Origin of the sequence: Pseudoalteromonas sp. GW168-MNA-CIBAN-0100, assembly GCF_040309225.1 — a bacterium.
GTDB lineage: Bacteria > Pseudomonadota > Gammaproteobacteria > Enterobacterales > Alteromonadaceae > Pseudoalteromonas > Pseudoalteromonas arctica.
Map to the genome: position 1 here is coordinate 1 of NZ_JBEOOL010000035.1, position 46,460 is coordinate 46,460.

Genomic DNA, 46,460 nt, shown 5'->3' on the forward strand with positions numbered 1-46,460 from the left:
ACGCCTGCAAAATTGATGCAGGATCACTTGGCGGCTAAAGCCGCCTAAACGTTATGCACTTCAGATTTGAATCCGCGGAATTAAAATGAACACTAAAACAATAAAAAAACTAGCACTTATAACTGCAATTACAATGTGCTCAACAGGTGTTTCGGCTAAAGAGCTTTGGTCTGATTTTAGTATTACCGCAATGAAAGGGGCCGACTACCTAGAGCCATTTTCAGGGGAGGAAGACGATAGAAGTGTTGTTACTATAGAACATGCATCGGGGCATACTTGGGGTAGTACGTTCTTTTTTATGGATAGACTAAGTAATCCTGATGAAGTGTACGGTGAGTTAAACATAAACCCAACCCTTTACAAGCCACAAAACAGCTTTGTTAAAGAGGTGTTTTTAGGCCTACAAACAGAGTATGGCTCGGGAGATACGAATCAAAATAACTATTTATTAGGGGGCGGTGTATCACTTGATGTACCTGGCTTTCAATATTTTAATGTGGCTTATTATCGTCGTTTTCAAGATGATATAGGTATTCAACGTGAAGATAATAACCAAATAACAGTCACGTGGGGCTATAACAAAGGTAACTTTAGATACGATGGCTTTTTAGATATTGTAGATAGCACCGACACAATGTTTGGTAAAAGTGAAGGTGGCTTTAACTTTACCTCACAGATTAAATACAATATTGCACCTATGCTCGGCTTCGATACCACTCGTCTTGATGTTGGTATTGAGTATGTTTATTGGAAAAATAAATTTGGTGTAGATGGTCAAACAGAGCACAACCCAAACCTGTTGGTTAAATGGCATTTTTAACAGCTAATTGAATGGTATTTGATTAATAATTAAAGGCTACTTTTTAGTAGCTTTTTTATTTGATAATCTTAAATAATTGAATGGCTTAAATTAGTTGTGTTAGATTACTTTTTAATAACGCTATATGGATTTTTTTCATGGACTCTGAAATAGATTTTTCTACCTACACTTTAGATGAGCTTTACTCATCAGCGAGAGCTATAGATCGCGAAGCCTACCCAGAACGAGCAAAAGAAATAGACGACTTAATTAAAACGCGAGAAGCACAGAGCCCATCTGAAAATATTGTATCAAAAGTAGCAGGAGAAAAAGCAACGCGCTCAGATAGGCTAGTAGCTGCTATTGTTGATGGCGTTTTAGGTGTTGTTTGTTTTGTACCTGTATTCATGCTCGTAGGGTTTGGTAGTTTAAGCCAACCAACACTTACTTTATCTGCAGGTTTGCTAGGTTATGGCATATTAAGCACGTTAGTGCTTCATGGTTACCTTATGTACCAACGCGGACAAACAATTGGTAAATCTTTAATGTCTATCCGTATTGAAAATTTAGACGGTACACAAGCAAGCTTTACTACAATTTACTTTAAACGCATGCTTTCTATGCAACTATTATCACTAGTCCCTTCGGTAGGTCAGTTTATAGCTGGTTTTGTTAATCCATTATTTATATTTGGAAAAGATAAACGATGTTTACATGATCATTTAGCGAGAACAAAAGTGAGTTATGTAGATTAATCAGGATATTAATTATGGCAACTTTGCCCGGATTTAAGTTTGATTAGCAAAAGTTACAAAATGGCGTATTTCACTAAATTGGTAATATAATTAATAAACCTTACCGATTGTTTTTTGATTAGTAACCAAGGACGATTATGAAAAACAACACACAGCTAATTTTAGCACTAGCGGCTTCTTTAATTTGTTACTCAATATATATATTATTCATTGGTTTTCTTACCGCAGCGAAAATCAATGAGGTGATACATGAGAATGTTTATAAAAACAAACGAGTTTGATAAACTGTCAAGGCGTTACGCATGTATTAAATGTGGTACTTGGGTGAGCATAAAAGCCCAAAGCTGTAAGCAGTGCCAGCATAGTTTTACTAACAATGATAAAAGCTCAATGCAAACACTCTATAATCAAAATAAAGAACAAAACTGGCAACATGCAATATTGCCTATTATTTTTGTGATATTGATAATAGCTTTATTGCTCATTTAATTTTTGCTTAAGATTTAAAAGTGCTCGACTGCAACTCTGTAACAAAACCCCTCTGTACTTTAACGTGTAAAAAATACCCATAATTAAAATAATTACTCTTGTTAAGCCTTCTCTAAATATCACATAGCTAATGTTTTTTAATACATATAATAAGTTTATAAATTTCAATTGCTTAAATTATAAATTTATTTGTGTTTACTCATTTTTTTGGCACGTAAGTTGAAACAACTCCTTATAAATTTTAAAAAGGAATTACCATGACTGCTGAATACTTTATGGTACTAGGGTTACTCGGTGTCGCATTTTTTGCTGTTGCAGGGGCATTGCTTGGGTATGAAAAAAACATTAGTGGTTTTGGCGTAGTAGTGGTTGCAACCGTTACAGCACTAGGGGGCGGAACCCTCAGAGATATACTTTTAAACAAACCGGTATTTTGGATTGCTACCCCCGAGTATTTATATTCGACCTATGGGGCCGTTATAGCAACAATTGCATTTATTCGATACTTACCGCGCGTTAATAACTACTACTTTTTATTGGTAGACGCTGTTGGTATGGCGTTATTTAATATTATGGGGATAGAAAAAGCACTCATTAATGGCTCTGGCATGGTGGTCGCAATTACCATGGGCATTACTACAGGTATATTTGGTGGTTTAATACGTGACGTAATTTGCCGTGAGGTACCAACTGTTATGCGCAGCGAACCTTACGCCTCTGCGTGTTTAGCGGGTGGTGCAGTTTATGCTGCTTTATTTAGCCTTAATGTAGATTACATTTGGTGTATTTTAGGGTCATTTTTCACGACTATTTTTTTAAGATTAGGCTCTTTGCATTGGGGTTGGCATTTAACTATTTTCAGAAAAAAAGACTTCAGAGATCAAAGCGACTAATTTTAGCTACGAGTAGCCCGCGCTTGCATGTGGTACTCGTAATTATCCTCATCCGTTATAGTAAAACCCAGCCGCTTATAAAGTCCTAATGCTGGGTTGTTTTTAAGCACGGTGAGCTTAATGGGTTTTGACTGCGCATTTGTAATAACTTGTTTAATAACCGCTTTCCCATACCCTTTATTTTGGTGCAATGGATGTATTTGTAATTGCATTATTTCAACGTGTTGATCGTGTGTTTGGTATTTTAAAGTACCAATTTGTACCTCATTTATAACTATAAGGTGAGAGCAGTCATATTGATCATCAAGCCTTAAAACATGCTGTTGCTCAGTTATACCAATCCGCAATAATACTTAATCATTTTGCGGGGCTAAACGTGTCGCTACCTGCGTTAAAAAATGCTCATCTAGAACAACTAAATAGCGAATTTTTTGCCTAGCTATTAACACGTTTTTCCAGCCTCAAAATAGATCACTTAATTAAGCGAATTGGTATTAAAAATAACCCGGCACTTTCTAAGTGTTCAACCATAGTTAGTTTTCTGAGGCTTAATAAGTAGTCTCGGTCTGAATATGCTGCCTTTATAAATTTAAAAACCATAGTGCTTCCTTGCAACAGCCTCAATGTTTATATTTGTAGAACGAACCAAAATAAGTGCGCAGTATTAAATGTGCAAGCCAAACTAACAAAGGCAATACTACCAATACCCAAGTGCTTTCCACCAAAGCCCGCCAATAATTCCCCATACACTTAAATTAATAACGCTCATTATAAGGCCCATTACCCACCAGTCTTTTAACGATACATAGCCTGAGCCAAACACTATGGGAGATGTGCCTGTTGCGTAATGCGTTAACGACATCATGAGTGATGAAGCGCCAGCTAACAGTAAACCTAAAAATAAAGGCGGAGCGCCAAGCGCCAAACCTGCAGCGTAAAATGCGGCAAACATAGCAGTAATATGTGCTGTGGTACTGGCAAAAAAGTAATGAGCATAAAAATACACAGCTACCAATATAATAGCCGATACAATCCAGTCAAAGCCCAGTTGCGCAATATTGCTCTCAACAAGTGTTGAAAACCACGTTACCAAACCTAATTTATTTAAAAAAGTGGCCATCATTACTAATGCTGAAAACCAAACAACGGTATCCCACGCAGACTTTTCTTTAAGTACATCGTCCCAGCTTAATACACCAGTCACTAATAAAACCGACAAACCTAAAAAAGCCACTGCGGTTGTGTTAACCGCGTAATCAGCCCCTAAAATCATTGCGGGTACGCCGGCCCATAAAACAAGCAGCATAGCAAAAACACCCACCATTATTTTTTCGCCGTAACTCATTGGGCCCATTTCAGTTAATTTAGATTCTGCATATTTTTTAGCGTCGGGCGTACTTTTAACTTCAGGTGGGTAAATGGCATAAACAACCAAAGGCACAAGGGCAATACATAGCAAACCAGGAACAAGCGCTGCCAGCGCCCACGTACTCCAAGTAATACTGATATTTGCACCGGTAGCATCAGCAATCAGCTTTACAATTAGAGGGTTTGGCGCAGTCGCCGTAATAAACATAGCTGATGTAATAGGGTTTATATGGTAGCTCACTAAAGCAAGGTAGTGCCCAATTTTACGAGATGTACCTTCCTCAGGAGACGAGCCAAAACTTGTTGCTATCGACTTCATAATTGGGTGAATAATAGCGCCGCCTCGCGCGGTATTACTTGGCGTTACAGGCGCTATAACAAGTTCAGAAAGTGCGAGTGCGTAACCAATACCAACTGTTTTTTTACCAAAAAGAGAAATAAAATTATAGCCAATACGATTTCCCAAACCAGTTTTAGCTAAACCCCGAGAAATAATAATAGCAATACCAATCAACCAAATTAATGAATTAGAAAAGCCACTTAATGCATCTTTAATAGCGCCAGATGGGCTGTCATTAGTTACGCCAGTTAACGCAACAGAGGTAATAGCTAAAATAGCAATGGCGCCGATTGGCATTGCTTTACCAATAATGGCAACTACAGTACCAATAAATAAAGCGAGCAAATGCCATGCGTTTTCAGTTACACCTTGCGGAGGCGGTACAGCAAACCAAAGTAGTAAAACAATGGCTATAGAAATCAGTCCAGAGGTAACTCGAATATCAGTACCCTTCATTAAAAATGTCCCTAAGTTTTAGAAATGCATGCATTCAGTGTATTGAAAAGGCAACGTTATTCTACTTCATCTAATAATAAAAAAAATGACGCACATCATATGAATATTAGACTTATTTAATTTTATTAATAAAGAGGTAATAAACCATAAACTAAAGTGATTGATTACATTACCCTATGAGAGCTTACGTTGTGCTTAATCAACTCTTATATTTTTAAGAGTTAGCTTGAATTGTTTTATCGACTAGCAAGGTCTTTGTAAGTCTTAACGAATACTTGGAAATACAATGAACTTAAAATTAACCAACAACGTGATTACTTTTTTATTAGCGAGTAGCTTTTTGTTACTTGGCTTATCGTTTGCGTTAGGAGCAAACCCTAATACGTTAACGGCTACGTTTAGTTTTTATGGCGTTGATTCGCTAATGTCTGTATCTGCATTAGGTTTGATTAGTGGCTCATTTATGATTGCTTTAGCATTTGCCACCGTGCTCGCTCGTTTTAAACTAATGAAACCTACGCCAGCACTTTTACTTGCAGCAATTATAAGTTTAGTTGCATTACTTACCTTATTTGCCAGCAACCGTTGGATGGCGCAACTAGGCGGCTTTCCAATCATTGGTAGCGGGCAGGGCATAATTAAATACTTTGCTGTAGTGCCTTTATATTTGTTTTTATTTTATAAAGACAAACTTACCGACAAACAACACGTACTTTTAAACTTTATACCGGTTGCTATGGTTTTACTGTGGATCGGCGGCATGAAGTTTTACGAGTTTGAAGCAAAAGGCATTGTAAGTTTAGTAGAAACCTCACCGTTTATGTCGTGGTTATACACGGTATTTAGCGTACAAGGTACATCTAACGTGATTGGCGGGTTTGATGTATTATTTGCTGTGTTATTGGGCTTAGGGCTATTTTTAAAGAATAAAAAGCTAATTATTGTAAGTGGCTTAGCGTGTTTAAGCGTATTTATGATGACCCAAACATTCTTAATTACCGCAACCGGTGCATTTAGTTCTTCCACTTTACTGGAACGCTTAGGGCAGTTTGTAATTAAAGATCTTTGGTATATAGCCAACCTTGTTGTTATTGCTTTTTTAATGATTTTTAAACCGGCTAAATAAAGAGGACGTCATGATCAGTTGCAACCAATACGACTATATCGAAATTGCCTGTATGCACCGTTTAAGTATTGAGCTTATATTAAAAAATGGTGATGGTGTATGTGGCGTAGCAACTGACACAAAACACAATGCTAATAGAGACGAATGCATAGTTGTTAGCGTAAATAGCGAGTTGCAAATCATTGTGCTCACTACAATTAGTATACTTAAAGCGCGTGAGAAAAACCCATACTTTGACCACGTGAACTTTGATGTAAAGTAAGCACCTCACTCATTCGTTTTATTATAAACACCCCAGCGAGCCTGTATCATTAATATGTTAAGGCTCGCTTATCTCACCAATGCTTTAGCTAATTACGCGCTAAATACATAAAGCCAAAATTCCCTACTACTTTCCTCTGTTTTTTATCGAGTTTTTTCACCGAATATGGCTAAACGCCAGCTATTAAAGCGTATAAAAATGCTAAACCAGTATAAGTAAGCCGCAATAAGCTTTTGTGTAGCGTTTGGTATTCGTACGTATGTTATTTATGGTTGTAAAGGTAGCTACATAAATAAAGCTCTATTTTTGTTTTGTCCAATAGCATTATTAAACACCGTTTTGGTGAAAAATAACAAAGACCTTTTTATTACATGCCTAATTACTTGTTTACATTAAAGTTAGTTAGTGGAATTATTAAACAATGTAATAAACGCCGTTTTGGGGGTTATAACTCTCAAAGTGGTGTTCGATAAGTTGTTAGTTTTCAGGAGAAGTATGGAACCTTGGGTTAGATTTGAAAATGTTCATGAAAAGCGTAAAGGTTATTACGTTTCTTACACTCCAAAATTTGTCAGTGACAAAATTGATGATAACACAGCTGTATTATCTGTCAGGTTACTTGACGACTTTAGCCTAGAGGAATGCAAGGCAATATCGGAGAAAGAGTTCAAACATTGGATTCAACGCTTCAACGTGCCTTTGCAAGTAATTCCTGCATATGAAAATAATTCTTCTAATAGAATATCAAGTATCACGGGTGTTGGGTATATTTGTGGTGTTTCGCCTGAAATATTTCGTTGGGGTGGTTTTCTTGAGGGTGAGCTAGCAGAATCAATGCCAGGTAATGATGCGATCAAATTAACCTATAAAGAACTTCCTAGCAAAAGCTCAGTGGAGGCAGAGCGAGATCTGAAGCAACGTATTCTGGGTATATCTGCAATTAAATGGTTTACTTTATTTACGGCTGTATTAATTCCAGCTCTGATTGCATTTCTTGGTTGGTCTCACCCTCTTTTTTCTGCTATTGCCCTAGTTGTCGCGTGGTATAAATGTGCAGATAAATGGCTATCTTTAACTGGTCGAAAGATCAAAACAGAGTCAGAGTTGGCTAAAGAGGAAGACGATAGGCTTAAGGAACACCATCATTATCATTGCAAGATCAATCCAGACGGTTTTGCCAAATTAAAGCTAGAGAATTTCAAGGTTAATAGAGAACAACGATTAAAGGATAAACTCAAGGAAATGGAGCGTGTGGAAGTTGAAAACTAACAAACAATTTAAGAGTGATTCAGCACGCTTGGCATTTTTTGGTTTGGGTCTGGTTCAGTGTTTACGGTGCCCAAGTTAAGTGCCGTGGTGGCGTGCTTCACACCTTAATTGAGCGTTGAGGCTGTAGAATTACTCTTTTTAAGAAAAACAGTCTGTTTTATAAATGCATTACCTAATGCTTTAAAAATGCTTAGAGTTAATTACAGGGCTCGTTTTTTAATTGAATTTGGCTGTTGTAGTTATTCTACAGTCTCGTTAGCTATATGTATTAGACTCTGGGGTAAACTTAACAAATGGATTTACAAGAAAGTTATAGTGAAGACCCAAAACTGTTAGAGTCATGGCTAGCAACAATTGGAATGCTAACTATATTTTGGTCTCCAATTGAGCGTAGAGTAGATCAATGTGTGCATTTACTACATTCAAACCTGCCGAAATCTAGCAACAAAAATAAACCGGGAAGTCTACAAAGAAAGCTTGAGTTTATTACATGTCATCTTCCAGATAATGTAGCTAATAAAGACCAGATACTCTCACTAGTTAAGAACACAAAAAACACGGTACAAATTCGCGATGTTTGTGTGCATGGTGTTCTTGAGTCATATGACCAAAATGAGATGAAAATCAGTAAAATAGATGGCAAAAAATCAGAGTATGCGACAGAAATATTTACAATAGATAGTAAGCGCTTAAATATATCGGCACAAAGCCTAACTAATTTGAGTAAAGATTGGGAACTAATAGTAAACTTGCTAATTCAGGGACACGAAAAATAGCTAACAAGAAATTAAACAAAGACAAAAAACAGCTGGTTTTTGCTTTTTCACCTTAACCTTAGATAACAACCTTACGGCCTATTTATTCGGCATAAGTAAAAAAGGAATTTAAATTTGCTATTCGATTGGTTTAGCTCTGAAAAGCCAAATGTTTATTTGGGATCGTTAGCTGTAGCTAATAGCAGCCATTTTTCTAAGGTAGAGTCGTTTTTTTATATAACGGGCGATTCACTACAAGATCATATGCACAAGAAGCTTGAAGATATTTTTTGTCTTCACAGCATTTCGTCTATTAAAGAGCCTAAAAAGTCAGATATTGGTTTAGATGTTGTTATAGTTACTTTGCATGGTGGTGATGCATTCACTATAGATTTTGATACAGCTGTTATTCCGCTATTTTGGCGACCAAAAGTTAAGTTAGTATCGCGCTTGTATAACATTAAACACAACAAGACGATTAAAACGTTCAGCGTTTCTAAATCTGTTACGTGGCGCGAATTCATAGCTAAAAAATTTAGCTTAAGAGGCTTTTTTCGTTGGGGTCCTTTGTATCATAACGAAGACATGGAAATACTTTTGTATAAAGCATGCTACGAGTTATTAAATAAAATGCGAAAGGTTATTTAACCAGTAGCCAATAAGAATAATTAAAATAAGATAAAAATACATTTTGCTCTTGGTGAACATTATTACAAACAAAATAGGAACTCAGCTATGGTTTGTTTATCAATAAAAACAAATAAAAAACGAGTTAATCTACAGGCTCATTATTTTTCGAACATCGAGGATATTTATGGAAATTGAATATATTTGGGGTGTTTTAGCGGTTATTGCAGTTTTATTTATATTAATATTTGGTAACTCAATACCTAAGCATGGCAGCGTAACTGAAGGTGATGTTATTGTTGCTTTAAAATCAGGTCATAAAGTTAGAGCAATAAAATATTATAGATCTGTTCATGGTGTAAGTTTAAAAGAAGCTAAAGATGCTATTGAAAAATTAACTTCAAAAACATAAAAACATGCTCTGAAGTGAGGCCCAAGTAAAATTCAGCCATTAATTGCAAGTTTTAAAAGTGGTGAGCCTCTTCGTTTTCCACCACCTAAATACAACCCTTATCCATTTGAATACCAGCGATCTAATAATAAATTGCGCTATCCCCGCTTATTTCACTTCAGCGATATCATTAAACGCGCGCAATTTCCCTTAAAACCAATACCTAAAAAAAATAATTATGGGAGGTCCTGTAGTCAAATAACAATATTTTAGTAAACGCTAGTTCATATTACGTCACGTAATATCCATACAGAACTTTAAGTTAAACATACGTTCGTGGAGCGTTCCCATTTTTATTTGACTCAATTTATTGGACATTCTTTTTATGAAATTAAAGTTATTTATCGCAATTATTTTTAGCACTTCGATGTCGTCTTACGCGACAGAAGCAGTAGATAAAACGCAGTTTTCATTCGAAGACTTAAAAGCGCTGGCAAAAGCCTCAGCTGAAAAGCCCTATACGCCAACTGCAGTACCAGCCCCTGAGCTTATCGATAAAATTACCTATGACGAACACTGGAAAATACGTTTTAAAGAAGATGAAACTTTATATCCAAGTGGAAAAAAGGCACCTGTACAATTATTTTATCCTGGGCGATATTTTCCTGAGCCAGTAAGTATTTACATCAGAGACGATAAAAATCAGGTACAAAATGTACCTTTTAGTAATGATTTTTTTGATATGCCTGATGACAGCCCAGCTCACGATCTCCCAGAAGGGTTTGGATTTGCAGGTTTTAGAATAATGCGCCCAGATATGAAACCAGATTGGATATCTTTTTTAGGCGCGTCTTATTTTAGAACTGATGGGCCAGAGGGGCAATATGGACTGTCGGCTCGAGGTATTGCAATTAATACGGGTATGAATCAGCCAGAAGAATTTCCGCGCTTTTCTGCATTTTGGATTGGCCCCGCAGAGAAAAAAGGTGAAAGCGTGTCTGTTTGGACATTGCTTGAAGGGCCTTCTATCACTGGTGCTTATCGATTTGGTTTAAGTAAAGATAACAAAGAAGCCAAAGGCCATATTACCTCTGTAACGGCTAATTTGTATATGCGCGCCGATGTTGAACGCTTAGGCGTAGCACCGTTAACCAGTATGTATTGGTACTCACAAAAAGATAAAACAGAAGCTAAAGATTGGCGCCCAGAAATTCACGACAGCGATGGCCTGGCGATTCACACAGGATCGGGTCAATACGTTTGGCGCCCATTAAATAATCCTCAGTCGGTGTCGACCAATAGCTTTATTGATGAGAACCCAAAAGGGTTTGGCTTAATTCAAAGAGATCGTGACTTTAATAACTACCAAGACGACGGTGTATTTTACAATAAGCGTTCATCAGCGTGGATAAAACCTACTGACGATTGGGGCAAAGGCGCAGTTCAGTTAATCGAAATTCCAACAAAAGATGAAACGTTTGACAACATTGTTGCCTACTGGGTGCCTGAAAAAGAGGCGCGCAAAGGTGATGAGTTTACCTTTTCTTATGATATTGAATGGCGTCCACTCGATCCAAAATCAAAAACGCTTGCAAGCGTTGTAAATACTCGACAAGGCTTAGGTGGGATTCCCGGCCAGCCAATCCCTGAAGGTGTTAACAAGATGGTGATTGATTTTGAAGGCCCAGTGTTTAAAGGCTTAGATAACAAAAGTGGTATAAAGCCGATTGTTGAAGCCAGCAACGGTGAAATACTAGAACCTATTGGGGTTTATCCGGTAGTTGGTACAAACCAATGGCGATTAGCGTTTGACTACAAACAAGCTAACAATAATCCGGTGAACATACGCGCGTATTTAGTTGATAAAAATGATGAAGCTATAACTGAAACATGGGTAAGTGATGCAAAGGTAACGATTAAATAAGCCTTTAAATAGGCATTAAAGTAAAACGGGTGGCTATATTTTGATTTGCTAGGCAATTATAGCCACCATAATATTTACTTAATCGAACGTTACGAGTAAATATTAGTTAAAGTAACTGTTTAGCATATTGTTCTTAAATGAACTCAGGCGCTTTTTATCCTTATTCTTTTTATTGACCTAAAGCATTAAATAATTGTTTAGTTACTTTTTTAATGCTTGGCTTTATGTATGCTTTAATTAAATTTATAATTAAAGCATACAAATTACGTGCATAAAAAGTAATGGATACAAATTTTAGTGGAACTTAATATGACATTTTTAAAAAATGTAAAGCAACAAGCGGCGACTAAAACGCCTTCTGAATTGGAGCGTTTATGGCAGCGAATTGAAAAACATACTAAGCGTAACGCAAACTTTGATATTAAAAAGCAGACCCTGTTTTCTCAATTTCAAGAACAAGTAGAGCATCATGAGCAACTTCAAGCTCAAATGATTGCAGAACAAATTATTCATTTTAGTAAGTTTATCCAACGTAAAAGTTTAACTATTGAACAGCGTAATGAACTTGTGGATTGGATAAATGAAGATTTAGATTATTTGTCAGAACATCCATTCATTGGCGAGTTGAATGTTGAGGAAGTGTCTCAAGTTTTTCAATCTTACCTAAATAAGTATAACCAAGATAAGGTTAGTACAATCCCTTCTTCAGAGTTAAATATATTACGTAATATGTTACAGCAAGATTTCCTCGGTTTAGAATTAACAGATGACGAACTAAGAGAAATAACAGCTGATCCTTCATTGCTTTATAAGCACCTTGACGAGCAAGGTTTTGGTGAGGAGAAAGATGATGAAGCGTTTAGTGCAGATAATATGCACTATGAACAAGATGAAGATTGGGATGACTTTTTTGACCAACACGAACGATTTGATCGCGATGAAATTAAACAACAAAAAAACAACTCAAAATTAGAAAAGTTATTTAAAGGCTCGCAGCTAAACAAAATGTATAAACGTTTAGCATCTAAGTTGCATCCAGATAAAGAATCTGATCTTGCAAAAAAAGCAGAAAAACACGAACTAATGCAACAGTTAGTACAAGCTCGAAAAGAGAAAGACGGTTTTACTTTATTACAACTTTACATAAGCCATTTTGACGACGATGTCGATTTTGATGAAGAAACCAAAGCAAACTTAATACCGTTACTGCAAAATAAAATAATCGAGCTAAATGAACAGCATCGCCAACAAAAAGAAAGTAATGACCAATATACAATTGTGTGGCGTAAGTTTAATGGTCGTAGTAAAGCGCAAATTAAAGATAATTTTGTAAACCATTTAGCGGCGCTAAATAATGAATGTGATGAAATTGCTAAACGTTTAGAGTATTGCACTACGGTTAAATCACTTAAAGAAGAGCTTAACAACCGAATTATGAATAAACGTCATATGCCCATGTCTTTAGAGGCGGCTCTCGAAAACATGTTCAATTTTTGATGAATTAACAGTGACGCCAGCCTAAGTTTTTTCATTAAGTTAGAATGGCTGTCCTGTTTAGCTGTTTCTTTACGCTGCGGCAACTGTATTGTCTTGTTCATAATGTAGAAAAACTGCAAAACGCGATGTATTAAGAAAGATAAGCCCTTAGTTCCTCAATAAAGTCACTCAAACACCAGTGTTCCCTTCTAAAATACTAATTAAAACAACACCGAACACTTTTTTGTATTTTACGTAAAAATACAGTAAACGATTGAATCAAAATATGAACTCGGCTATGGTTTGTTTATCAATAAAAATAAAAAAACGAGTTAACCTGCAGCTTGTTAGCTGTTTCGAGGGATTGTATGTTTTTTTTGAGTAAATTATTTTGTTGGGAGCGAGGCCGACAAAAATCAGGCTACGATAAAATGTTGATTTGTGGTGCTACGTGGCCAATTAAATTTGATACATATTTGCTTAAATTCCCACAAGGAAGTGAAATAGCACCACACACAGACAAAGTTGAATCTGGTAAACACTATCGATTGAATATAGTGCTTAAAAAAGCAGATTTGGGTGGTGAGTTTATTTGTAGTAATCCGATATTTGAAACAAAGCGGGTTAAGCTATTCCGCCCTGATGTAAGTGAGCATCAGGTATCAAAAGTTATAAAAGGTAATAGATATTTACTCAGTATCGGGTGGATAAAAAGGAGCTCTAAATGCTAGATTTAAGACCTAATTGTGAATGTTGTGATAAGAATCTACCTGCACAGTCCAGTGAGGCTTTTATTTGTTCATTTGAATGCACGTTTTGTTCTAGCTGTGCTCAAACGGTGTTAAATAACGTGTGCCCAAACTGCTCAGGTAATTTGGTTCAGCGGCCAATTCGCCCTTTGGCTGCACTAAAAAATTACCCAGCATCGACTAAGCGGGTATTAAAAGAAAGTGGTTGTACGCCAGACATACAAGAACATAAAGTATAATAATTACATTTCTGGATATGGAGATCTGATGAGAAAATCCTTTGAATTTACCGTTAAGTCAATCAAAGTTAAAATAATTAACTCTTGGTTTGGTGGTGCTAAATTATATGTGAATGATGACTTACGAGATACTGACAAAACTTTGTTCGCTTTTAGGAATAATACTTTACTATCTGCAAATTTAGGTGAGTTGGGTGTTCTTGAAATCAAGCCATTATCGGGTCTAATTACGACTGAAATGGATGCATATTTAGTTAACGATACGAATATTCAACATGTATATAGCTCACATAAACGCCTTAGCTTGAAAGAGCAAAGGGTAGCTCGATAAAGCTGCTTTAAGTAACATGTATTCCTGCGTTTTCCTGCAATTAGTAACAACCTCCAAATGACTTTGAGGAGGTTTAAGCCCCTAAATATACCAAGTTAATCTATTTGGTTTACTCTATTAATTCAAAACTATTCAAAACTATTCAAACTCTTTTACATAAAGCAAAAGCGCGCTGTACATTACGCTCAGTGCTTTAGGAACATCCTCATTAATAACCGCTTCTGCTGGGTGATGGCTTATACCGCCAGGGCTGCGTATAAACAACATGCCAACGGGGCAAATTGGAGCGATTGCCATTGCATCGTGCCCTGCGCCTGAGGCAAGTGAAGGCGATGCTTGGTTATTGAGTTTGCATGCATTGGTAAATAAATGCTGAATAGTGGTGTCGCACGCAACGGCACCGGCGGCATGAGTCCATTGCCAATCGAGTGTTAAATTGCGTTTGCTTGCTATAGATTGAGCGCTGCTTTGTATGGCGCTTAGTAAGTTAGCGAGATCGGTGTCGCTCTGTGCGCGTGCATCTAGGCTTATGGTTGTTTTGCCTGCAATCACGTTTGTAGCCCCAGGGCGAGACTGTATTTGCCCTACGGTGGCAACTTCGCCATTTTTAGCATTACTTGCTAGTTTTTCAATTTCGGTTACTAATTCAGCGCAGCCCGCTAGTGAGTCCTGCCTCAAGTTCATTGGCGTTGTACCCGCATGACCGCTTTGCCCTGTTAGGGTAAGCATAGCGCGTTTAGCACCTGCTATAGCCGTTACTACTCCGAGCGCCTGATTAACCGATTCGAGTACAGGGCCTTGTTCAATATGAGTTTCCCAGTAACCTAGTAATTCGTTTTTGTTTAGTGCGGCCTTTGCATAGTCGTTGGGGTTTAAACCAAAGTCCAGCATGGCTTGGCGCATAGTTATGCCGTTTGTGTCTTCAATGTTTAGCCACTGTGGGTCAAATTCGTTAGCGAGGGCTTTTGAGCCAATTAAAGTTGTGGCAAAGCGAGTGCCTTCTTCATCGCAAAAGCCCACTACGTCTAAATGAAAGGGCAGGTCGAGCTTTAACTTATATGCAAGCGCTGCAATTTCTATCCCCAGTAGTACACCTAAAATACCATCAAACGCACCAGCGTTTGGTACGGTGTCGATGTGCGACCCTATAATTAAACGTTTAGCATGGGGGTTTGACGACTTTAGTCGCCCCCAAAGGTTACCCACTTCGTCTTGCCACGACTGCATGCCTGCCTCTTCCATCCATGATGCAGTAACGGCGTTACACTCTTTGTGCTCTTTTGATAAGTACACGCGGTGAATACCATCTTGCATTTGCGATAGTGCGCTGAGAGTTTTACAGCGAGATAAAGCGCGTGTTGCGTATTCATCAGCAAGTTCTTTATCTAATAAAGGGCTGTGTTGTGGGCTTACAATCGTCATGCTAAATCCTTTTTTTATTTATAGTGAGCAAGGGCGGCAATAGCGGCTTCGCCTTTAGGGCCTTTGTAGCCATTGGCATGCAAGCAAGCGTCTAGGCTAGCAAGAGTTTGTAGTACGGTATCTTTTCGGGCGTTGTAGCCCATAGTGCCAATACGCCAAATTTTGCCATGCAGTGGTCCAAATGAGGTGCCAATTTCTATTCCAAAATCGGTTAGCATTTGTCCGCGTACGTGATCGGCATTAATGCCCTCGGGTATATAAACACCCAGTACGTTGTTCATTTTATGCGTTAAATCGCCAAATACATTTAAGCCGAGCGCTTGAATGCCCGTTAGCATGGCATCGCCATGTAATTTGTGGCGCGCTACGCAGTTATCCACGCCTTCTTCAATGACTATGCGGGCGCATTCTGAGGCGCAATACAGCATGCTGGTGGCTTCGGTATGATGATTTAGGCGCTCCTCTCCCCAGTAATTCATGATCATACCTAAATCAAAATAGTTAGAGCGCACAAAGGGCTCTGTGCCGTCGATATGATCGGCAGTGCGGATACCTGCTTCTACCTTTTTACGTTTTTGGATCCACTCGGCGCATTTGTCGCTTAGTGTTAATGGTGCAGACCCAGAAGGTCCGCCTAAACACTTTTGTAGGCCAACAGAAAGCGCATCGAGTTTCCACTCATCGGCAGGAAGTTCGTTACCCACAATTGAAGCGGTGGCGTCGCAATAAAATAGTACATCGTGCTTTTGGCAAATATCGCCAATATGCTCAAGAGGTTGGTTCATGGTGGTGGATGTATCGCCTTGTACCATAGCAAGTACATGGGGTTTTACATCAACAATGGCTTTTTCGATTTGCTCTGGCGTAAACACTTCGCCCCACGGTACTTCTATTGTGTGCACCTTTGCGCCAACGCGTTCTGCTATTTCAGCAAGTAGGTGGCCAAAGCGCCCCATAATTGGCACTAGTACTTTATCGCCTGGGCGTAAAATTGAGCATAATACGGCTTCAATACCTGCGCGCGATGTGCCATCTATTAGCATGGTCCATTCGTTTTTAGTTTTAAAAATTTCTCGGTAACGCGCCATGGTTTCGTTCATAAAACCGGTCATTACTGGGTCGTATTGACCTATAAGTTGCGCCGACATAGCACGTAAAACACGAGGATCTGCATTAATTGGACCTGGTCCCATTAATAAACGCTGTGGTGGGTTTAAGGTTTGAACTTGCGTGTTATTAAACATATTTTAGGCTCCCAGAGTCTGAATGAGCATGCGAATGCCGGTTATCATTAAGACAACGGCAAAAGCGCGTTTTAGTTGTTTTTGATCCAGCTTGCTACCAATTTTTACGCCAATAGGCGCAAATAAAATAGTCAGCGGAATAATAAGAAAAAAGGCAGGGAGGTTAACTAACCCCCACGTACCTAGGGGAGCATCGGTTGGCGTTGTGCCAATACTTAATAAGGTAATAACACCTGGTAGCGCAATCAATAAACCAAAAACGGCCGCAGTTCCTACTGCAACATGGGCGCGTACATTAAATGCGTTTAGCATAGGTACGCCAATAGTACCGCCGCCTATGCCAATCATTACCGACAAACCACCTACAATACTTGCCATAACGCCTTGACCAAATTTACCTGGCAGTTGTTTTACAAGCGCAGGTGCGCCGGCTCTAAATAACATGTTTAAACTGACTAAAATAGCAATGCAGGCAAACATGAGCACTAATGCGTTACCGCGAACGGTATGAGCAATAATACTACCGACTACCGCCATAACTAATATAAACGGTGCCCAGTATTTTATTAGCGCAAGGTCAATATTTCCTTTGCTATGATGCGAGCGAATAGATGAAAGCGAAGTAGGTACTATGGTTGCAAGTGATGTGGCAGTGGCTATCATCATTGCCGACTCTGGGCTTACGCCAAAACCTTGCAGTAAAAAATACAGCACAGGGACGATAACAATACCGCCGCCTACACCAAAAAGTCCTGCTAAAATACCGGCAAAAATACCGGTTGCTATTAAGGCTACTATAATTGGCCATTGATTTATTATTTCTGACATTGTGTTCCTGCTGTAGTTACTGTTGCACGTCCATCTGAACGAGGATCTGTTGCAGCTTCAAGGCTTGTAGGTGTATCTAAAATAGCCCCAGCGTGCCCCATCATTTCGTTATTATTATCAACGCTTACCCAATCGTGGTCACGTTGATTTAATTCATGTTCTATATGAAAAACTAACTCTTTTTCAATTTTTAAATTTGTACTCGTATCGCCCCATGTGCGCCCAAGTAACCAACGAGGGTCGCTAATGGCTTGGTTTATTGATTTATTTCGCCATGCGTAGCCTGCAAAAACAGCGGCTTGGGTTTGTGGTTGCCCTTCACCGCCCATAGTGCCGTAGGCAAGGCGACGACCATCGCTAAACTTTGCCATTGCTGGGTTAAGTGTATGAGCCGGCTTTTTATTTGGCGCAAGGGCGTTAATATTGTTATCCGCATCAATACCTTCATTGTTTAAACTAAAGCTTAAACCACGGTTATTCCACACAAAACCGCCTTCGCTCATTAATATTCCGCTGCCAAATTCCCAATAAATACTTTGAATAAAGCTGACTAATTGGCCGTTTTTATCTCTAGCTGCCATCCACACGGTATCGCCAGGCTCTGCGCTAAAAGGCCATTTTTTGGCTTTGGTCATATCAATATTATTAGCAAGTTGGCTTAAGCGATTATCGGTTAGTGCGTTTTTATAATCGTCTCCTAATACTTCAGGGTCAGCCCAAAGAGTAGGGCGATGGGTAAAGCTTTGTTTGGTTGCCTCAACAATTAAATGCATCCAGTCGGCATCGGTTTTAGCTTTGTGTTTTAGTTTATTTACGGCACCAATTATTTGCAGTGAATGCACGCCTTGTGTTGGTGCGGGTAAGTTATAGCAATCAATACCTGATAAGTTTGCATTTAGCGCAGTAACGACCTCGGCTTTAGTATTTGCAATATCACTTACGGTAATTGAGCTACCTGCTTTTGCTAAGTCGGCGGCAAATGAGTTAGCAAGTGCACCTTCATAAAATGCGTTTAAACCCTGTTTTGCTAAGTGTTCAAATGTTGCTGCAAGTTTAGGGTTTTTAAAATGCTGACCTGCTTGCAAGGGCTTACCATTGGGTATATAGAGGCTTTTAAACGCGTCATTGGTATTATTTGCAGCAGCTAGCTTTTCGCAGCCTGCTTGCAAGCTTTTTGTAACGGTAAAGCCCTCGCGAGCAAGTGCAATGGCGGGCGCTAAAATTTTTGACAGTGGCAGTGCTGCGTGTTCATCTAGCTCAAGGGCTTTTTGCCAACCGCGTATTGTACCCGCTTGAGTCAATGCGCTTAGTCCGCCGCGCTCTGGTATTTGTGTGAGCGTGTTATAAGCACTTGTATTACTTGCAGCTCGGCCGCAGGCGTCAATAGCGATGGGCGTTTTTTGGTTTGGGTTATCGATAAGCCAAAAGCTATCGCCACCAATTGAGTTCATATGTGGATATACAACGCTAATAGCAGCGGCAGCGGCTACCATAGCCTCGGTGGCTGTACCGCCTTGTTTTAGTATATTTATACCCGCCTCAGTGGCCGAAAAATGAGACGCGGTAAATGCAATGTTGTGTGTGGTCATGCCGGTGTGTCCTGTTTAAAGTGTGCAGCAAGGTGCTTAACGCAAGCAAGTAGGCTTTTATCGTTACCGTGGCTCATCATTAATGAAAAACCATACGGATGATCATTTGCTAAATCAGCCAGCGGTAAATGCACTTGCGCTGAGCCACTAAGTCCTGCAATTGCCGAAAGCGTAATAATTTGCATGCGTAAGGCGCTTGTGTCGGCGCCTAATTTAGGTGCGGTTGTGGGGGTGGTTGGCAAAAATAAACAGCTGTTTGTATTTAGGTTTTTAGCTATTAGTGTTTGCCATTGGGTTTGTACTTTTAGTGCTTCTTGTTCTTCTTGATCAGTTAGGGCAAGCGCCATATTAAAACGTGCCGCAATTGCTGGAGCAAACTGGGGAAGTTGCCCCGGCAATTGAAGCCAATCTTTATGCGTTTTTGCGATTGCTCGCCCTTGCAGTACTCTAAAACTATCAGCAAGTTCATTTAATAAGTTGCTGTTAGGTAGTTCAAATTCTTTATGGTGCTTAAAATTAGGCTTGGTTTTTTCAAGTAATTGTTTAAGTGGGGCTTGTAAAGCAGGGTCAACGAGTTCAAATAACGGCTCGCAAATAACTAAGGTATCAACGTTATTAATAGCTTGATTTGGTAGCAGTACATTACCTACATCGCTTAATAGCTCGGCGCTTTGGGTAAGCCAACCTATGGTATCAAAAGGCGGAGCCAACGGTATTAGGCCGTCTTTTTCAATCACGTTATGGCTTGGCCTTATGCCATATAAACCACAATAGCTGGCGGGTATTCTAATTGAGCCGCCGGTGTCGGTGCCTAAGCCAGTATCAGCTAAGTTTGCAGCAACGGATGCAGCAGACCCCATACTCGAACCACCGCAAGCATGCCCTTTTAATTTAGGATTTTGCGCAGCGCCATAATGTATATTATTACCCTCTAAGCTATAAGCCAGTTCGTCAGTATGGGTAAAGCCTATAAAGTTACAACCAGCGGTCATGAGCTTATTAACCGAGCTTGCCGTATTTTGAGCCGGTTTAGCTGTTTTAAACCAGTGTGGGTTGCCTGCGCTGTTACGCTCGCCCTTTACTGCAAATACATCTTTTACAGCTAAGCGATTGTTTGCAAGCACCCCAGAGTGGTTTGTTTGCCACAGGGTAGGACCGTGATTGCAAAATATACCTTTGTTGTTTTTTTTATCACTCATTTGCAGCTCATTATTATAAAACTGACCAAGTACTTACTTATTAAGTTAAGAGTGATTAAAAAGCGGGCTGGTTATTATTATAAATACCAATTTTATTAAAAACATGTTCATTCTATCGGATTAAATAGCGCATTCACTGCGTCATTTTCTTCGCGTTATAATAGATCACTAATTTAATGCAATTGCTAAAGCTGTGCTTTTTAATCGGTAGTTTTGATTTTATAGTGCTTAGACTAAGCAAGAGGAATGCCATAAATTAAAACCCTGTCCAACTGGTCAGGTTTTGTTGGGTTGTATGAGATTTGTAAATGTGGGCTATAAAAATAGTGAGATTAAAATGAGCTAAAACAAACCAACTTGGTGCGTAGGTGCACCAAGTTGGTCTCTATTTATATGGTTTTGAGTGCTAAATAAGCGGTGTTTTACTGATGATTAAACCATTAATATCGGCGTAAACCCAATCGTTAGGTTCAATAGTGGTGCTAAGCATGGTAACAGCTTGGTTTTTATCACCAAAGCCGCGCTTTAAGGTACTACGCGGTGTAGAGCCTAGCGCCATTACAGGTAAGTTCATTGTGGCGAGTATTTCAATATCTCGGCAACAGCCATTTATTATTACGCCTTCCCAGCCATTATTTAGGGCACGCTCAGCCATAATATCGCCTATAAATGCAAAGCGTTTGCTCGCAAAACCGTTTATAACCAATACTTTACCTTCACCATTTTCATGCAATATATCGGCGGCAAAAGAGTTGTCTTCTGGGCAGGTAACGGTAACTACTTTGCCATAAAACGTGGTTTTTTTACCAAAGTGATAAAGGCCGCTGTCTGCTACTTGTACGTTATCGCGATGATCGTCAAATAAATCGGGAGTAGTAAAGGATGTCATGGGTTAAGTCTCACTTTGCTCAGGTATTTTAAGACCAATACCTTTTAAAATTATGTGGGCAATTGATTGCGTAATTTGTGCCACATCGGTTTCGTCGTACTCTAATTTGTTCATTACGAGTAAAACCTCAGCCTGAAAGTCGGCGTAATATTGCGTGGTAGACCAAATAGTAAAAAGCAAATGGTAGGGATCAACCTTATCCATTTTATCTGCGTCCATCCATGCTTGAAGTACATCAACCTTTTGTTTAACCCAAGGGCGGGTATTGGTTCTAAAGTAGTTTTGTAAATAAGGGGCACCGCGCAGTATTTCACTAGCAAATAAGCGAGATTGCATTGGCTGATTTACGGCCAGTATTACTTTGCTTTTAATATAGTTATAAAGCACGGTAGCTGGATCGTCGTTAATTGTGACGTTATCGAGCCCTAAGTTCCAATTAGCTATTATGCGGTCGATCACAGACTCGTACAGACCATCCTTACTTTTAAAGTAATACAAAATATTAGCTTTTGGCACCTGCGCTTCTTTAGCAACCATGCTCATACTTGCTCCGTCGTAACCTAGTTGCGAAAACAATTGCTCGGCGGCATCTAAAATTAGTTTTTGGTTTTTCTCGCGTGTCACTTCTTTTTTATTTGGTTTTATTTGTGTGGTCATTGTTGAGTTTGCGTGTTTAACGTATTGATTGATTGTAGCTTTACTGACCAAAAGGTCAATTACTAAAAAGGGTGAATGTTAAAAACAGGCGAGAGGTTTAAGCTATTAACTTTAATTGTTTAATTAAATAATTACTGTTAGTTTAGTTTCAAATTTACGAGTAGTACTTTTGGATTGGCAAATGGATTTTATAAGCAAAAATAAATATACACTATATGGAGTCGCTGCAATATTACTGTGGAGTTGCTTAGTTGCATTACTACGGGATATTTCTGAGTTGTTTAGCCCCATTGGTGGTGCTGCGGCTATGTATTCTGTCAGTGCGATATTTTTAATTTTGGTTATGGGAGTGCCCAAGTTTAGTAGTTTTTCGAAACGCTACTTGGTAGTAGGTACTTTATTATTTGTATCGTACGAAATTTGTTTGGCGCTTTCTATTGGTATGGCAAATAGTCGTCATCAGGCAATGGAAATGGCGGTTATTAATTATTTATGGCCCACGCTAACAATATTGCTCTCTATTATTATTGGGCGCAAAAAAGTAAGTTACTGGGTTTACCCAAGCATGATTATTGCTTTTTTAGGCGTTGCTTGGTGTATTACGGGCGATCAAGAAATGTCGGTCGATACGCTTGTTACTAACTTTGCTGATAATCCTGCTACTTATTTAATGGCATTAGCTGCAGCGTTTATATGGGCTATTTATTGCGTAGTTACGCAAAAGCTGAGTAATGGTAAAAATGCCATTACGTTATTTTTTACTGTTACGGCAATGAGTTTGTGGGCGCAATATGGTTTTAGTAATGAAGCGCCATTAACGTTTTCACTGGGCTCAAGCATGACGTTATTATTAGCTGGTGTAGTCGTGGGGAGCGGTTATGCACTGTGGAATCAAGCTATTATTGGCGGTAACTTAATGCTGTTGGGTACGCTTTCGTACTTTACACCGGTGTTTTCTACTATTATTTCAGCGCTGTATTTATCTATTACGCTGAGTGCTTCGTTTTGGCAAGGGGTTGTACTGGTAACAGTGGGCTCGCTAATTTGCTACTTTGTAACGCGAGAAAAGCCGCAAAGGTTAAGTGCTAAAGTTTAGAGTCGCTGATAGGGGGAGCTTAAAGTTATGTTTTAGGTAAACATAAAATAAGATCTCAGGTTAAATAATGTCGCGCACTTGTTGTTTAAATGACTTGCCAATTTTTACTGACACGCCTGATGCTAGTTGAACGCTTTCATTACTTAACGCAACCACTTTGTGTTGGTTAATAGCGTAAGATTTGTGGACTTGAATAAATGAAGTATCAAGCTCTTGCAATATGTATTTGAGAGTGCAGCTTGCAAGTAATGCTTTTTCACCTTGCCATACTTTTACATAATTTCCATACGCTTCAAACATGTCTATGTCGCTTAATTGAATTTTATGTTTTTCACGATCGATTTTAAGCGTAATAGTCAGAGGTGCCTTGGGATTTAGCGTTATGTGTTTTCTTTTTTTCCGTACTTTATTGAGTGCTTGTTCAAGGCGTTGCGCAGAGACTGGTTTTAGTAGGTAGTCAGTTACGTCAAGTTCAAAACCGGCTAAAGCATATTCTTGATACGCACTAATAATAATCACTTGTGGTCGATTCGCGAGCACTTTGAGTAATGCAATGCCTGATAGTTCGGGCATGTTTATGTCTAAAAATAACAAATCAATAGATGATGTGGCTAAAGCACATAATGCATCTTTAGCGTTAAGGTATTGTCCGCTTATATTAATGTCTTTATGTGCACTTAAATGATGAAGTATAACGTCATGCGCGAGCGGCTCGTCATCAACAATTATTGTGTTTAACATGCAGGCAGCTCCAATTTAAGTGTGGTTTGCCAAAGATTTTTATTTTCATTAATAATTAATGTGTACTTATTTGGATATAAAAGAGTCAGCCTACGGCGTAAATTGTTAAGTCCCACCCCATGCTCTGAATTGTTATTAGGTAGAATAGGGTTAGAGGAAAATAGCGTTAGTATGTTATCGGCCATGGTGATTTTAAACACAACCGTTACTTTTTGTGACGTGGGTTCTACACCATGCTTTATCGCGTTTTCTAAAATCATTATTAACAGTAGTGGCGAAATTAAATAGTGTTGTTGATATTCAGGCCATTGCACATCAAAGTTGCAGCGCTCAGCACTTCGTAAATGCTGCAATGCAATAAAACCTTTTAAGTAATTAATTTCTTTTTCTAAACTCACCTGTGCTTTTTGGCCTTCATAAACACTGTAACGCAGTAAGTTAGCTAATTGCATAACAAGATCTGGTGCATTATCTGCTTTTTTTAATGTTAGTGCGTAAAGGTTGTTTAATGTATTAAATAAAAAATGAGGGTTAATTTGCTGTTGAAGTAGCTTTAGCTCTGTTTTTGTTTGTTGCTGGGCAATGTTGCTAATTTGAACGTGTTGTTGCTGTCGTTCAAACGCTAAAATAATCGGTGTGCTTATAGCCAAAAATAAGAATACAAACTGATAATTTTCAGGGCTGAAAATATTATCATTACCGCCTGGTGTTAAGTTAGCAATGCCTGAGGGTAAATCGTTAATAGGTAACAGTAGCAAGCACGATGTTAATATAGGTGTAAGTACAACGAGGCTTATTAAACTTGCAAACAAAAATATTAATACGCCATGATAGGTTAATACGTAGCGTATTAATAAATATCTATTTAATAAATACACTCCATATACTAATCCGGCACAAACAGTAATTTGCCAAAGGTAACCCAAAAAAGTATCAAACTGTGTGAATACTTTATAAACGTCAATAACAGGCTCAATAGGCTGATTTAACATAGGATCAGTGTGCGTATTGAGTATGCTTGATGTAACTATTGCCCAACCTAAAAGTACTATAAACACGACAGTATCAAGTGAAAACAAGGATTTAAGCCATTTATTACTCAACACATTGTTATTTTTATTAGTGCGTTTAGTAATAAGCCATATACCACTTGCAGATGCGCACAGTGTCCAACATTGTGCATCAAGGTATTGCCATTGCGAAAAGTTAAGAAGTTGGTTATTAAATACTAGCAAGAGAGATGGATAGGCTAAAAAGCCTAACAGCCAAACTATGATTGCGGGTGTAAGTAATAAACGATATGCAAACGCATGGGCAATAAAAAAGGGAATACACTGTAAAAAAAGTTGAATATTAATAGCCAGATATTGGCTCGTTGAATCCATATGTGATGACAAAAAGCGTATATGAGAGTCGAGCATAATAGCGGCTATTAGCGGTAAAAAAATTATTAGCTGGGTAATGCTAAAGCGTTGCCATATTGGTGTATTGGCTTGCTGCATATGTGACTCCGTTTTTATTATAGTTTCTGAGCAGATATGCTTAGATAAAATTGTCTTTTTATTTTAAACATTACCTTTGCACAATTCACTACGCTGAGCGCGCTAGTTTATCCATAAAATTGTTTCAATCATAATTTATTTTTAAAATAATTATTTTATTTCATAGGGTTAGTAACCGTTTTAAGCATACTAGGCCGTTTATTTAAATGATGAAAGGTCATATTTAAATGACCAACGTTACTTTTTTATGTTCATCATTTATTTCAATACGTTAACCATTATTTTCTCGCTTGTATTGACTTGCTTTCTTAAGCTGGTGCTATACCAATTAAGGATGAAACTAATGCTTACACTGAAAAATATCAACAAAAAATACGCAGATGGTACGCAGGCTTTGAATGATGTGACGATCACTCTACCCGCCGGTATGGTCGGTCTACTTGGCCCTAATGGGGCGGGTAAATCAACACTTATGCGCACACTCGCGTGTTTACAAAATGCCGACTCCGGACATATTAATTTTAATGGCCTTGATGTGATTAGCCAACCAGATGCGCTTAGATCGCAGCTAGGTTATTTACCACAATATTTTGGCGTGTATCCCAATATGAGTTGCCGGGCGTTACTTGAGCATATTGCCGTATTAAAAGGCATAGATGGTAATGCACGCAAAAACCAAATTAATAGTTTACTTGAACTAACCAATTTGACTCAGTTTGCTAATAAAAAGGTCGTTAATTTTTCGGGAGGAATGAAGCAGCGTTTTGGCGTGGCTCAGGCTTTGTTAGGTAACCCAAAACTAATTATTATGGATGAACCCACTGCTGGGCTTGATCCTGTGGAACGAGAAAGTTTAAATAATTTACTCGTTAGTATTAGTCAAAATAGGTTGATATTGTTATCGACCCATATTGTTGAAGATGTAGAAAATTTATGTCACTACGTGGCCATTATAGATCAAGGAACACTCATACAAAGCGGTGACGTAAAAGAGTTACTAGTTCCTTTAGAAGGTAAGATTTGGCAGCTCGAAAGTTTACCTACGGGCATACCAAATCAGCATGTATTAAGTAAGAGCCATCGCTATGGTAGAGCGTCATTTCGTGTGTATGCAGACACAGCGCCTGCACAAAATGCAATAAACTCGCCCGCTACGCTTCAAGACAAGTACTTTTTTGCACTCAATGAAGGAAGTCAAACATGTTAATTTTTAATGAGTGGCGATATGCAGTGCGCCAACCACTTGTTTGGCTGTGCATTATTATCCCTTTGGTATTTGCGGTTATGTTGTCCTCTGGGCTTGCAGCAGTTGAAGTTAATTCGTTAAAACAATTTAAGTTAAATATTACAATGCTACAAATGATGCAGTTACCTGTGCTTGTAGGAGTATTGGCGCCCGTTATATTTTTACGAGATCAGCACGCGTCAATGCAGGAGCTTATTTATGCTACGCAAACTAGCTTATTTAAGCGCAGTTTAGCAAGAGTATGCTTACTGATTTGCTTGGTTTTTATTATTAGTTTAATCAGTGATTTAGTAATGATATACATGCAAGTAAGGCAATTGGGCTATATACCAAATATGGTTTCTTTTACTGTATTTAATAGCTTTTTAGTGTTGTTACCAAATAGCTGCTTTTTAGTTGTTGTTGCCTTTTTTGTTTGCCATAAATCAGCTAATTCATTACCCAATTATGTTGTTTTTGCGGTGTTGTGGATAGGCTACATAATGCTTGCAAGTATTACCGGAAATCCAATACTTGCTGGAAGTAGTATTATAAGCAATCGATTTTATACATTATTTGTTTGGCTTGACCCTTTTGCATACACAGCCGTAATAAACAGTTTAACCAATTCATTAGGGGCTTCATTTGCTATTAATCGCGTTGTTGTGAGTATGCTTACTGTTGGTATTTTTTATATTACTTTTAGTAACAATAAAAAAAACACATTATTAAAGAGTGAAAATGGTAAAAATACTAACGAATACATTCGTTACAACACGTTAAAACCCGCTGAATATAAAACAGCGAGAGTCACGCAAAAACCATTTTTGATGATGGCCAGTTTATACAAAATTACGCTGGTTAATTTGGTTTCACACCCTGTTACTTTACTGATTATTTTTGTTTGGCCGGTGATGGTTTTTAATAGTGTTGCCTCGTCGTCTAGTTATGTTGAACCAATGAGTGTTATGAGCACCACAAGCCTTGATGCGATTAGCTATTATGCATTTGATATGCAATTGTTGTTTGGCACTTTATTAATGGCTTTGTGGAGCTGGCAAGTAAGCTGCTTTGCTAAATACTATAATATAGCTGAGCTGATCGCTGCCACACCGCTCAAAACATATTACTTTTTAAACAGTCAGTTACTGGTCCTAGGTACTATGATATTGGTTTTTTTAACAATGAGCTTATTAGGGGTAAGTGCAGCTCAGTGGTTTTTACACAGTGCATATCAATTTGAAGTACATTTAACCATTTTATTTTTGATGGCAATTGTGCTTGCCATTATTGCGTGTGTATTTTTGTGTGTATTTAATTTGTGTCGTTCGCAGCTTATTGCGGGTTTGCTAATTGCTGTTATTTTACTGATCAAATTTACACCGATAATGACTTATCTTGGTCTTACGCATACATTGTGGAGTGTTGGTTGGACGCCTTTGCAGGCACCTGATAACTTTTGGGGTTATCGTGCAAGTATAAGTAGTTATTGGCCTTATATATCAGTTTGGTTAGTGGCGTGTATAAGTTTAGTTATAATTACGGGGATTTTTAATCACCGAGGTGCCGGGTTGAGCCAAAGAGTAATGGGGGTTAAACATTTTTGGTTACTTATACCTTTACTTATCACTGTGGCGCTATTTACTCAATTACATTTAAGACTGGTTGAGGAGAAGCCTTTAACCAACTCGCATAAACGCGAGGCATTTAAAGCACAATACGAAAAAGCATTCTCACAATGGCGCAATGTAGCACAGCCAAGCATTATGCACATTGATGCTAATGTAGACTTTTACCCGCATCAGCAGCAAGCTCATTTTTCCTTAATATATACCTTAAAAAACACCCATCAAGCCCCTATTAAAGAGATATTGGTTGGGCGCTCTGGTTTTTATAAATGGGCTGATATTGAAATCTATGGCGCGCAAAGGGCTAAAAGCTTTCCCTTGCTTAATCAAGCTGTGTTTAAGTTTGAGAATGAAATGCAGCCAGGAGAAATACGTAAACTAGTTACACGGTTTGATGTTCATCAAGCTAAGCTTTGGCCAGTAAGAGGCCATCAGATAATAACCCCTGAATTTAGCTATATACGATCAGTGCCTTTATTGCCGACTGTTGGCTATCAAGATAATTATGAATTAACCGATCCTATACTTCGTCAGCAACACACACTTAAAGTGAAGTCGGTGATTAGACCCACGAAGCTATTTGCTAAAACGGCGAAAGCAAGTACTCATTACCAGTGGCTTACTATGTCGAGTAAAGTGAGTACAACAAGGGGTTATCAGGTTATAACCCAAGGAGAGGAAATATCACGTACCAGCAAAGATGACCGCGAAATATTTCATTTTGAGACTCGTACACCCATAAATGCTATCCCAGCTTGGGTGACGGTGCCTTATTCCCCTGTTACCAAACAGCAAAATGGCGTGATATTAAACGTGTTTGCTAAAGATAAAAACGAGCCAGCACGAGCGGTGTCTATAGCTGTAAACCTCAGCGCAATGGGCGATACAATAAAATGGCTTAATAATATAAGCCCTTATAGAGCAAAACAATTGAGTTTAATAGGCTCGCCTAGTGTTGGTGCTACAGGTTATGCATTGCCGCAACTTATACTTATTGAAGACAGTGTTGGTTTTAGATCAAAGCCAAGCGCTAATGCAGGCTTTGATCAACGCTATCGCCGTGCAGTTCATGAAACCGCGCATCAATGGTTTGGCCATGATATTGGTAATGGGGTATTTTCAGATAGCGCTTTTTTAGTGGAGTCTATGGCAAAGTATATTGAGCTTGTTGTTATAGAGCAGCGTTATGGGAAAGCAACAATGCAAGCGCTGGTTGAGTATGAAACAACACGCTATGAGCAAAGTATGCTGATGAACATAAAGGAGCGATCAGCCTTAGTTGATGCTACACAAAGCTTTGATCAATATTCGCGAGCAACCATTGTCTTTGCTAAGCTACGCGCTGCTATTGGGGATGAACCCATTATTAATGCGCTCAAGTTGGTTTGGAAAAATCATGGTTATCCAAACAGTCCCGCTAATTCTATGGATTTTATACGAGCATTAAAACATGAAGCTGGAAAAGAACAAGAAAGCTTAATAAACACACTGTTTTTAGAGTAAGTACGTTTAATTTGAACATATATTTAGTAAATCAAAAGCCCTATTATTTTAGGGCTTTTTGTTGTGTGCGGATTATTTTGCATTATTTACCTGCGCTAGTAACTCTATAACTTTTTGTTGACCAAATGTTTGTGCAAATTGCTCGGCTGTTTGACCTGCTTTGTTTTGATGCGCATTGTCGCAATCAAGGCTAACAAGTGTTTTAGCGATACTAAATTCACCTCTAAAAATAGCGGCCATTAGCGCTGTGTTACCACGGTTATCTTCTAAACAGGCATTAGCGCCTAAGTGCAATAGCGTATTAACTGTGTTTTTATTACCGTGATAAGTGGCAATCATTAACGCGGTGTAACCTTTATTGTTGTAGCTGTCGATAGGGATACCAGCATCTACAAATTGCTCTATTACAGCGGTGTCGTTGGTACGTGCTGCGGCAAAGTAATAAGCAAATAAGCTTTGGTATTGAGTTTTTGCAGAATGTTGGCTTTCAACTTGCGTACTGGGTGTTTGTGTACTTGGGGTATTTTGAGCGTAAACGCTACTGGTAAAGCTCAGTAGTAGAGCGACTATAATTAATAAATTACGCATAACAATTGTCTCTTATAAAAAGAGGAAGGGGGTTATCCCTTCCTCATTATTGTGGTTGTTTGTATAGCTGCTTAGTTGGGACTAATTTTTACAACTGATTACTTACAGCTAGTTAATTACAACTAGCTACTTACAAGTTAGCTGCTAGTTGTTTAACCATTTTAATATCGCCGTTTACAGCTTTAGTTAAGCGTGTACCGTACTCACTGTCTGCTTTGTAAAAGTGGCTAAGCATTTTGTGTTTAACACTGCTGTTTTGCACTTTGCCTAAATCGCCTGCTAGGTTATTAATTAGGTTTGTACGTTCTTGTTTGCTAAAACCACGGTATATAACACCTGCTTGCGCGAAGTTTTGCTGCTTTTTAATCGCGGCTTGTTGTACAAAGCCTTTAAGCTCTGTGTTACTTCTACGTGCAATTGGGTTTTCAGCTACGTTTTCTTGGCTTGGCTGGTAGTTCACATTGCTTGTTGTGTTCCCGTAGTTCATTGCACCGTCTTGGTTGTAGTTAACCACTTCAACTTTTGCACGGTTAATTGGCAATTGCTGGTGGTTAGCACCTAGGCGGTACATTTGTGTATCAGCGTAAGAAAACATACGACCTTGTAATAAGCGGTCTTCTGATGGCTCAATACCTGGAATAATGTTTGCCGGTGCCATTGCTACTTGTTCTGTAGATTGGAAGAAGTTAGTTGGCATACGGTTTAAGGTCATTGTTCCTACTTTAGTTTCTTTAATGTCTAACCACATTTTTGTTGCATCTAACGGGTTGTAATCAAAGTCATCAAGCTGCGATGGATCAAGCGTTTTAATGTACAGATCCCATTTAGGGAAATTGCCTCTGTTTATTTCAGTGTATAAATCTTGTGTTAAATGCTGAAAGTTTTGGCTTTGTACTTTTGCCACTTCTTTTGCGTCAAGGTTATCAATACCTTGTTGACTTACCCAATGAAACTTAACGTATTTAACATCACCCGATTTATTAATCATTTTGTATGCATGTACACCCCAACCGTCCATTTTACGAAGACTTGCTGGTGTACCGTAGTCGCTGTAAACCCACGTTAGCATTTGTGTAGAACCTGGTTCGTGCGAGAAAAAGTCAAATACACGGTTAGGATCTTGAATGTTATCAACCGGAGATGGTTTTAAAGAGTGAACCATGTCTGGAAATTTAATCGCATCACGAATAAAGAACACAGGTAAGTTATTACCTACTAAATCCCAGTTACCTTGGTCTGTGTAAAACTTAGTTGCAAAGCCACGTGGGTCACGCAGTGTTTCTGGGCTACCTTTTGAGTGAATTACTGATGAAAAGCGAACAAATACGTCTGTTTCTTTACCAGCTTGTGCAAACGGTGCTGCAATTGTTAAATCGTCTAGCTCTTTTGATGCTACAAACACACCGTGTGCGCCAGTACCACGAGCATGCACAACACGCTCAGGAATACGCTCACGTGCAAAGCGTTGCAGTTTTTGAATTAGTTGCACGTCCTCTAGTAATACACTGCCACGTTCGCCCGCAGTAATTGAATTTTGGTTGTCACCAACAGCTGCGCCGTTATCTTTAGTAAGTGTTGTTGCTGCGCTTGCCGGTAATGCTATTGCAAGTGCCAGTGCAGTTAGTGTTAATTTTGTTTTGTTTATTTGAGTATTCATTGTCGACCTCATCTATTTAAAAGTGCCGGCAGTGGTGCAGGCTGTTAATCTGTTAACGATAGTATTGATTTTATTAACTTCGGTAAAACTGATTAATTAGATTGATGTGATTTGTAAAATAGATGAAATAAATTAACAGGAGCACTTTTTACGTTAACGGAATTTTTTTACTACGACCTTGGTCGCAATATGCTTTTATAAAGTTGATTAAATACAAAGGTTTTTAGTTTTATCTGAGTGTATTTTCACCAAGCTGGTGCGTTTTATACTTACAGTGTGTTGACATATTCGTGCAATAAAGGGAATATGCTCAATCGGTGGGCTTATGCTCATTATTGAGTTGCACTAAAAAGCTGCACAATATTAATCGCGCTTAACTCGTTATACTTAAATTAGCTAAACCAAACAGTTTTAATAAGGTGACAAGATGAATACTAACATTGAGCTAGTGATATTTGATTGTGATGGCGTTGTTATTGATAGCGAAATTTTAAGCGCACAAGTACTCATTAATATGCTTGTTGAAAAAGGCGTTGATATTGACCGTGCTTATGTACAGCAACACTTTTTAGGCTGCAATTTTAAAACAGTAAGCCAAAAAATAGCGGATGCATTTAATGTCACTCTTCCTGAAAGCTTTGAAGGTGACTACCGCGAAGCACTGTTAAACGAATTTGAAACAGGGCTAACCACGACTGACGGTATAAAAGACGTACTTAACAATTTAGCTGTGCCTATTTGTATAGCTACTAGCAGCAGCCCAGCACGCACCGCAAAAGCGTTGAGCGTAGTGAGTTTAAGTAAGTACTTTAGCGATACGGTTTTTACCAGCAGCGAAGTTAAGCGTGGCAAACCAGCACCCGATTTATTTTTACATGCAGCTAAACAAATGGGTGTAAAGCCAGAGCATTGTTTAGTGATTGAAGACAGTAAAGCCGGCGTAAATGCAGGAATTGACGCCAACATGCAAGTACTGCATTACAGCGGTGGGCAACATATGCAAGGCTCTGTTAATCATGTACACAGTGCTTACCCAAATGTTGATCATTTAACGCATTGGCAAGATTTTTTTAGTGCATACCCTGCACTTAAAAAGCAGTAAACACGCAGCTTTTTAAATAAACAAAGTTTTAAACGCGATTTGCTCGCCTTACACACTGACAGGCAAGCAAACGCAAAATATAAATGTAGATGGTTTTGCTTTACTAAAAATAAAACAAAACATGGCAAAACATCATGCGTTTATAAGCCAAATTATAAAAGGCGAAGTATTTAGGTATTAAGTACTTTGCTGTTAACAATAGGAAATACCATGGCAACGAGTCCACACACACAAACATTTAAAGATGTAAACGAAGAGCAACTTCCTGTTGCTAATAATAAGCTTCACGGCTGGAAGCATTTTGCAGGGCTATACGCCGGCGAACATGTTGCGGCTACTGAATTTGTTATTGGTGCAACGTTTGTTGCATTAGGCGCTTCAACCATCGACATTCTACTGGGTTTATTAATAGGTAACCTGTTAGCAATGTGTTCTTGGTGGCTGATTACTGCACCCATTGCAGTAGAAACCCGCTTAAGTTTATATAACTACTTAAACAAAATCGCTGGTAACTCAATGACCAAGCTCTATAACTGGGCTAACGTGGTTATTTTTAGTGTTATATCGGCCGCCATGATCACGGTATCCTCCACCGCCGTGCGGTTTTTGTTTGATATACCTGCGCAACTTGATTGGTATCCAAATAGCTTTTGGTTTGTAGCCATTGTTTTAGCTGTTGGCTCTATTGTTGTGTTTGTTGCGATGTATGGCTTTTCTACGGTTGCTGACTTTTCGAAACTGTGCGCGCCGTGGCTATTTGTTATATTTATTGCAGGTTCGTTCGCGTTATTCCCTGAGCTTTCAAATCACGTATTAGGTTCTACCTCTTTAACTAGCTTTAGCGACTTTATGACCATAGGCGACTCCTCCATATGGACGGGCACCAATGCCGATGGTGAAAAAGGCATTGGCCTATTAGAAGTGATTGGCTTTGCATGGGCTGCTAACTCAATTACTCACTTTGGTTTAATCGACATGGCTATTTTTAGATTTGCTAAACGCAAAAGCTATGGCTTGTTTTCTGGCGTGGGCATGTTTTTTGGTCATTACTTAGCGTGGATCTCTGCCGGTATTATGGGCGCAGGTGTTGCGGTATTACTTAAAACAACTATTTCATCACTTGATCCGGGCGATGTTGCATACCATGCATTAGGTTGGACTGGCTTTGTTATTGTAATTATTGCCGGTTGGACTACAGCTAACGCAAACCTTTACCGTGCAGGTCTTGCAGCACAATCTATATTTGTTAATCAATCACGTGAACGCACAACCGCTATTGTAGGTGTTGTAACCGTGATTATTGCGTGTTTCCCGTTTGTATTTTCACAAATGCTTCCGCTACTTACCTACGCAGGCTTATTAGTTGTGCCAGTAGGCGGCATTGTGTTTGCTGAACATGTGTTATTTCCTAAAATTGGCCTAACACGTTACTGGGCTAAATATAAAAACATTACCCGCAGCGTACCGGCTATAGCATCTTGGGCGTTAGCGCTTGTGTTTGGCTTTGGTTTAAATGCTATTGATGTAATGTCGTTTTACTACTTGTTTATTCCTACGTGGATTTTCACAATCGTTATTTATACGCTTTTAGCTAAAAAATACGGCGCCGGTGAAGATTACACACAAGAGATTGAAGCAGAAGAGCAAGAGCAACGTGATATTAAAGAATATCAAGCTGCTGAAGCTAAAGACATTCCAAAGCCAGTAATTGACAGCTCTGTATTTACCAAAGTACTTAATGCGGTTTCTACGGTTTCACTGGTTATTATTTTTATATTTGCCAGCCAGGTGATGTTTTTCAGTGAAACTATGAGTATGTACAGCGCTAATAAATCGCAATTCGAAATAGCCTGTTTTATTTGTACTGTTATTTATTTTGTTACTGCGTACTGGTCGTTAAAACGCCATAAAGTACTCAATACAGCATCGTAATTACTTATCGTAATACAGTATCGTAATTTATATTTTATTTTTGTTTAGTAAGGTCGCACCATGACGCAACATCAACACACTGACGCTCTAGTTACAGGGCTAAACCAACAAAGCTTGGCTCAATTACCAAGCCATGTTGATACACCAACCTACGACCGTAGCGCAGTTAAAGCCGGTATTGTTCATATTGGCGTGGGCGGTTTTCATCGTGCTCATCAAGCGGTATATGTTAACGAGCTTTTAAAAACCCCAGGCTCTGAGCAATGGGGCATATGTGGTGTTGGCCTTTTAGAGGGTAACCGTGGTCTGCGTGATATTTTAAAGCAGCAAGATTACCTTTATACGCTTACTGTTAGACACCCAGACGGTAAAATAGATAACAAAGTAATTGGCTCAATGATCGACTTTTTGTTTGCTCCAGAGGACAAACAAGCGGTAATTAATAAGTTAGCGCACAGCGATACTAAAATTGTGTCGCTTACTATTACCGAAGGCGGCTACAACTTTAACCCTGCAACGGGCGAGTTTGACTACAGTAATCCAGATATTATTAACGACATTAATAACCCGAACGACCCAATTACAGCGTTTGGTTACATTACGGCTGCGTTAAAACTGCGTAAAGAGCAAGGCTTAGGCGCATTTACAGTGCAGTCGTGCGATAACATTCAGCACAATGGCAACGTAACACGCAAAATGCTTTTAGCCTTTGCTACAGAGCAAGACAAAAACCTAAGTGAGTGGATTGAGCAAAACGTATCGTTTCCAAATGCGATGGTTGACCGTATTACACCTGTATCTAAAAAGAGTGATATTGATTACGTGGTTGATGCATATGGTGTTAGCGACGAGTGGCCAATTACCTGTGAGTCGTTTACACAATGGGTAATAGAGGACACCTTTAGTGACTCTCGTCCAAATTGGGATGTTGTTGGTGCTCAGTTTGTTACTGATGTAACGCCTTATGAAACCATGAAAATACGTTTACTTAATGCAGGGCATTCTGCACTTGGTTTGTTAGGTTCAATCCATGGCTATGGCACTATTGACGAAACGGTATCAGATGAATTATTTGCCACATACCTACGTGCTTTTATGGATAAAGAAGTAACCCCAAATCTTGAACCACTTGAAGGCATTGACCTTGAAAGCTACAAAGATACGTTAATAGAGCGTTTTGCTAATCCTAATATTAAAGACAGCCTAGCGCGTATCTGTAGTGAAAGCTCAGCTAAACTGCCTAAGTTTTTAATTGCCACTATTAACGAGAACCTAGTACAAGGTCGAGATGTATCACTGGCAACGCTTGTTATTGCAACTTGGTGTTTATACAGCGATAAAGGTTTAAGTGAAAACGGCGAGCAACTTGAAATTCAAGATGCGATGCACAAAGAGCTTAATTCTTACGCGCAAGAGACTCGAACTAGCCCGATTGCATTTTTAAAGTTAACGAGCTTGTTTGGTAAACTTGAGCATAACGAAACGTTTACTGCTGAGTATAAAAAGTCGATTGCTGCGCTGTATGCACCTAATAGTAAAATTAAAGCCATTATGCAGGCTGTACTTGAGCAAAAGAGTAACTAATTATGAGCATTTTAATTAATCATAAATCAGGCGAAAACGTAAGTGTTAGCTGTTTTGGCGAAGTGCTGTGGGATTGTTTTGATTCAGGTAAACGCTTAGGTGGCGCGCCACTTAATATGTGTGTGCGTATTAACTCACTAGGCATTAAAGCCGATATGATCAGCGCTGTTGGTAACGACGAGTTAGGCGCTGAGCTACTTGGCGAAATTACTAGCAAAGGCGTAAGCTGCGAATACATTGCTATTAATAGTGACAAAAAAACTAGCACGGTTGAGGTAACACTCGACAGTGGTGGCTCAGCTAGTTATGAAATAGTGGCAGACACTGCGTGGGATAATATAGCGCTTACTGATGAGTTACTTAGTAAAGTTAAAAGTAGCGATGTATTTGTATTTGGCAGCCTAATTGGGCGAAGCGAAGCGTCTTTAGCAACATTAAATCAACTAGTTGATGTAGCAAACTTTAAAGTGTTTGACGTAAACCTACGTGCACCGCATTACAAGTTAGAAACACTTGTAGATTTAATGAATAAAGCAGACTTTATTAAATTAAACGATGAAGAGCTATACGAAATAGCAAAAGCGATGGGCTGTAAGTTTCATTCGCTTGAACAAAATTTAGCATTTATAGCACAGCAAACAAATACCGATTACTTATGTGTAACCAAAGGTAGCCACGGTGCTTTATTAACAATCAAAGGCGAGAATTTTTATAATTCAGGTTATTTAATTAGCGTAATTGACACTGTTGGCGCAGGGGATTCGTTTTTAGGTTCGTTAATTTATCAGCTTTGTAGCAACGACGACGCGCAATATGCCGTTGACTTTGCATGTGCCGTTGGAGCAATGGTCGCCGAAAGTTCTGGCGCAACACCTACTTTAACGCATCAACAAATTAGTGAGTTTATGAACCCACTTTAAAAAACATTGTGTGTGAAAGCGGTTATAACGTAAAAGTTTAACCGCTTTTTTTGTGCCCAAAATAAGACGTGTGTAATAAATATTCAATGTGGAGCGTTAAGTGTGCAGGTTGCGTAAATAGTGGCTTATATCGATTATTGTATTAGCTAAACGTCTTATTGTTTGAGGGTTGAAGCTTTGTTATTGTTCGTCGATTATTCACGGATTGAAAAGGCGGGGCGACACACAATGCGCTCTATAATACAAATACAAAAAGAGAAACGTGCTTTATGATCATCTTTTTTATCTGCCTCACTATTTTAATACTGGGCTATAAGTTTTACAGCCCATTTGTTGAAAAACAAGCCGGTTTGGATTCAACTGCTGACACACCACAAAAACGCTTTAGCGAAGGTGTTGATTACGTAGCTATTCACCCTGTACGAGCATTTTTAATTCAGTTTTTAAACATTGCTGGCGTAGGTCCAATATTTGGCCCAATTTTAGGTGCTTTATACGGACCAGTTGCACTAGTATGGATTGTACTTGGTAATGTTTTAGGTGGCGCTGTACACGACTTCTTCTCAGGTGTAATGAGTATAAAAGAAGACGGTAAAAGCCTACCAGAAATCGCAGGCCATTATTACAACGTCGTATTTAAAGGCTTTATGCTTGTATTTACTGCCATGCTACTGTTTTTTGTAGGTGTAGTATTTATTATGAGCCCTGCAGGTTTGCTAAGTAACCTTGATTTCTTTGAAGGTACAATACTGGCAAATAATACCTTTTGGGTACTCGCTATTTTAGCGTATTACTTTTTAGCGACCTTGCTACCAATTGATAAAATCATTACTAAGTTTTACCCAATTTTTGGTGCCCTTATGATTGTAATGACAGTGGCAATTGCTATTTCATTACTTATTAATGCGCCGCACTTACCGGTACCAAGTGACTTTTTAGCTTACTTTGAAGCTGATCACGCTCATGACTTTTTAGAGCCAAATCCAGATGGACTACCAACATGGCCATTGTTATTTATAACAATTACCTGTGGTGCTATTAGTGGTTTTCACTCTACTCAAGCGCCAATTATTGCGCGCTGTTTAACTAACGAAAAATACGTACGTCCAGTTTACTACGGCGCAATGATGTGTGAAGGTATTGTAGGTTGTGTATGGGCACTTGCTGGTATTGCAGCGTTCCCAGATGGTTACGCGGGCTTAAAAGCATTGCTTGATCAAGGTGGTCCAGGTTTAGTTGTTAACCATGTAGCTAACAGTTACTTAGGTGTATTTGGCGGTATAATGGCAATTATTGCAGTAGCCGTTTTCCCAATTACTTCTGGTGATACAGCGTTCCGTTCATTACGTTTAACAGTTGTTGATGCGTTTAATATTCCGCAAAGTTTACGTAACCGTTTATTAGTAGCGGTGCCTATACTTACTATTGCTTACTTTATGACGAAGCTCGATTTCTCATTAATTTGGCGCTACTTTGCATTTTCAAACATGCTGCTTTCTACAAGCGTATTATGGCTTGCCACTAAGTACTTGTTTGACCGTGGTACATTCCATTGGATTGCGAGTGTTCCTGCTGTTATAGCAACTGCGGTAACGGTTTCTTATATTGGTACTGCCGCAATTGGTCTTAACTTATCAAGTGATTTAGGTAAACCTATTGGTGCTGTAGTAACAGTGATTGGCTTAATTGTTTTAGCTATTGTGCACTCTAAGCATAAAGTTAAACCAACAGCGGTTTAATAATCACATAAGTTATTTCAAGCATTAAAAAATCGAGCTATTCATAATGAATAGCTCGCTTTTTTTGTGTACTAAATTTAGGTATTACTGAGTTGCAAGTTCAAAGTAACTGTTATCGTCGAGCGTTTTGCTTATCATCATAGCGCCCTCAAGCAAGCTCACTGTTTGAATAGCCGCTTTAGTAGGGTTGAGTTCACCATTAGCTAAATGCGCAGCGCTAAGCCATGTTAAATTTTGATTAAAAAAGCGTTTTACTTCAAGGCGTACTTTATCTGGAAGGCTATCGCTTTCGGCTCCTAGCAAACCACATAAACACATTTTACGATCGGTTACTAATGCACTTCTAAAAAGCTGAGTGTACACATCAATAGGATTTTTACCGCTTGCTTTAAGCTCGTTTGGCTCGCCTAACGCAGCTAAAAAAGAATTAGTATATTGATGAGCAAGCTCAGCACCTAAATCGGCCTTAGTCGGAAAGTGATAGTGCACACTGGCGCTCTTAATTCCAACTTCGCTTGCGAGCTCTCTAAAACTAAAATTACTGTATCCGCCAAGGCGCACCTTGTTTTCAGCTGCTTTTAATAACGCTTCTTTTTTACTCACTTTTAATATTTTCCTATCTGCAGTAATACCAATTTTATTAAAACATGATCATTGTATCGCATTAAACAACTCACTAACTGCGTTAAAAATTATTCATATAGAATAACTAGATGTCATAATTTTCGCCTTGTTGTTATTGCGCTATTTTCTTAGCGCAATAATAGATCACTTATTTAATGCAATTGGTATAGCAAAATTATCGACCTGTAGGTAGTTATTTACAAGCGTTTTTATTTTTAAGCAACCCCCTAATTTTATTATGAATTAAGTTAAATCCTATAAATCAGAAAAATTTAAACGTTGACTTAAATTTAGTTTAATATTATAAATTACCTATCGGTAGGTAGGTTGCTGCCATTAATTCACTTTTAAACAATAAAGATAGAGATTGCTATGAAAATTTATGATGTAGAAAACTTTCCAAACCCACTTCGTGTTCGTATCGCTTTAGCTGAAAAAAATGCCACTGCAAATGTTGAGTTTGTACCTGTTGATTTATTAAATGGTGAGCACAGAACAGAAGCCTTCTTAGCTAAAAATCCATTAGCAGGTGTGCCCATATTAGAGCTAGATGACGGCACGTTTATATCAGAAAGTACCGCTATTACTGAGTATATTGATACCGCATTTGAAGGCCCATCTTTAATGGGTGGAACCGCAAAAGAGCGTGCAGTAATTAACATGATGCAAAAACGCGCAGAATCTATGGTGCTTGACGCTGTGGCAACTTACTTTCATCATGCAACTGATGGCTTAGGTCCAGAGCTTGAAACGTATCAAAATGTGGCTTGGGGTGAAAAACAAGGCGAAAAAGCACGCCAAGGGTTTAGCTATTTTAATGATGTACTAGCGCAATCGGTGTTTGTTGCTGGTGAACAATTTAGTATTGCTGATATTACATTGTATGCTGGTCTGGTATTTGCTGGATTTGCACAAATAGCAATCCCGAATGAGTTAACCCATTTAGTTGCATGGCAAGAAAAAGTAGCAAAACGCCCAAGTGTTGCGGCTTAATTAGGTTATTAGTTTAAAATTTAAGTGGAGTTACGGTTAGGAGCCAAATATGAAAATTGCTGCCGATTTTAGTAAACGAGTTGTTGTACATAGCGAAACGCTCCCGTGGGTTGCATCGCCAATGGCTGGTGTTGATAGACGAGCGCTCGATAGAGTAGGCGACGAAGTTGCTCGCGCAACGACTATTGTTCGTTATGCACCTGGCAGTGAATTTTCGCCGCATGTTCATACAGGCGGTGAAGAGTTTGTTGTGCTTGAAGGGGTATTTCAAGATGAACATGGTGACTTTGTGGCAGGTTCTTATATACGTAACCCACCGCAATCAAAGCATAAACCGGGGTCTGAAAATGGCTGCGTTATATTTGTAAAGTTATGGCAGTTTCAGCCAGATGATCGAACGCACGTGCGTTTGCAAACAGACTTGATGCAAAGTACGGTGCATCCTAGTTTTAAAAATGTAGCCGTAACCCCTTTATACCAAGACGACTTTGAAGACGTATGCTTGTTGCACTTTAAGCCTAACGCTTGCATGGTTATAAACGCAAAAGGTGGAGCAGAGTTCTTAGTACTAGAAGGCTCATTTGATGAGCAAGCCGATACCTTTGTAAAAAACAGTTGGTTAAGAGTGCCTATTAATAGCTCTGTTAACGTTAAAGCGGGAAGTAATGGTGCAAAAGTATGGCTTAAAACGGGCCATTTAACTGATGTAGAAAACCAGATATCTCGCGTACAAAATGCGTAATTGAGTCGTTAATTTGAGATTATTTATTGATTTAGTTCAGGACTAATTAATTTTAGAAGGTGTACTTTACCACTCAGCCTATTTAAGGAGAGCAGTAATGGTACACACAACACATGGTTTATCGATTGGTCTTGAACGTGCAGGAAGAGAGTTTTTTTTAAAACTTAAAGCCGTTGGTACGCTTACTCACGACGATTATAAAATAATTACCCCAATGATAAACTCAGCTCTTGGCGAAGTTAAGCACCCAGTCGTGAACGCCTTAATAGATGGTAGCGAACTTGAAGGTTGGGAACTACGCGCAGCGTGGGATGACTTAAAGTTAGGTGTTAAGCACTCTAAAGAATTTAAAAAAGTAGCTATTTACGGTAATAAAGAGTGGCAAGCTCGAATGGCAAAAATAGGTAACTGGTTCATATCGGGTGAGGTTCAATACTTTGAAAATGCTACCGCAGCCATAGATTGGCTAGATGAATAGCTTGATTGAAAAAATTAAATTAAAGCACTCTTATAGAGTGCTTTTTTGCTCTATGGGTAACATTGTTAGGTAGTTACATTCGGTTTATTTCAATTGTTAATACTGCTCTATTAAAATACACTCATTATTATTGAGCAAACTACACATTATAAAAACAATGAAACAAGTACTTACCTTTATTACATTCCTGATATTTTCTACATCAATACATGCAAAAGATAACAACATATTCACGCCGGTTAGCGATCTTTTTTTGGCTGTTTCTAACGTTGATCACACGCAAATGCGTGCGGCCGTTGATGATTCATTTCTACTTTTAGAGCACGGTGAAGTGTGGACTATTAATGACTTTATAAATGTTGTTAAGCCTTCTGACTTTATAAGAACTAATTATTTTAGTGTTATAAATTCGCGTGTAGTGGGTGATGTTGCATTTATTAATTACTGGAATAAAGCCAATATTAAAAGCACCGAAAGAAGTATTGATATTTATTGGTTAGAAAGTGCCGTTGTATCAAAAGTGGGCGACAAATGGTTGTTATCGCAAATGCACTCTACTCGGTTACCCCAAGATGAAATACCAAAAGGTGTCACTTTTATAAAGCAATAGATATAACTCTAACTTGAAGCCCCGTAACATGGGGCTTTAATCATTTAAATTACATCAGCCAGCACAGGTAATGCCGGAAATGCCCCTTTAGCTAAACACGCTTTAGAGCCACATTTAAGAGCAAAGTGCAGGGCGCCTTTTACGCTCGCTTTATCATTTAGTTTATCTGCTAGTGGTAAATCACTTCCTAAGTTATTTAAGTAGTATAAAACCCCCGCTATAAATGCATCACCCGCGCTTGTTGTATCTACGGCGTTTATTTTTGGTGCCGATTCGTTAAGTATAAATGCGCTGTGGTAAACCGTGGCAGGCTCTGGTCCATCGGTTAAAAACACCAGTTTTACTCCGGTATTTAATAGCATTTGAATGTATTTTTCACCGCTTGTATCGCTATGCTGGGCTAAAAAATTAAGCTCATCACGCGAGAGTTTTACTATGTCACAATAGGTGTAACAAGCTTTTACATTGCTTGCTATATCGTTTGTGTTTTCCCACAAGCTGTAGCGTAAATTTACATCAAAACTGACGAGCTTATTATTCGCTTTTGCAAGTTTTAGCGCTTTAACCGTTGTGTTGGCAATTGCTGATTCGGTTAATGTGTTTGAACAAAAGTGTAGTGTGCTTATTTCTTGCCAATTTATATGCGCTAAATGCGCCTGGGTTAATAGTACATCGGCTGTATTATGGCGATAAAAGCCAAAACTACGCTCGCCGGTTTCATCAAGGCTTACTATAACCATGGCGGTTTGTGAGCCTGCAATGGTAAATAAATAGTCTGTATTTACATTGTATTGCGCTAATGCATTACTTAATTGATTGGCAAAATGATCGTCCCCTCTACCACCACAAAATGCAGCTTCACCTCCGAGTTTTGCATAGCCAACAGCTACATTGGCAGGTGCGCCACCTGGTATAGGTAAATAGGCCGAGTTATTAGCATCTTGTGGCAGCATATCAATTAATAGCTCGCCTAAGCACAGAAGTTTGGTCATTTGGAATATCCTGAAAAGCCTAGCAAGGCTAGGCTAAAAACGTGAAGGGTGTTATTTATTCATACTTTAAAAGGCGCTACAGTGATTACTCACCGCAGCGTAATACACACATTTAGTTAAAAGCGTATTTTAAAGTTACCGACGTTGTGCGGCCGTTAATAGTACGGGCACGAATAATATTGTTTTCAGGTACTGAGCCTTCTTCTGCTTCAGTGATACCTACTGTATCAAATAGGTTATTCACATTAAGCGCAATATTAAGGTTTTCAGATAAGTCATAGCTTACAAAGCCATTTACCTGTGTGTAGCCGTCAAATTGTAGATCGTTATTATCTTGAGCGTATGCATCGGTAGTACCAATGAAACTTACCCCTGCAGCGCCTTTTTCATAGCTGTAACGTGCCATTAATGAGTAAATTAAATCGGCTTGACGACGTGGCGTATTACCTACCACATCTGGGTTAAGCGCATCTTTTGCTATTTCTGCATCGGTCCAGGTTAAATTACCGCGAAAATCCCATGCATCAATAAAGTAAGTAGATTCTATTTCAATCCCTTTTGCTTCGTATTCACGGTCAAAAAATGTTTGTGATGTTGCTTCAAAATTTTGCTCTTCAGTTTCGGCAAAAAACGCAGTAGCAAACACTGATAATGAATCAAAGCGCTTTTTAACACCAAACTCAAATTGGTTCACTTCATCAACAGCATCTTCTTTTGCAACAGAGCCGTCGGCGCGTACTTTACCAAATAAAAGACGGTCAGCATTTGCGCGCCCACCTTTACTTATGCGTGCAAACGTAGCAAGGCTTGGATCAATTTGATAATTAGCACCAATTGAATAAGAAGAATAGTTCCAGTCGTAATTTACTGGACTGGCGTTGGCAATATCAATACCTGCAACGTTTTGCTCAGGGATTGATATTTCACCGTCGCGGTTCATATCTACAGTTGATGTTACAGCACCTGCATAGTTACCGCGAGCTTCGCCACTGTCGTAACGGGCACTTGCATCAATGCTTACGTCGCCTAATTTAGTAGAGAATGCAACGTATGGTGCACGCGTGTCGTACTCTGTGTCGTAATCGCGTTGGCAACAGTTTCCCCAGTAAGGTGTGCCATATGCATATAAACCATTTTCTGAAAATTCAGTACCGTCAGCTGCAGTAACATTTAATAATGCTGCATTGTCGCCTTTAAGCTCCATAAGGTATGAATTCCATAACCACGACATAGCAATGTTTTGAGTTGACGCGTAATAACCAAAGGTAATGCTGGTATCATCATCAAACGATTTAGTTAGTTTAAAGTCGTTAACTAGCGAATCGAAGTCGTTCATTGTTACGTCAAACGTATGAATTCGCATAGCGAGGTCGTCGTTAAATGCAGCGCCCGTGTTTGCGTTACTGAGTGTTGCGCCTACACCACCAATACTCTGTGCAATAGATGATGCGCTGCCAACCTCAGCAGGAATAAGCGAGTTAAAGTTGCCGCTTATTGATGATTTACGAAAACGGTTTTCGATACGCCAATCGTTATCTAAATCAAATACAGCTTCAAAACCAACAGAGTCAACCTTTGGATTCATACCATCGCGGATATCGCCGCTACTGATTTGGTTTTCACCATTTAAACGTACTGTTTTAGTAAATAACGCTGAGTGAGGTGTGTCTGATTGTGCATCAAAGCCAGCAATAGAGTCACCATTTGAGTACATTGGCATAGGAAGGTAGCCAACACTCTTATCGTCTAAGTGTTTGTAATAAAGGCGCACGTAACCGTTGTCGAAATCTTTAGTAAGGTTAGCTTTTATTTGGCCACCTTTATTAGACGTGTAACCTGTTTCGCGCGGGCCTTCGCCTTGTCGAACAAAACCACCAACATGAAAACGCACGCTATCGGTTAAGTAAGTGCCGTATTCGAAGTCTGTACGAACGCTGTCGTAATCTAAGCCAAGTGTTGTAGACACACTGCCAGATTCGTTTTCGCCATTTTTAGAGATAAAGTTAATAATGCCACCAGGTGCATTACTTGCTGCAGTAGATGCTGAGCCACCACGAATCGATTCGATAGTTTGCACAGTGTTATCTAATCGCATAAAAATATCTGAATTACCAAAAGCGATATCACCGTATTGCATTACAGGTAAACCATCTTCTTGTAATTGTAAAAATTTTGCACCGCCTGAAGCAACTGGCAGGCCACGAACAGCAATATTTGCATTGCCTTCGCCACCTGTAGATTCTGCACGAATACCAGGGATTATTCTAAAAGCCTCGGCTGTTGAGCGAGGAGTAGACACTTGAACTTGTTCAAGTGATACGCTACTAACTGATACGCTTGAAGCCATGATTGTTGTTCGACGTGGTACGCCGGTTACAACAATTGTTTCAAGACCTTTGTTTTGTGATGCTTCAGGTGTTGCTTGGTCTGTTTCTTGTGCGTTAACGCCTTGACTTACGGCAAGTGCTAAAGCGCTGATTAAATATAAAGGTGTATTGTGTGTTGTCATGTGAACGCCTCGTTGTGTTGAACCCAGTAGGATTTGTTGTTTTTACTTAATCGATTAAGTAAAAATAACAAATATTTTACAATAAGCAAATCATTTTGTGTTTAATTTGCTCTTTTATTATTCATGTATTGATTTTAAAAGCCTAGATTCAAATTGTAAGTGCATAACTTGTTTTGGCTAGATTAAGTGGTCAGTTGCTCATAAGCTAACTGCTTTTT

The 46,460-nt window shown here is 38.9% G+C and carries 42 protein-coding genes; 26 read left to right on the forward strand and 16 right to left on the reverse strand.

What is annotated here, in order from left to right; all coding sequences use genetic code 11:
• Positions 1-85: 85 nt before the first annotated feature.
• From AAEY62_RS17400 to AAEY62_RS17410, 3 genes are all read left to right on the forward strand, one after another.
• Entirely contained in the window at positions 86-820 is a 735-nt protein-coding gene (locus AAEY62_RS17400; protein ID WP_197237192.1) for a DUF5020 family protein, read from the forward strand.
• Between the two features lie 137 nt (positions 821-957).
• The gene (locus AAEY62_RS17405) at positions 958-1,554 is read left to right on the forward strand and encodes an RDD family protein (protein ID WP_350635532.1); all 597 of its coding nucleotides are present in this window, start codon (positions 958-960) and stop codon (positions 1,552-1,554) included.
• Positions 1,555-2,300: 746 nt separating this feature from the next.
• On the forward strand, positions 2,301-2,936 hold the full coding sequence (locus AAEY62_RS17410; protein WP_004334621.1) for a trimeric intracellular cation channel family protein: 636 nt from the start codon (positions 2,301-2,303) through the stop codon (positions 2,934-2,936).
• Positions 2,937-2,938: 2 nt separating this feature from the next.
• On the opposite strand, the gene AAEY62_RS17415 is transcribed toward AAEY62_RS17410, so the two are convergent.
• Both AAEY62_RS17415 and AAEY62_RS17420 read right to left on the reverse strand, forming a co-directional pair.
• On the reverse strand, positions 2,939-3,283 hold the full coding sequence (locus tag AAEY62_RS17415; RefSeq protein WP_350635534.1) for a GNAT family N-acetyltransferase: 345 nt from the start codon (positions 3,281-3,283) through the stop codon (positions 2,939-2,941).
• Positions 3,284-3,633: 350 nt separating this feature from the next.
• Positions 3,634-5,100, reverse strand: a complete 1,467-nt coding sequence (locus AAEY62_RS17420) for a DASS family sodium-coupled anion symporter (RefSeq protein WP_010553576.1) — start codon at positions 5,098-5,100, stop codon at positions 3,634-3,636.
• Positions 5,101-5,386: 286 nt separating this feature from the next.
• Between AAEY62_RS17420 and AAEY62_RS17425 the strand changes: the two genes are divergently transcribed.
• The 11 genes from AAEY62_RS17425 (at position 5,387) to AAEY62_RS17475 (ending at position 14,249) form a co-directional block, all read left to right on the forward strand.
• Positions 5,387-6,226 carry a DUF417 family protein gene (locus AAEY62_RS17425; protein ID WP_024599995.1) on the forward strand — a complete coding sequence of 280 codons (840 nt, stop codon included), beginning with the start codon at positions 5,387-5,389 and terminating at the stop codon, positions 6,224-6,226.
• 10 nt (positions 6,227-6,236) lie between these two features.
• Entirely contained in the window at positions 6,237-6,488 is a 252-nt protein-coding gene (locus AAEY62_RS17430) for a Rho-binding antiterminator (RefSeq protein ID WP_101163250.1), read from the forward strand.
• Positions 6,489-6,983: 495 nt separating this feature from the next.
• Positions 6,984-7,757 (forward strand): hypothetical protein, encoded by a 774-nt coding sequence (locus AAEY62_RS17435; RefSeq protein WP_350635536.1) that lies wholly within the window; start codon positions 6,984-6,986, stop codon positions 7,755-7,757.
• A 293-nt stretch (positions 7,758-8,050) separates the two neighbouring features.
• Positions 8,051-8,533 (forward strand): hypothetical protein, encoded by a 483-nt coding sequence (locus AAEY62_RS17440; RefSeq protein WP_290174289.1) that lies wholly within the window; start codon positions 8,051-8,053, stop codon positions 8,531-8,533.
• Positions 8,534-8,647: 114 nt separating this feature from the next.
• Complete coding sequence (locus tag AAEY62_RS17445; RefSeq protein ID WP_350635538.1) at positions 8,648-9,160, forward strand: hypothetical protein; 513 nt, start codon at positions 8,648-8,650, stop codon at positions 9,158-9,160.
• A gap of 166 nt (positions 9,161-9,326) precedes the next feature.
• The gene (locus tag AAEY62_RS17450) at positions 9,327-9,551 is read left to right on the forward strand and encodes a ribosomal protein L7/L12 (protein ID WP_007378552.1); all 225 of its coding nucleotides are present in this window, start codon (positions 9,327-9,329) and stop codon (positions 9,549-9,551) included.
• Positions 9,552-9,915: 364 nt separating this feature from the next.
• Positions 9,916-11,454 (forward strand): OpgD/OpgG family glucan biosynthesis protein, encoded by a 1,539-nt coding sequence (locus AAEY62_RS17455; protein ID WP_350635540.1) that lies wholly within the window; start codon positions 9,916-9,918, stop codon positions 11,452-11,454.
• Positions 11,455-11,763: 309 nt separating this feature from the next.
• Complete coding sequence (locus tag AAEY62_RS17460) at positions 11,764-12,951, forward strand: hypothetical protein (RefSeq protein ID WP_024607239.1); 1,188 nt, start codon at positions 11,764-11,766, stop codon at positions 12,949-12,951.
• A gap of 347 nt (positions 12,952-13,298) precedes the next feature.
• Entirely contained in the window at positions 13,299-13,661 is a 363-nt protein-coding gene (locus AAEY62_RS17465) for a 2OG-Fe(II) oxygenase (RefSeq protein ID WP_024607240.1), read from the forward strand.
• Positions 13,655-13,918 (forward strand): DUF1272 domain-containing protein, encoded by a 264-nt coding sequence (locus AAEY62_RS17470; RefSeq protein ID WP_350635543.1) that lies wholly within the window; start codon positions 13,655-13,657, stop codon positions 13,916-13,918. The genes AAEY62_RS17465 and AAEY62_RS17470 overlap by 7 nt, the downstream gene beginning before the upstream one ends.
• Positions 13,919-13,946: 28 nt before the next feature.
• Positions 13,947-14,249 carry a hypothetical protein gene (locus AAEY62_RS17475; protein WP_350635545.1) on the forward strand — a complete coding sequence of 101 codons (303 nt, stop codon included), beginning with the start codon at positions 13,947-13,949 and terminating at the stop codon, positions 14,247-14,249.
• A 138-nt stretch (positions 14,250-14,387) separates the two neighbouring features.
• Here the strand turns inward: AAEY62_RS17475 and AAEY62_RS17480 are convergent, their stop codons facing one another.
• The 7 genes from AAEY62_RS17480 to AAEY62_RS17510 all read right to left on the reverse strand — a co-directional run bounded on the left by AAEY62_RS17480 (position 14,388) and on the right by AAEY62_RS17510 (position 22,077).
• On the reverse strand, positions 14,388-15,671 hold the full coding sequence (locus tag AAEY62_RS17480; protein WP_350635547.1) for an allantoate amidohydrolase: 1,284 nt from the start codon (positions 15,669-15,671) through the stop codon (positions 14,388-14,390).
• Between the two features lie 14 nt (positions 15,672-15,685).
• The gene (locus tag AAEY62_RS17485; protein WP_121954396.1) at positions 15,686-16,915 is read right to left on the reverse strand and encodes a pyridoxal-phosphate-dependent aminotransferase family protein; all 1,230 of its coding nucleotides are present in this window, start codon (positions 16,913-16,915) and stop codon (positions 15,686-15,688) included.
• A gap of 3 nt (positions 16,916-16,918) precedes the next feature.
• The gene (locus AAEY62_RS17490; protein ID WP_197120554.1) at positions 16,919-17,743 is read right to left on the reverse strand and encodes a sulfite exporter TauE/SafE family protein; all 825 of its coding nucleotides are present in this window, start codon (positions 17,741-17,743) and stop codon (positions 16,919-16,921) included.
• On the reverse strand, positions 17,731-19,332 hold the full coding sequence (locus AAEY62_RS17495) for a gamma-glutamyltransferase family protein (protein ID WP_197236467.1): 1,602 nt from the start codon (positions 19,330-19,332) through the stop codon (positions 17,731-17,733). The genes AAEY62_RS17490 and AAEY62_RS17495 overlap by 13 nt, the downstream gene beginning before the upstream one ends.
• Positions 19,329-20,531 (reverse strand): amidase family protein, encoded by a 1,203-nt coding sequence (locus AAEY62_RS17500; RefSeq protein WP_197236466.1) that lies wholly within the window; start codon positions 20,529-20,531, stop codon positions 19,329-19,331. The genes AAEY62_RS17495 and AAEY62_RS17500 overlap by 4 nt, the downstream gene beginning before the upstream one ends.
• 406 nt (positions 20,532-20,937) lie before the next feature.
• Positions 20,938-21,420: a putative 4-hydroxy-4-methyl-2-oxoglutarate aldolase gene (locus AAEY62_RS17505; RefSeq protein ID WP_024591947.1), complete on the reverse strand. Its 483-nt coding sequence runs from the start codon at positions 21,418-21,420 to the stop codon at positions 20,938-20,940.
• Between the two features lie 3 nt (positions 21,421-21,423).
• Complete coding sequence (locus tag AAEY62_RS17510; RefSeq protein WP_004334664.1) at positions 21,424-22,077, reverse strand: TetR/AcrR family transcriptional regulator; 654 nt, start codon at positions 22,075-22,077, stop codon at positions 21,424-21,426.
• Between the two features lie 181 nt (positions 22,078-22,258).
• Here AAEY62_RS17510 and yddG point away from each other — a divergent pair, with 181 nt between their 5' ends.
• Positions 22,259-23,173 (forward strand): aromatic amino acid DMT transporter YddG, encoded by a 915-nt coding sequence (gene yddG, locus AAEY62_RS17515; protein WP_024591946.1) that lies wholly within the window; start codon positions 22,259-22,261, stop codon positions 23,171-23,173.
• Between the two features lie 60 nt (positions 23,174-23,233).
• On the opposite strand, the gene AAEY62_RS17520 is transcribed toward yddG, so the two are convergent.
• Together AAEY62_RS17520 and AAEY62_RS17525 are read right to left on the reverse strand one after the other, a co-directional pair.
• Positions 23,234-23,914, reverse strand: coding sequence for a LytR/AlgR family response regulator transcription factor (locus tag AAEY62_RS17520; protein ID WP_024591945.1), 681 nt, complete (start codon positions 23,912-23,914; stop codon positions 23,234-23,236).
• The gene (locus tag AAEY62_RS17525) at positions 23,908-25,416 is read right to left on the reverse strand and encodes a sensor histidine kinase (RefSeq protein WP_024591944.1); all 1,509 of its coding nucleotides are present in this window, start codon (positions 25,414-25,416) and stop codon (positions 23,908-23,910) included. The genes AAEY62_RS17520 and AAEY62_RS17525 overlap by 7 nt, the downstream gene beginning before the upstream one ends.
• Positions 25,417-25,759: 343 nt before the next feature.
• Between AAEY62_RS17525 and AAEY62_RS17530 the strand changes: the two genes are divergently transcribed.
• Together AAEY62_RS17530 and AAEY62_RS17535 are read left to right on the forward strand one after the other, a co-directional pair.
• Positions 25,760-26,623 (forward strand): ABC transporter ATP-binding protein, encoded by an 864-nt coding sequence (locus AAEY62_RS17530; protein ID WP_197236465.1) that lies wholly within the window; start codon positions 25,760-25,762, stop codon positions 26,621-26,623.
• Complete coding sequence (locus AAEY62_RS17535; RefSeq protein ID WP_024591943.1) at positions 26,617-29,772, forward strand: M1 family aminopeptidase; 3,156 nt, start codon at positions 26,617-26,619, stop codon at positions 29,770-29,772. Before AAEY62_RS17530 ends, AAEY62_RS17535 begins: the two co-directional genes overlap by 7 nt.
• A gap of 72 nt (positions 29,773-29,844) precedes the next feature.
• Here AAEY62_RS17535 and AAEY62_RS17540 read toward each other — a convergent pair whose 3' ends face one another.
• Both AAEY62_RS17540 and AAEY62_RS17545 read right to left on the reverse strand, forming a co-directional pair.
• Positions 29,845-30,360 (reverse strand): ankyrin repeat domain-containing protein, encoded by a 516-nt coding sequence (locus AAEY62_RS17540; RefSeq protein ID WP_024591942.1) that lies wholly within the window; start codon positions 30,358-30,360, stop codon positions 29,845-29,847.
• Between the two features lie 130 nt (positions 30,361-30,490).
• Entirely contained in the window at positions 30,491-32,017 is a 1,527-nt protein-coding gene (locus AAEY62_RS17545; protein ID WP_024591941.1) for a catalase, read from the reverse strand.
• Between the two features lie 427 nt (positions 32,018-32,444).
• Between AAEY62_RS17545 and AAEY62_RS17550 the strand changes: the two genes are divergently transcribed.
• From AAEY62_RS17550 to AAEY62_RS17570, 5 genes are all read left to right on the forward strand, one after another.
• Positions 32,445-33,119 (forward strand): HAD family hydrolase, encoded by a 675-nt coding sequence (locus AAEY62_RS17550; protein ID WP_024591940.1) that lies wholly within the window; start codon positions 32,445-32,447, stop codon positions 33,117-33,119.
• 210 nt (positions 33,120-33,329) lie between these two features.
• Entirely contained in the window at positions 33,330-35,051 is a 1,722-nt protein-coding gene (locus tag AAEY62_RS17555) for a purine-cytosine permease family protein (protein WP_024591939.1), read from the forward strand.
• Between the two features lie 60 nt (positions 35,052-35,111).
• Positions 35,112-36,635, forward strand: a complete 1,524-nt coding sequence (locus AAEY62_RS17560; RefSeq protein WP_350635550.1) for a mannitol dehydrogenase family protein — start codon at positions 35,112-35,114, stop codon at positions 36,633-36,635.
• A gap of 2 nt (positions 36,636-36,637) precedes the next feature.
• Positions 36,638-37,555 carry a carbohydrate kinase family protein gene (locus AAEY62_RS17565; protein ID WP_007584308.1) on the forward strand — a complete coding sequence of 306 codons (918 nt, stop codon included), beginning with the start codon at positions 36,638-36,640 and terminating at the stop codon, positions 37,553-37,555.
• Positions 37,556-37,824: 269 nt separating this feature from the next.
• Positions 37,825-39,294 (forward strand): carbon starvation CstA family protein, encoded by a 1,470-nt coding sequence (locus AAEY62_RS17570; protein WP_010553606.1) that lies wholly within the window; start codon positions 37,825-37,827, stop codon positions 39,292-39,294.
• A gap of 84 nt (positions 39,295-39,378) precedes the next feature.
• Here the strand turns inward: AAEY62_RS17570 and AAEY62_RS17575 are convergent, their stop codons facing one another.
• Positions 39,379-39,897 (reverse strand): TetR/AcrR family transcriptional regulator, encoded by a 519-nt coding sequence (locus AAEY62_RS17575; protein WP_101163235.1) that lies wholly within the window; start codon positions 39,895-39,897, stop codon positions 39,379-39,381.
• A 393-nt stretch (positions 39,898-40,290) separates the two neighbouring features.
• On the opposite strand from AAEY62_RS17575, the gene AAEY62_RS17580 reads away from it, so the two are divergent.
• From AAEY62_RS17580 to AAEY62_RS17595, 4 genes are all read left to right on the forward strand, one after another.
• Complete coding sequence (locus tag AAEY62_RS17580) at positions 40,291-40,911, forward strand: glutathione S-transferase family protein (RefSeq protein ID WP_101163234.1); 621 nt, start codon at positions 40,291-40,293, stop codon at positions 40,909-40,911.
• A 49-nt stretch (positions 40,912-40,960) separates the two neighbouring features.
• A complete protein-coding gene (locus tag AAEY62_RS17585; RefSeq protein WP_024591935.1) occupies positions 40,961-41,653 on the forward strand; it encodes a cupin domain-containing protein in 693 nt (230 codons plus the stop codon).
• A gap of 97 nt (positions 41,654-41,750) precedes the next feature.
• Positions 41,751-42,131 carry a SpoIIAA family protein gene (locus tag AAEY62_RS17590; RefSeq protein WP_002960091.1) on the forward strand — a complete coding sequence of 127 codons (381 nt, stop codon included), beginning with the start codon at positions 41,751-41,753 and terminating at the stop codon, positions 42,129-42,131.
• Positions 42,132-42,288: 157 nt separating this feature from the next.
• Positions 42,289-42,741 (forward strand): nuclear transport factor 2 family protein, encoded by a 453-nt coding sequence (locus tag AAEY62_RS17595; protein ID WP_024591934.1) that lies wholly within the window; start codon positions 42,289-42,291, stop codon positions 42,739-42,741.
• Positions 42,742-42,785: 44 nt separating this feature from the next.
• On the opposite strand, the gene AAEY62_RS17600 is transcribed toward AAEY62_RS17595, so the two are convergent.
• Complete coding sequence (locus tag AAEY62_RS17600) at positions 42,786-43,733, reverse strand: carbohydrate kinase family protein (protein WP_350635552.1); 948 nt, start codon at positions 43,731-43,733, stop codon at positions 42,786-42,788.
• A gap of 112 nt (positions 43,734-43,845) precedes the next feature.
• A complete protein-coding gene (locus AAEY62_RS17605; protein WP_024591932.1) occupies positions 43,846-46,242 on the reverse strand; it encodes a TonB-dependent siderophore receptor in 2,397 nt (798 codons plus the stop codon).
• Positions 46,243-46,460: the final 218 nt, after the last annotated feature.

Coding starts and splice junctions, on each gene's coding strand:
- AAEY62_RS17465 (WP_024607240.1), top strand. CDS start 13,299: ATGTTTTTTTTGAGTAAATTATTTTGTTGGGAGCGAGGCCGACAAAAA.
- AAEY62_RS17590 (WP_002960091.1), top strand. CDS start 41,751: ATGGTACACACAACACATGGTTTATCGATTGGTCTTGAACGTGCAGGA.
- AAEY62_RS17540 (WP_024591942.1), bottom strand. CDS start 30,360: ATGCGTAATTTATTAATTATAGTCGCTCTACTACTGAGCTTTACCAGT.
- yddG (WP_024591946.1), top strand. CDS start 22,259: ATGGATTTTATAAGCAAAAATAAATATACACTATATGGAGTCGCTGCA.
- AAEY62_RS17490 (WP_197120554.1), bottom strand. CDS start 17,743: ATGTCAGAAATAATAAATCAATGGCCAATTATAGTAGCCTTAATAGCA.
- AAEY62_RS17450 (WP_007378552.1), top strand. CDS start 9,327: ATGGAAATTGAATATATTTGGGGTGTTTTAGCGGTTATTGCAGTTTTA.
- AAEY62_RS17475 (WP_350635545.1), top strand. CDS start 13,947: ATGAGAAAATCCTTTGAATTTACCGTTAAGTCAATCAAAGTTAAAATA.
- AAEY62_RS17435 (WP_350635536.1), top strand. CDS start 6,984: ATGGAACCTTGGGTTAGATTTGAAAATGTTCATGAAAAGCGTAAAGGT.
- AAEY62_RS17600 (WP_350635552.1), bottom strand. CDS start 43,733: ATGACCAAACTTCTGTGCTTAGGCGAGCTATTAATTGATATGCTGCCA.
- AAEY62_RS17510 (WP_004334664.1), bottom strand. CDS start 22,077: ATGACCACACAAATAAAACCAAATAAAAAAGAAGTGACACGCGAGAAA.
- AAEY62_RS17460 (WP_024607239.1), top strand. CDS start 11,764: ATGACATTTTTAAAAAATGTAAAGCAACAAGCGGCGACTAAAACGCCT.
- AAEY62_RS17585 (WP_024591935.1), top strand. CDS start 40,961: ATGAAAATTGCTGCCGATTTTAGTAAACGAGTTGTTGTACATAGCGAA.
- AAEY62_RS17410 (WP_004334621.1), top strand. CDS start 2,301: ATGACTGCTGAATACTTTATGGTACTAGGGTTACTCGGTGTCGCATTT.
- AAEY62_RS17530 (WP_197236465.1), top strand. CDS start 25,760: ATGCTTACACTGAAAAATATCAACAAAAAATACGCAGATGGTACGCAG.
- AAEY62_RS17555 (WP_024591939.1), top strand. CDS start 33,330: ATGGCAACGAGTCCACACACACAAACATTTAAAGATGTAAACGAAGAG.
- AAEY62_RS17470 (WP_350635543.1), top strand. CDS start 13,655: ATGCTAGATTTAAGACCTAATTGTGAATGTTGTGATAAGAATCTACCT.
- AAEY62_RS17425 (WP_024599995.1), top strand. CDS start 5,387: ATGAACTTAAAATTAACCAACAACGTGATTACTTTTTTATTAGCGAGT.
- AAEY62_RS17480 (WP_350635547.1), bottom strand. CDS start 15,671: ATGACGATTGTAAGCCCACAACACAGCCCTTTATTAGATAAAGAACTT.
- AAEY62_RS17505 (WP_024591947.1), bottom strand. CDS start 21,420: ATGACATCCTTTACTACTCCCGATTTATTTGACGATCATCGCGATAAC.
- AAEY62_RS17570 (WP_010553606.1), top strand. CDS start 37,825: ATGATCATCTTTTTTATCTGCCTCACTATTTTAATACTGGGCTATAAG.
- AAEY62_RS17495 (WP_197236467.1), bottom strand. CDS start 19,332: ATGACCACACACAACATTGCATTTACCGCGTCTCATTTTTCGGCCACT.
- AAEY62_RS17560 (WP_350635550.1), top strand. CDS start 35,112: ATGACGCAACATCAACACACTGACGCTCTAGTTACAGGGCTAAACCAA.
- AAEY62_RS17605 (WP_024591932.1), bottom strand. CDS start 46,242: ATGACAACACACAATACACCTTTATATTTAATCAGCGCTTTAGCACTT.
- AAEY62_RS17500 (WP_197236466.1), bottom strand. CDS start 20,531: ATGAGTGATAAAAAAAACAACAAAGGTATATTTTGCAATCACGGTCCT.
- AAEY62_RS17430 (WP_101163250.1), top strand. CDS start 6,237: ATGATCAGTTGCAACCAATACGACTATATCGAAATTGCCTGTATGCAC.
- AAEY62_RS17520 (WP_024591945.1), bottom strand. CDS start 23,914: ATGTTAAACACAATAATTGTTGATGACGAGCCGCTCGCGCATGACGTT.
- AAEY62_RS17485 (WP_121954396.1), bottom strand. CDS start 16,915: ATGTTTAATAACACGCAAGTTCAAACCTTAAACCCACCACAGCGTTTA.
- AAEY62_RS17405 (WP_350635532.1), top strand. CDS start 958: ATGGACTCTGAAATAGATTTTTCTACCTACACTTTAGATGAGCTTTAC.
- AAEY62_RS17525 (WP_024591944.1), bottom strand. CDS start 25,416: ATGCAGCAAGCCAATACACCAATATGGCAACGCTTTAGCATTACCCAG.
- AAEY62_RS17580 (WP_101163234.1), top strand. CDS start 40,291: ATGAAAATTTATGATGTAGAAAACTTTCCAAACCCACTTCGTGTTCGT.
- AAEY62_RS17550 (WP_024591940.1), top strand. CDS start 32,445: ATGAATACTAACATTGAGCTAGTGATATTTGATTGTGATGGCGTTGTT.
- AAEY62_RS17420 (WP_010553576.1), bottom strand. CDS start 5,100: ATGAAGGGTACTGATATTCGAGTTACCTCTGGACTGATTTCTATAGCC.
- AAEY62_RS17565 (WP_007584308.1), top strand. CDS start 36,638: ATGAGCATTTTAATTAATCATAAATCAGGCGAAAACGTAAGTGTTAGC.
- AAEY62_RS17400 (WP_197237192.1), top strand. CDS start 86: ATGAACACTAAAACAATAAAAAAACTAGCACTTATAACTGCAATTACA.
- AAEY62_RS17535 (WP_024591943.1), top strand. CDS start 26,617: ATGTTAATTTTTAATGAGTGGCGATATGCAGTGCGCCAACCACTTGTT.
- AAEY62_RS17595 (WP_024591934.1), top strand. CDS start 42,289: ATGAAACAAGTACTTACCTTTATTACATTCCTGATATTTTCTACATCA.
- AAEY62_RS17545 (WP_024591941.1), bottom strand. CDS start 32,017: ATGAATACTCAAATAAACAAAACAAAATTAACACTAACTGCACTGGCA.
- AAEY62_RS17455 (WP_350635540.1), top strand. CDS start 9,916: ATGAAATTAAAGTTATTTATCGCAATTATTTTTAGCACTTCGATGTCG.
- AAEY62_RS17440 (WP_290174289.1), top strand. CDS start 8,051: ATGGATTTACAAGAAAGTTATAGTGAAGACCCAAAACTGTTAGAGTCA.